This window comes from Streptomyces sp. NPDC002513 (genome assembly GCF_053595355.1).
Window position 1 is genome coordinate 1 of record NZ_JBSFXK010000047.1, and the last position, 56,072, is coordinate 56,072.

Genomic DNA, 56,072 nt, shown 5'->3' on the forward strand with positions numbered 1-56,072 from the left:
TCCTGGCCACCTGGACCGGCGCCTGCTCGATATGCGGCCAACCCGCCCCCACTCCCGAACCCCACCACAGGACCTAACAAAGCCCTACTAGGGCCGACCGTGGGGCTACCGCTGGAAGATCGGGTGCTGCCGGTGGTGTCCGCCTGACGGCCCGTCGGTTCACCCGGGTGCCCGGTCGAGCCGACTGACCACCGAGAACATCGCGCCCTCCGGATCGGCGACGGTGGCCGCCCGGCCGACGGCCGTGACGCGCCCGGGACGCACCACCCGCCCGCCCAGCGCGGCGACCCGCTCGGTCGCCGCGTCCACGTCCTCGACCCGGAAGTACGTCATCCAGTGCGGGCCGCGGTCACGGGGCAGCGCAGCGCCGACGCCGTGCAGGGCGGCGACCGGGCGCCCCTCGATGTGCAGGATGACGTGATCGGGGTCGTCGCGCACGACCGGTTCCTGCCCGGATCCGAAGACGGTCCGGTAGAACTTGGCGACGTCCGAGGCGTCGTAGGTGAACAGTTCGTTCCAGACGGGGGTCCCGGGGACGCCCGTCAGGTCCGTGCCGAGGTGCTCGGCGGCCTGCCAGATGCCGAACACCGCGCCCGTCGGGTCCGAGGCGATCGCGAGCCGTCCGGACTCGGCGGCGTCCAGCGGACCGACCGCGACCGTTCCGCCGCAGCTGCGGACCGACTCGGCCGTCGCGTCCGCGTCGTCCGAGGCGAAGTACGGCGTCCAGGCGACCGGCAGATGCCGGTCCGGCGGCAGCAGGCCGATGCCGGCCACCTCGCAGCCGCCCAGCACGGCCCGCACATACGGCCCCAGCGGCTGGGGTCCCGGCCGGAAGTCCCAGCCGAACAGCGCCCCGTAGAACTCCTGGGTCGCGGCCATCCCGTGCACCGTCAGACTCGCCCAGCCCGGGGCGCCGGGCGGGTGCCACGCGTGCGTAGTGCCGTTCGGGCCGGACGGTCCCCGCGCCTCGGTCATGGTCACTCTCTTCTCGGCCTCTCGTGGTGGCCGCTCGGCTTCCACCGCGTGCGCATGTGCCGCGCACGCGCGGGTGCACGCCCCGTGCCGATGCTCGCACCACGGCGCGTGTCACGTGCCGGGGCCGCGCCGGGGTACGGCGCCCGCGGCAGGCGGCGGCCGCAAGCCGTGGGGCCAGGTCGTCTCGGCGTGAGGGCGGGTGCGCCCCCTCGGGCGTACGGGGTGTGCCCGATTCCGTACGAACGGTGATCGGACCCGTCCGGCCGAGCAGAATAGCCCGACCCGGGCAAGGCGGCCACCCCTGTGCGCAAAGATGGGTCCATGAAGGCCATCATCTCCGCAGCCGAACTCGCGAGTGACCTGGCGGGACCGCTGCCGCCGACGCTCCTGGACGTCCGCTGGCAGCTCAGCACCGCGGCCGCCGCCCCCTTCGACGGCCGCGCCGCCCACGCGGCCGGGCACATTCCGGGTGCCGTCTTCGTGGACCTGGACGCCGACCTCGCGGGCCCGCCCGGTCCCGCGGGCCGCCATCCGATGCCCGACACGGACCGTTTCGGTGCGGTCATGCGGGCCGCCGGCGTCTCCTCCGACCGGCCGGTCGTCGTCTACGACGGCGGACCGGGCTGGGCCGCCGCGCGCGCCTGGTGGATGCTGCGCTGGACGGGGCACCCGGACGTGCGGGTGCTCGACGGGGGACTGAGCGCCTGGGAGGGGCCGCTCGCCACCGGACCCGGGGAGAGTGCCGCCGGCGACTTTTGGCCCGTGCCGGGCGCCGTGCGGCTGCTGGACGCCGACGGCGCCGCTTCCCTCGCCCGCACGGGGCTGCTGCTGGACGCGCGGGCCGGCGAGCGCTACCGGGGCGAGGTCGAGCCGATCGACCGCGTGGGCGGGCATATCCCGGGCGCGGTCTCCGCGCCGACGACGGAGAACCTCACGGAAACCGGGTACTTCCGGTCCGCCGCCGAACTCGCCGAACGCTTCAAGGCACTCGGCGTGGCGGAGGGCACCGAGGTCGGCGTGTACTGCGGTTCGGGAGTCTCCGCCGCCCAGGAGGTCCTGGCGCTCACGCTCGCGGGGATCCCCGCCGCGCTGTACGTGGGCTCGTGGTCGGAGTGGTCGTCGGACGGCAACCGCCCGGTGGCGGTGGGCTCCGACCCGCAGTGAGCCCCGGCCGGCCGGATGGGCGGCCTCGGCAGGAGCGACACCGGTGCGGGGCCACACGATCCCGTGGGCCCCGCACCGGTGCCCGTGCCGTTCCTGTGCGCGTCGGACGGTGCGTCCGTCCGTCGTCTACTCCTGTTTCTTGCGCCGCGTCCCGAACACGATCTCGTCCCAGCTCGGGACCGCCGCCCGACGACCTGGACGGACCCCGTCCGCCTCGGCCTGACGGTCCGTCGCACCGATGAGACGATCGCGGTGGCTGGCGACCGTGCGCGGCATGAGAACGTCCGCGTACGCCGAACCGGCCGAGGCCGAGGCCGCGGGCGCCGGGGATTCCTCCGCCGCGGGCTCCTCGACCGGCTCCTCCTGCGGTTCCGCGGGCCGCTCGGGCACGACCATGTCGCCGCGGAAACTCGGCACCGCCTCCAGGAGGCTGGTGAGCGAGTCCCGCTCGGCGCTGCTCTCTTCCGCGGGCTCGGATGCCTGCGAGGGCAGGAGGGGCCGGTCCGCCGGGCGGTCCAGGGCGCGGTCGAACCGGCCTTCGCGCGGCAGACGGGCGATCCGCGGCACGAAGGGGTAGCTCGGTTCGGGCGCCGCCAGGTCGTCGGACTCCCCGATCAGCGAACGCGCCTCTTCGTCGACGGCCTGGACGAGTCGACGGGGCGGGTCGTACGTCCAGCTCGCCGAGTGCGGCTCGCCCGCGACCCGGTAGACGAGCAGGACCTCCCAGGTGCCGTCGTCGCGGCGCCAGGAGTCCCACTGGACGGTGTCCTTCTCGGCGCCGCGCAGCAACAGCCGTTCCTGGACGGCCTCGCCGAGCTGGGGGCCGGCGCTCTCCCCGGGCCTGCGTACGGGCGTCTTGCGGGCCCGCTCGGCCATGAAGGCGCGCTCGGCGAGCACCGGGCCCTCGAAGCGGCGTACGCGGTCGACGGGAATGCCGGCGAGCTGTGCGACCTCTTCGGCGGACGCGCCGGCCCGTATCCGGGCCTGGATGTCGCGGGGGCGGAGATGACTCTCCACCTCGATCTCGATCTGGCCGAGGCGCGGACGGTCGCCGCGCACGGCGGCGCGGAGCCGTTCGTCGATCGGAAGCGTGTACTCCGTACTGTCCGCAGCCTTCAGCACCAGCCGTGTGCCGTCATTGGAGACGGCCACGACACGCAGTTCGGGCATGGGGACCTCCCGGGTGGTGCCTGCCGACGTCACGTGCGTCGCTGCTTCCGCTAGTCGAGTGTGGCCTGCCCGGGTGCAGCCTGCCACAACCTTGCCGAGTTGCCCGGCGTGTCGGGCACGGGACCTGAGCCGCCGTTATGGCACGGTTACCTATCCGCAACGCTAAGTGACCAACTCCGCCACCCTGTGCAACTAGCCCCCTCCCGGTGGTCCAGCAAGGCCCCGGACACCCTGGCGGGAGACCGGTCCCAGGGCTCGCAACAGTACTCCATTCGGGCCACCTCCGTGGGTTGGCGCGCCGCCCGACTTCTGGCAAGCCGCGCGAGTCGGCCGCCCGATGCGCCGTTTTCGTGTCCCTCAAACGTGGCGCACCTCACCCGACCGCTCGCATCGGAATCGACGGTGAGGGGGCGCCTCCTCCTCTCGCCTGGGCGGATCATCCGCATACGGGGCGATGCGGCCGGGTCTGAGGGTCCGTTACGCGCCCAGCACCCGGCGGAGGTAGTCGTTCCCGAAGCGCCGGTCCGGGTCGAGCCGGTCCCGTACGGCCGTGAACTCGCCGAAGCGCGGATAGACCCCGGCGAGGTACTCCGCGTCGCGCGTGTGCACCTTGCCCCAGTGCGGTCGCCCCTCGTGCGCCGTGAAGATCCGCTCGGCGGCGGTGAAGTATGCCTGATACGGCGTACCGCGGAACATGTGTACGGCGACGTATGCGCTGTCCCGCCCGGACGCCGTGGACAGGGTGATGTCGTCGGCCGGGGCGGTGCGGACCTCGACCGGGAAGCTGACCCGCAGGGGTGAACGCTCAACCATGGCCTTCAGTTCACGCAGCGTGTCCACCAGGGCCGCGCGCGGGACGGCGTACTCCATCTCCACGAACCGCACCCGCCGCGGAGAGGTGAAGACCTTGTAGGGAATGTCGGTGTAGGTACGGGCCGACAGGGCGCGGCTGGAGATCCGGGCGATCGCCGGGATGGCGGCGGGGACGGTGCGGCCGACCCAGTTGACCGCCTGGAAGACGCCGTTGGAGAGGAACTCGTCCTCGAACCAGCCGCTGAGCCGCCCCACCGGTCTCTCGGGGCCGGCGCTGCGGTTGTTGCGCTTGGTGTTGGTGTTCCCGGTGTGCGGGAACCAGTAGAACTCGAAGTGCTCGTTCTCGGCCCACAGTTCGTCGAACTCGGCGAGGACCCTGTCGAGGGGCATCGGCTCCTCGCGGGCCGTGAGCAGGAAGACCGGCTCCACCGCGAAGGTGATCGCGGTGATGATCCCCAGGGCGCCGATGCCGACGCGCGCGGCCGCGAAGACCTCCGGGTTCTCCTTCTCGGAGCAGGTGAGCACCGAGCCGTCCGCCGTGACCAGTTCGAGTCCCCTGATCTGAGCGGCGATCGAGGCGGAGTCGCGGCCGGTGCCGTGCGTGCCGGTGCTGGTAGCGCCGGAGACGGTCTGCTCCATGATGTCGCCCATGTTCGTGAGCGACAGTCCCTCGCGTGCGAGGGCCGCGTTGAGTCTCTTGAGCTGGGTGCCCGCCTCGACGGTGACCGTGCCGGCCGCACGATCGATCCCGCGTATCCCGGTCATCAGCTGAGGACGTATCACCACGCCGTCGGTGGCCGCGGCGGCGGTGAAGGAGTGCCCGGTGCCGACGGCCTTCACCCTGAGGCCGCTCTCGGCCGCCCTGCGCACGGCGCCGGAGACCTCCTCGACCGAGGCGGGGGTGATCTCCCGCAGGGGCCGGGCGGTGACGTTCCCCGCCCAGTTACGCCACGTGCCGCTCTTCCCGCTCACTGTGGTGCTCATGGGACCCTCCCCGCTGCGGAACCGGCCTGCCGAGCCGGCGGTACCCGAGGAAACCGACCGCGACCGCGACGGCCCCGGACACGACCGGAACCCCGTACCCGGTCCTCGCGCCGGCCGCGTCGATCATCCAGCCGGCCATGGAGGAGCCGATCGCGACCCCGACCGCGAGCCCGGTGGACACCCAGGTCATTCCCTCGGTCAGATGCGCGCGTGGTACGTGCCGTTCGATGAGGGCCATCGTCGTGATCATGGTGGGTGCGATGGTCAGGCCCGCAACGAACAGCGCCACGGCCAGAAACGGCAGGTTCCCGACCAGTAGGAGGGGGATCATACTCACGGCCATCGCACACACGCCCAGCAGCCACCTGCGTTCCGGGGCGCCCGTGAAGCGCAGCAGCCCGAAGACCAGGCCGGCGGCACAGGAGCCGGCCGCGTAGAGCGCCAGGACGACGCTGGCGGCCGCCTTGTGGCCCTGCTCGTCGGCGAAGGCGACGGTCACCACGTCGACCGCGCCGAAGATCGCTCCTGTGGCCACGAACGTGGCGACCAGTACCTGGAGCCCCGGTGAGCGCAGCGCGGTGCCGCCGGTGTGGTGGTCGCGCGGGTGCGGCTCGGGTTCGGTGGCGCGCTGCGCGGTGAGCCAGAAGACGCCGGTCGCGAGGAAGCACGCGGCGAGGAAGGGGCCGGCCTCCGGGAACCAACTCGTGGACAGACCGATGGAGATGATCGGGCCGAAGATGAAGCACACCTCGTCGACCACCGACTCGAAGGAGTAGGCGGTGTGGAGTTGTGGGGTGCCCCGGTACAGGGCCGCCCAGCGGGCCCTGATCATCGCGCCGAGGCTGGGTACCGCGCCGATGCCCGCGGCGCACCCGAAGAGCACCCAGTCCGGCCAGGAGAGGTGGGCGGCCAGAAGCAGTCCCGCGGCGGCGGTCAGGGCGACGAGCGTCGCCGGGCGCAGCACCCGGCGTTGCCCGTACCGGTCGACCAGGCGCGAGATCTGGGGGCCGACGACGGCGGCGGACAGCGCGATGGTGGCGGAGAGACCGCCCGCGAGCCCGTAGCGGCCGGTGAGCTGGGAGATCATCGTGACCACGCCGATGCCCATCATCGACAGCGGCATCCGGCCGACGAAGCCGGCGGCGGAGAAGCCCTTGGAGCCGGGGGCGGCGAACAGGGCGCGATAGGGGCTGGGCACGAGGTCTCCGATGCATCCGGTAAGGCGTGAAAAGGAGGCATGTACCTTACGATTCGGGCAACCCTAACGTATGCGGCACGCCACGTCCGCACCAGTGTTCGGACGTGGATGGGCGGGATGTCGCCAGGTGCGGCGGTGGCGGCCGGCCTGCTCGAACTGCCGGTCGATCCCGGGTGGACCCCCGGCCGCTCGCGGGTGAAGCGTCATCGGCGCGGGTGGCTGGCGGCAGCGGTGGCGGTGGCGAGTGGCAGGATCGTAGACATGCCCGACGCAACTGACGCCAGCCCGTACGACGCCCTGCTGCTCCTCTCGTTCGGCGGCCCGGAGGGCCCGGACGACGTGGTCCCGTTCCTGGAGAACGTGACGCGGGGCCGGGGCATCCCCAAGGAGCGCCTGAAGGAAGTGGGACAGCACTACTTCCTCTTCGGCGGGGTCAGCCCCATCAACGGCCAGAACCGCGCCCTCCTGGACGCCCTCCGCAAGGACTTCGCGGGCCATGGCCTCGACCTGCCCGTCTACTGGGGCAACCGCAACTGGGCGCCCTATGTGACCGACACCCTGCGTGAGATGGTCATGGACGGTCACCGCCGCATCCTGGTCCTCGCGACCAGCGCGTACGCCTCCTACTCGGGCTGCCGTCAGTACCGCGAGGACCTCGCCGGAGCCCTGGCCGCCCTGGAGGCCGAGGGCCTCAAGGCGCCGAAGGTCGACAAGCTGCGGCACTACTTCAACCACCCGGGTTTCGTGGAGCCGATGATCGAGGGCGTCCTGACGTCCCTGGCCGACCTCCCCGAGGACGTCCGGGCCGGCGCCCACATCGCCTTCACCACCCACTCCATCCCGACGACGGCGGCCGACACCTCCGGCCCGGCCGAGGAGCACGGCGACGGCGGGGCCTATGTGAGGCAGCATCTGGACGTGGCGCGGCTGATCGCCGACGCCGTCCGCGAGCGGACCGGTGCGGATCACCCCTGGCGGCTCGTCTACCAGTCGCGCTCGGGCGCGCCGCACATCCCGTGGCTCGAGCCGGACATCTGCGACCACCTCGAGGAACTGCACGGCGCCGGGGTCCCGGCGGTCGTGATGGCTCCGATCGGGTTCGTCTCGGACCACATGGAGGTCCTGTACGACCTGGACACGGAGGCCACGGCGAAGGCCGCGGAACTGGACCTGCCGGTGCGCCGCTCGGCCACCGTCGGGGCCGACCCCCGGTTCGCCGCCGCCGTCCGCGACCTGGTCCTCGAGCGCGCCGCGACCGAGCGGGGGCAGCGGGTGGCCCCGTGCGCCCTCGGTGCGCTCGGCCCGGGCCACGACGTCTGCCCGGTGGGCTGCTGCCCGTCCCGCACCCCCAAGCCCGCCGCCGCGGGCGCCGACAGCCCGTACGTGTGAGGAGCACCGTGACCGACCAGGCAGAGCCGTCCCAACGGCTGAAGGCCGAACTCCTGGAGCTGGCGCTGGAGGTGGCGAGCCGAGCGGGGACCTTCCTGCGCGAGGGGCGCCCCGACGACCTCGGGGTGGCCGCCACCAAGTCCAGCGCCATCGATGTCGTCACCGAGATGGACATCGCCGCGGAGAAGCTGATCACCGGGCTGATCACCGACCGCAGGCCCGACGACGGCCTCCTCGGTGAGGAGGGGGCCAGCGTCGAGAGCCGCAGCGGTGTCGAATGGGTGATCGACCCGATCGACGGCACGGTGAACTACCTCTACGGGCTGCCGAGCTGGGCGATCTCCATCGCGGCCCGCAAGGACGGGGAGACCCTGGTCGGGGTGGTCCACGCGCCCCTGCGCGAGGAGATCTTCCGGGCGGTCCAGGGCGGGGGCGCGTTCGTGAACGACCGCCCCGCACGGGTGCGCCCCGCGCCCGAGCTGGGGCTCGCCCTGGTGAGCACCGGCTTCGGCTATCTCGCCGAGCGCAAGGCCCAGCAGGCCGAGGTGGCGCGGCGGCTGATCCCCGAGGTGCGGGACATCCGCCGCGGCGGTTCCGCCGCGATCGACCTGTGCGATGTGGCGGCGGGACGCCTGGACGCGTACTACGAACGAGGACTGAACCCCTGGGACTACGCGGCGGGCGACCTGATCGCCCGGGAGGCGGGCGCCCTGACCGGCGGCCGCCCCGGAGAGCCGATCTCCCCGGCCCTGACGATCGCGGCCCCGCCGGGCCTGTTCGAACGGCTCCAGACCAGGCTGGACGACCTGGGGGCGTGGCACGACTGAGCGGGCCGACCGGACGGCGGGGTACGCCCCAGGGCCCGTCTCAGGCCGCTGTGAGGCGTCCCGCCGTGCTCCCGGGCCGGCGCCCCCACGCCAAGCGGGCCCCGGCCTGGATCTGCCGGGGCCCGCTTCGTGCGAGCTGATCAGACGCCGTACGCGCCGACTTCCACACCGTGGTCGGCGGCAAGGCGGTGCAGGTCGTCGAGCTCCGACTGTTCGACATCCGCGAGGAAGTCGTCGCCGGTTTCGCGGGCACGCGTCAGGTCGGACTCGGTCGTCCGTATGCGCTGGAGAAGTCCTGCGGTGAATGCGTCCATGCTGCGCCCCCTCGTCCTGGGTCGTGGGTCGGTGGCACCGGGGTGTGCCTTCGGGAAAGGGGCGATCACGTCTCCTGGGCGCCCAGCGCTGCCCTGGCTGGGCGGCGACGGTGCCGGACACCCACGCCCGCTCTGCGGGAAACGGTGAGCAGCCGACCACATGTGGTGTGACACATGCGGAGCGTGATCGCGGGGTGTAAAGCCGTCCTCCCCCAGCGTCCTTCCGCGGAAACCTCAACCGCACGAGAAAATTTCGCCTTCCCTCGCGCCGGGACCGTCGCCGAGGCGTCCTCCCACCCGTCTTACAGCCGGTTTACGGCCGAAAAGGGCAGGATGGAGGTCATACCCACGACACACCCGCCCGTGGGCTGCCCGTTACCCGGGCGGCGCACGGGCGACACAGGAAGGACAAGCGACGTGCGCGTACTGGTCGTCGAGGACGAACAGCTGCTCGCGGATGCGGTGGCCACCGGACTGCGCCGGGAGGCCATGGCCGTCGACGTCGTGTACGACGGTGCGGCCGCCCTGGAGCGCATCGGTGTCAACGACTACGACGTGGTCGTCCTCGACCGTGACCTTCCGCTGGTGCACGGCGACGATGTCTGCCGCAAGATCGTCGAGCTCGGGATGCCCACCCGCGTCCTGATGCTCACCGCTTCGGGCGATGTCAGCGACCGCGTGGAGGGCCTGGAGATCGGCGCGGACGACTATCTCCCCAAGCCGTTCGCGTTCAGCGAGCTGATCGCCCGGGTGCGGGCCCTGGGCCGGCGTACGAGCGTGCCGCTGCCGCCGGTTCTGGAGCGCGCCGGGATCAAGCTCGACCCCAACCGCCGCGAGGTCTTCCGCGAGGGCAAGGAGGTCCAGCTCGCGCCCAAGGAGTTCGCCGTCCTGGAGGTCCTCATGCGCAGCGAGGGCGCCGTCGTCTCGGCCGAGCAGCTCCTGGAGAAGGCCTGGGACGAGAACACGGACCCGTTCACCAACGTCGTGCGCGTGACCGTCATGACCCTGCGCCGCAAGCTCGGCGAGCCCCCGGTCATCGTCACCGTGCCCGGTTCCGGATACCGGATCTGATGACCGTGGCCACGACACCCGCTCCGCCCACGGCACCGCCCAAGCCCACCTGGGACCCCCGCCGGCAGGAACCCCCGTTCCCCTGGCTGCGCCCGACCATCCGCATAAGGCTCACGCTGCTGTACGGCGGCATGTTCCTGATCGCCGGCATCCTGTTGCTGTCGATCATCTACCTGTTCGCGGCGCACGCGCTCAACGTGGGCAGCGAGCTGCCGTTCAGGATCAACAGGGGGGAGATCGTCAGCGACACCTGCAACTTCCCGCCCCCGACGACGACGAGCGAGCTGAACGACGCCCTGAACGCCTGCGTGAACCAACAGCGCGAGCAGGCCCTGAACAATCTGCTCAGCCGCTCGCTGCTGGCCCTGCTCGGCCTCGCCGTGATCGCCTTCGCGTTCGGCTACGCGATGGCGGGCCGCGTGTTGTCGCCGCTCGGCCGGATCACCCGTACCGCCCGTGCGGTGGCCGGCTCGGACCTGTCCCGCCGGATCGAGCTGGACGGCCCGGACGACGAGCTGAAGGAGCTCGCGGACACCTTCGACGACATGCTGGAGCGGCTCCAGCGGGCCTTCACGGCCCAGCAGCGCTTCGTCGGCAACGCCTCGCACGAGCTGCGCACACCGCTCGCGATCAACCGCACGCTCCTGGAGGTTCATCTGTCCGACCCCGGGGCGCCCGCGGAGCTGCAGCAGCTCGGCAAGACGCTGCTGGCCACCAACGAGCGCAGCGAGCAGCTCGTGGAGGGGCTGCTGCTGCTCGCCCGCAGCGACAACCAGATCGTCGAGCGCAAGCCCGTCGACCTGGCCGAGGTGGCCGGGCAGGCCGTCGACCAGGTGCACGCCGAGGCGGAGGCCAAGGGCGTCGAGATCCGCGGTGACCGCGCTTCCGCCGTCGTCCAGGGCAACGGGGTCCTGCTGGAGCGGATCGCCCTGAACCTCGTGCAGAACGCGGTGCGCTACAACATCCCGGAGGGCGGCTGGGTGGAGGTGACCACCCAGGCCCAGCACGGACAGGCGGTCCTGGTGGTCACGAACACCGGTCCGGTCGTCCCCGCGTATGAGATCGACAATCTGTTTGAGCCGTTCACCCGGCTACGGACGGAGCGCACGGGCAGCGACAAGGGCGTCGGCCTCGGCCTGTCCATCGCGAGATCCGTGGCGCGGGCCCACGGCGGCCACATCACCGCACAGCCCCGTGAAGGGGGTGGCCTCGTGATGCGCGTCACGCTGCCGATCTGAGACCATGCTGTCTGCCGGTGCCCGACGTTCGCTTTGAGAGGAATTTCCGGGCACCGAATCCAGGGGAGCCGGTGTGTGATCGATCACAGGGGAACCTTTCCGGCCATCTACCCTCCGTGACCTGATGGCTCCCGTAAAGTCGGGAAAATCCGGGTTTTCCAGGTGCTCGATCACGGGAAGTACCCGGTGAGATGGCTTTGAAGTTCGACACCGGGACCGTGTACGGTCCGCTTCGCATCCAACCCGATCACTCTTGAGGAGTCCGGTTGGGTGTCGATTGAGTAACAGACCTTGATGTGAGGCAAAATCTCCGCCTCGAGGCGGGCACAAGTCCGGCCTCTCACGCGTTACGTGCGCTGGAGACACCCGCAGACACCCAGAGGGGGAGAGCGAAATGGCAACGGATTACGACACCCCACGCAAGACCGACGATGACGTCGATTCCGACAGCCTTGAAGAGCTGAAGGCCCGGCGGAACGACAAGTCCGCGTCGGCCGTCGACGTCGATGAGTTCGAGGCCGCCGAAGGCCTGGAGCTTCCGGGCGCCGACCTCTCGAACGAGGAGTTGGCCGTCCGGGTGCTCCCGAAGCAGCAGGACGAGTTCACCTGCATGAGCTGCTTCCTGGTGCACCACCGCAGCCAGCTGGCCCGGGAGAAGAACGGTCAGCCGATCTGTCGCGACTGCGACTGAGGCGGGGTCGGCCGTGAACGGCTCGACCCCTCCTTGGAAGCGCCGCTTCCCGCGCCGGGGAGCGGACCTTGAGCCGCCTGGCGGCTCCGACGGCGTGCGTGACCACGAGCGGGGCTCTTCCATCGGGGGAGTCGAGGGAAAAGCCTCGCTCGAACCGGCACACGCCTCCGCGGCTCCCGAAGGGCCCGAGGGGCCGGCCGGCCCGCCGGCACCCGCCGCACGGCGCCGTGCGGCCGCCGTCCGGGCCGGAATCCAGGAAGGCGTCCGCAAGGGCGGCAGCCGGGCCAGGGCGGGCCTGGCGTACCTCGCCGACCGGATCATCGACGTGGCCCCGCGGGTCCCCGTACGGGACCTTGAGACCCTCCGCAGACAGTTCCCCGGGCTCGGGCCCGAGGCGCTGGCCGACAAGCTCGTGGCGGGCGCCTCAGGGGCGACGGCCACCGTCGGCGCCGGGGTCGGTGCGGCCGCGATGCTGCCGGTGCCGCCGGCCATGCCGACCGAACTGGCCGCGGAGATCACCGGGGTCGCGGCGATCGAACTGAAGCTGATCGCCGAGCTGCACGAGGTGTACGGGGTACGACCCCAGGGGAACCTCGCTCAGCGCAGTACCGCGTATCTGAGGTCCTGGTCCGGGGAGCGCGGGATCGACGTGGCCAAGCCGTCGACGATAGACGCGGCCCTGGGCGGCCAGATGAAGCGGGAGCTGCGGCAGCAGATCATGAAGCGCGTGGTGCGGGATCTGCCGAACCTGATGCCGTTCATGGTCGGGGCCGCCGTGGGAGCGGTCATGAACCGACGGGACACCCGGCGCCTCGCGGCACGGATCCGCAAGGATCTGCGCCCCCGGCAGGTGCCCTGGGAGACGCTGCCGGAACTGCCGCCTCTGGAGCAACCGGAGAGCCCCCTGCAACTCGACACCTGACCAGCGGGGACCGACCGGGTCCCGGGGACGCCCCGTGGGGCGACGCGCCCCCGTTCCTGTGCCGAAGCGCGTCCCTACGCCTGTGCCCGGACCGTCTTGAGCGCCGCCGCCAGTCGCTCCGGCTCCCGCGTCGACAGATACAGATACGGCGTCGGGTCGTCCGGGTCGGTGACCTCGACCTTCAGGGCCGTCGGAATGTACGCCCGCAGCAGCATGAAGGCACGCGTGTCCGCCTTGTACGTACGCCAGGCGCGGGCCTCCTCCCGGTCCAGTGCCTGAGAGTCACCGAGCGCCGACAACGGGATCCTCGCGTCGTCCGCCAGGAGCGAGTCGCCCACCACGCGGATCCGGACGGAGCCGTAGGAGCTGACCACCACGGCCGAGACCGCGGTGCCCCCGACCAGTCCGCCGAGCAGCGGGAGCGTGCCGAAGGGGAGCAGGACGAGAGCCAGGGCGACACCGACCAGGAGGCACATCAGCCACCAGGAGCGGGGCGCGGTGAGGCGTTCTTCGTACGGCGACGCGGAGGGCTGCATGAGCCCAAGCTTGGCACGGTGTCCGGGAGGCGTTCACGCGCGGGTAAGGTCTGCGGCTGTGAGTGGTACTTCCGCAGCTCTGACGCCCCCCGCCGACGCCGTGACGCCCGTGCGGCACCCCGACGCACCCGCTCCCGGAGAGCTGCTCGGCGCGCACTACGGGCAGTGCTTCGGATGCGGGGGAGACCAGCCCCACGGACTGCACCTGAGGGCGCGGGCGGGCGAGGGCGTCTCCCTCACCGCGGAATTCACCGTCCAGCCCGCCCACCAGGGAGCGCCCGGCCTCGCCCACGGCGGGGTGCTCGCCACCGCCCTCGACGAGACCCTCGGCTCGCTGAACTGGCTGCTGCGCACCATGGCGGTGACCGGACGGCTGGAGACCGACTTCGTACGGCCGGTTCCCGTGGGTGCCGTGCTGCATCTGGAGGCCGAGGTGACGGCCGTGGCCGGACGGAAGATCTACGCACGGGCCACCGGCCGGGTCGGCGGGCCCGACGGACCCGTCGCCGTCCGTGCCGAGGCCCTCTTCGTCGAGGTCAAGGTGGACCACTTCATCGACAACGGCCGCCCGCAGGAGATCCAGGCGGCCATGAGCGACCCGGACCGGCTCCGGCGCACACGAGCCTTCGAGGTGAACCCGTGACCAGCGACCCCGTGAACGTGCTGATCCGGCGCGTCGACCCCGACGTACCCCTGCCGGCGTACGCGCACCCCGGCGACGCGGGGGCCGATCTGCGCACCACCGAGAGCTGCGACCTCGCGCCCGGCGAACGGGCCGTTCTGCCCACGGGTGTGTCTGTCGCGCTCCCCGAGGGGTACGCGGCCTTCGTCCATCCGCGGTCGGGTCTCGCCGCGCGCTGCGGTGTCGCGCTCGTGAATGCCCCAGGGACGGTTGATGCCGGGTACCGTGGGGAGATCAAGGTGATCGTGGTGAATCTCGACCCGCGCGAGCCTGTGCGGTTCGAGCGCTTCGACCGGATTGCCCAACTGGTCGTACAGCAGGTCGAGCGGGTCCGCTTCCAGGAGGTCGCGGAGCTTCCCGGCTCGACGCGGGCCGAGGGGGGCTTCGGGTCCACCGGCGGTCACGCCGCCGTGGGCGGGGCAACGGGTGGGAATCGATACGCTTCGGTCGTATCCGACCGGGAAGGACAGTGACGTGTTCGGACGTCGCAACAAGAAGGGCGCCGCCGAGGACGCGGCCGGCGAGACCGAGCAGGTCGTCGACAGCGTCGACACTGAGGCGGAGGACGAGACCGAGCGTGAGCGCGTGAGGCTCGAGCCGGAGCCGCGCCCCGACGGCCCCTGGGACGACTCCGAGGTCCGCGAGCCCGGCGAGGGCCGGGTGGACCTGGGTGGGCTGTTCGTGCCCGGGGTCGAGGGAATGGAGCTGCGGGTCGAGGTCGCGGGCGACGCGATCGTCGCGGCGACCGTCGTGCTGCGCGACAGTGCCGTCCAGCTGCAGGCCTTCGCCGCGCCCAAGCGCGAGGGCATCTGGGGTGAGGTCCGCGAGGAGATCGCCAGCGGTATCACCCAGCAGGGCGGCATCGTCGACGAGGCCGAGGGGCCGCTGGGCTGGGAGCTGCGTGCGCAGGTGCCGGTGCAGCTCCCGGACGGCACGAGCGGTTTCCAGGTCGTGCGGTTCATCGGCGTGGACGGTCCGCGCTGGTTCCTGCGCGGTGTGATCTCCGGTCAGGGAGCCGTGCAGCCGCAGGCCGCGGGGCTGCTGGAGCAGATCTTCCGGGACACCGTCGTGGTGCGGGGCGAGGGCCCGATGGCGCCGCGCGACCCGATCGTCCTGAAGCTGCCGAACGACGCACAGATGGTGCCCGAGGGTGTACAGCAGGAGGAGAGCGGATCCCGTTTCTCCGGTGGCATGGGTCAGCTGCAGCGTGGACCCGAGATCACCGAGGTGCGCTGACCGCTCGGCGGACACCACCGTTTCGAGGCCGTACCCCCTGTGGGGTACGGCCTCTGCTGTGTGCGGACCGGTGTGAACCCTTCCGGGACTCGGGGCGGCGGCTCGCCGGGGGCCGCCGGATCCGCGCGGAGGCATCAGGGTTCCGTCAAAGACACACGTCCGAATGCACCCTGTCGCATATGTCGCAATTGTTGGCCGTAAAGTCGACGGAGCGTACGCAGGGGTGTGTGGGAAGACAATGGGGCCATGGGACGCGGCAAGCTACGGATCTACCTCGGTGCTGCACCGGGTGTCGGCAAGACGTACGCCATGCTGTCCGAGGCCCACCGCCGCATCGAGCGGGGCACGGACTGCGTGGTGGCCTTCGTGGAGCATTACGACCGGCCACGCACCGAGGTGATGCTGCACGGCCTGGAGCAGGTACCACGCAAGGAACTCGCCCACCGGGACGCGGCCTTCACCGAGATGGACGTGGACGCGGTGCTGCGCCGCACCCCCGCGGTCGCCCTGGTGGACGAACTCGCCCACACCAACATCCCCGGCTCACGCAACGACAAGCGCTGGCAGGACGTCGAGGAACTGCTGGCCGCCGGGATCGACGTGATCACGACGGTGAACATCCAGCACCTGGAGTCCCTCGGCGATGTCGTGGAGTCCATAACGGGCGTACGGCAGCGGGAGACGGTCCCCGACGAGGTGGTGCGCCGCGCGGACCAGATCGAGCTGGTGGACATGTCCCCGCAGGCGCTGCGCCGGCGTATGGCACACGGCAACATCTACCAGCCGGACAAGGTCGACGCGGCGCTGTCGAACTACTTCCGTCCCGGGAACCTGACCGCCCTGCGGGAACTCGCCCTGCTGTGGGTGGCCGACCGCGTCGACGAGTATCTGAACGAGTACCGCAGGCGGCACCGGGTGTCGGCGATCTGGGGCTCGCGCGAGCGGATCGTGGTCGGCCTGAGCGGCGGCCCCGAGGGGCGGACCCTGATCCGCCGGGCCGCCCGGCTGGCGGAGAAGGGAGCCGGCGGCGAGGTCCTGGCCGTCTACATCTCCCGCAGCGACGGATTCACCTCGGCCTCGCCCAAGGAACTGGCGCTCCAGCGCACCCTGGTGGAGGACCTCGGCGGCACCTTCCACCACGTCGTCGGCGACGACATCCCGGCGGCGCTGCTGGACTTCGCACGCGGAGCGAACGCCACCCAGATCGTCCTCGGCTCCTCGCGCCGCAAGGCGTGGCAGTACGTCTTCGGGCCCGGCGTCGGTGCCACCGTCGCCCGTGAGTCGGGGCCCGACCTCGACGTGCACATCGTCACCCACGGGGAGGTCGCCAAGGGGCGCAGCCTGCCCGTGGCCCGGGGCGCACAGCTCGGCCGCACCCGCATCATCGCCGGCTGGCTGGCCGGCGTCGTCGGTCCCGTCGTCCTCGCGCTGCTGCTGAACACCGTCAAGCTCGGCTTCGCCAACGACATGCTGCTGTTCCTGGCGCTCACGGTGACGGCGGCCCTGCTCGGCGGACTCCTTCCCGCGCTCACCGCAGCGGCGTTCGGCTCCCTGCTGCTGAACTACTTCTTCTCGCCCCCGGTGCACCAGCTGACGATCGCCGACCCGAAGAACATCATCGCCATCGTGATCTTCGTCGGGGTCGCGGTGTCGGTGGCCTCGGTGGTGGACCTGGCCGCCTGGCGCACCCATCTGGCGGCGCGGCTGCGCGCCGAGTCGGAGATCCTCTCCTTCCTGGCGGGCAGCGTGCTGCGCGGTGAGACCGGCCTTAAGGAACTCCTGGAACGGGTGCGCGAGACCTTCGGCATGGAGTCGGCGGCCCTGCTGGAGCGGACGAGCGACGTCGACCCCTGGACCTGCGCGGGCCGCGTGGGCCCGGGCAAGGCGGTCGCACGCCCCGAGGACGCCGACGTGGACGTGCCGGTGGGCGACCATATGGCGCTGGCGCTGTCCGGGCGGGTCCTGCCCGCCTCGGACCGCCGGGTGCTGGCCGCGTTCGCCGCGCAGGCCGCGGTGGTGCTGGACCGCCAGCGCCTCGAGCAGGAGGCCGAGCAGGCCCGCGCGCTGGCCGAGGGCAACCGCATCCGCACCGCCCTGCTGGCCGCCGTCAGCCACGATCTCCGTACCCCGCTCGCGGGCATCAAGGCGTCGGTCACCTCGCTGAGGTCCGACGACGTGGAGTGGTCGGAGGAGGATCGCGCCGAGTTGCTGGCCGCGATCGAGGAAGGCGCCGACCGGCTCGACCATCTGGTGGGCAACCTGCTGGACATGTCCCGCCTGCAGACCGGTACCGTCACCCCGCTCATCCGGGTGACCGACCTGGACGAGGTGGTGCCGATGGCGCTCGGCGGAGTGCCCGAGGACAGCGTCGAGCTGGACGTCCCGGAGTTCCTGCCGATGGTCGCCGTGGACGCCGGGCTGCTGGAGCGGACGGTCGCCAACCTGGTCGAGAACGCCGTCAAGTACAGCCCTCCGGGGACGCCCGTGCTGGTCTCCGCGAGCGCCCTCGCCGACCGGGTCGAGGTACGGGTGGTGGACCGGGGGCCCGGCGTGCCCGACGAGGCGAAGGAACGGATCTTCGAACCCTTCCAGCGCTACGGCGACGCCCCCCGCGGCGCCGGTGTCGGTCTCGGTCTCGCGGTCGCCCGTGGCTTCGCCGAGGCCATGGACGCCACCCTGACCGCCGAGGACACCCCCGGCGGTGGACTCACGATGGTCCTCTCCCTCCGGGCCGCGGGGAGCTCCCAGAGCCCCGCACGCATCGCTGAACCAGAAAGGCAAACGACATGACCCGGGTGCTCGTGGTCGAAGACGAGCCGCAGATCGTGCGCGCCCTCGTGATCAACCTCAAGGCGCGCAAATACGAGGTGGACGCGGCTGCCGACGGTGCCACCGCACTCCAGCTCGCCGCCGCCCGCCACCCCGATGTCGTCGTGCTCGACCTCGGACTGCCCGACATGGACGGCGTCGAGGTGATCAAGGGGCTGCGCGGCTGGACCCGGGTGCCGATCCTCGTCCTGTCCGCCCGGCACTCCTCGGACGAGAAGGTCGAGGCCCTGGACGCGGGCGCCGACGACTACGTCACCAAGCCGTTCGGAATGGACGAACTGCTGGCCCGCCTCCGCGCCGCCGTCCGCCGGGCCGAGCCGACCGGGGGAGGCGAGGACGACGTGCTGGTGGAGACCGAGGGGTTCACCGTCGACCTGGCCGCGAAGAAGGTCAACCGGGACGGCAAGGACGTACGGCTCACCCCCACGGAGTGGCATCTGCTGGAGGCGCTCGTCCGCAACACCGGCCGCCTGGTCAGCCAGAAGCAGCTGCTGCAGGAGGTGTGGGGGCCGTCGTACGGCACGGAGACGAACTATCTGCGCGTGTACATGGCCCAGCTGCGACGGAAGCTGGAGGCGGACCCCTCGCACCCCAAGCACTTCATCACCGAACCGGGGATGGGGTACCGGTTCGAGAAGTAAGACGCGCGTTCGAGGAGTGAGGTGCGCGCACGGGGCGACCGCACGGGTGGGTCGCTGTCGGAGCGCCCCGGTACGCTTTCCCGTATGAGCGCTGTCCCTCGTTCCGAAAAGCCGGTGGGCCGTTTCCGGCGGATGTTCGACCGGCTTTCCTCATCACAGGAGGATCTGGAGTCCGAGGAACTGCGGGAGGACGCCGAGACCGCGGGATGTACGCGCATCGGCGATTGCCACGACCGACAGATCGTGACGGTTACTGGTACCTTGCGCACGGTCACGCTGCGCCCGCGGGCCGGTGTCCCGGCCCTGGAGGCCGAGCTGTTCGACGGCTCGGCCGCGCTGGACCTGGTCTGGCTCGGCAGGCGTTCCATCGTCGGCATAGAACCGGGGCGCAAGCTCCTCGCTTCGGGCCGGATCTCGATGAGCCGGGGCCGCAGGGTGCTGTTCAATCCCAAGTACGAACTCAGACCGCTCGGACGGGAGTAGCCGGTGACGTCACTCGAGAAGCCGACCGAAGACGCCCAGCATGATGCGCGGGCGGTGACCGAGGCCGCGCTGTTCGAGGCGTTCGGCGGGGTGCGCGGCATGGTCGAGACCGTGGTGCCCGGTCTCTTCTTCGTCACCATCTTCACCATCAACAAGGACCTGCACTGGTCGGCGATCACCGCGCTCGGGGTGTCGCTGGTGCTCGTGGTCGTCCGCCTTGCCATGCGGGACACCGTGAAGCACGCCTTCAGCGGTGTGTTCGGTGTGGCGTTCGGCGTGGTCTTCGCGATGATGACCGGCAACGCGAAGGACTTCTATCTGCCGGGCATGCTCTACACGCTGGGCCTGTCCCTGGCGTACATCGTCACCACGCTCGCCGGAGTGCCCCTGATCGGGCTGATGCTCGGCCCGGTCTTCAAGGAGAACCTCTCCTGGCGCACCCGCAACCCGGGGCGCAAGAAGGCGTACACCAAGGCCAGTTGGGCCTGGGGGCTGATCCTGCTCGCCAAGTGCGCGATCCTGTTCCCCCTGTACTGGTGGGCCAACACCGCCCAGCTCGGCTGGGTGCTGATCGCGCTCAAGATCCCGCCCTTCCTGCTCGCCGTCTGGCTCACCTGGGTGTTCCTGGCGAAGGCGCCCGCGCCGATCGACGTGTTCGCGGAGATGGAAGCGGAAGAGCGGGCCGAGGAGGAGCGCAAGGCGACAGCGACGGCCACCGCCGAGGGGGAGTCCTGGGCGGCGGGGCGCCACCGCCGGGAGTCCTAGGGCCTGTTCTGGGCGGGCACGCCGCGGACGAGAAAGCGCTGGGGCGCACCGGAGGAGAAAGTGCCGGGGCGCCCCGACCCGGGGTAGGGGCCGGAGCACCCCGGAACCGACGCGTGCGCGGGTCTTAGCCCCAAGGCCGTTCAGAACGGCCTTGGCCCTAGCCCTGGCCCGCCGAGTCCTCCCGGCGTACCGAGAGCAGGTCCTCCAGCTGCCCCTCGCGCGCCTGGGCCGCCACGAACAGCAGTTCGTCGCCGGCCTCCAGGGAGTCCTCCTGGGACGGGGCCAGCACTCGGGTGCCGCGGATGATGGTCACCAGAGAGGTGTCCTGCGGCCACTCCACGTCACCGACCTGCGTGCCGGCCAGGGCCGACTCCGGAGGGAGGGTCAGCTCGACCAGGTTCGCGTCGCCGTGGCTGAAGCGCAGCAGGCGGACCAGATCGCCGACGCTCACCGCCTCCTCGACCAGCGCCGACATCAGGCGCGGGGTGGAGACGGCCACGTCCACGCCCCACGCCTCGTTGAACAACCACTCGTTCTTCGGGTTGTTCACGCGGGCGACGACGCGCGGAACGCCGTACTCCGTCTTCGCCAGCAGGGACACGACCAGGTTCACCTTGTCGTCGCCCGTCGCGGCGATCACCACATTGCAGCGCTGCAGCGCCGCCTCGTCCAGGGACGTGATCTCGCAGGCGTCGGCCAGCAGCCACTCCGCCTGCGGTACGCGCTCGACCGAGATCGCGGTGGGCGCCTTGTCGATCAGCAGGACCTCGTGCCCGTTCTCCAGCAGCTCGCCCGCGATCGAGCGACCCACGGCACCGGCACCGGCAATGGCGACCCTCATCAGTGCCCGCCCTCTCCTTCAGGCCCCTTGGCGAACGCCGCCTCGACCTTCTCGACGTCGTTCGTCCGCATCATCACGTGCACGAGGTCGCCCTCCTGCAGCACCGTCTGCGAGCTGGGGAGCATCGTCTCACCCAGCCGGGTGAGGAACGCCACGCGCACACCCGTCTCCTCCTGGAGCCGGCTGATCTTGTGCCCGACCCAGGCCGGGGAGGCGTGCACCTCGGCGAGCTGGACACCGCCGGTGGGGTCCCGCCACAGCGGCTCGGCGCCCGAGGGGAGCAGGCGGCGCAGCATCTGGTCGGCCGTCCATCGAACGGTCGCCACCGTGGGGATGCCCAGGCGCTGGTAGACCTCCGCACGGCGGGGGTCGTAGATACGGGCCGCGACGTTCTCGATGCCGAACATCTCTCGGGCCACGCGCGCGGCGATGATGTTCGAGTTGTCTCCGCTGGAGACGGCGGCGAAGGCGCCGGCCTCCTCGATGCCCGCCTCGCGCAGGGTGTCCTGGTCGAAGCCCACTCCGGTGACACGGCGGCCACCGAACCCGGAGCCCAGCCGTCGGAAGGCGGTGGGGTCCTGGTCGATCACGGCGACCGTGTGCCCCTGTTGCTCCAGGGTCTGGGCAAGAGCGGAGCCCACTCTTCCGCAGCCCATGATGACGATGTGCACGACCGTCCTTCCGATGTCAATGGTCACAGCTCGGTCGAAACCAAGAACAGGGTCTCAGACCGCCGTCCAAGCTACACATGCGTGGTCCGCGCAGGCACCCCCCTGCAGGTGTGCCGACGGTCTCGGGCGGTCAGCGGCGGCCGATGCGGGGAAGCCGTGCATACCGTGGATGCCGAGAACGCCGAGAAAATGTGAGGATTCCGAGGCCGACGAGCCGGACGAAGGCGGCGACCAGCCACACGAACACATGCACGGATCCTCCGGGGCGGCCACGGAAAGGGTTTTGTCGCAGCGGCACACAGAACTCCTCACCTGCGGAATCCGCAGTGCGCCCCCTCCTCGCATTCACTCGTGAGGCAGATCTCCATCAGCGGGTGGGCTACCCCCATACCGAGCCCTTACGATCCCTTGTTGTGTCCAAACTGACCGACGTGCCCAAACGCCTCCTCATCGGGCGCGCACTGCGCAGTGACCGGCTGGGGGAGACCCTCCTGCCCAAGCGCATCGCACTCCCCGTCTTCGCCTCCGACCCGCTCTCCTCCGTGGCCTACGCCCCGGGAGAGGTGCTGCTGGTCCTGTCCATCGCGGGCGTGTCGGCCTACCACTTCAGCCCCTGGATCGCGGTCGCCGTCATCGTGCTGATGTTCACGGTGGTCGCCTCCTACCGGCAGAACGTGCACGCGTACCCGAGCGGCGGCGGCGACTACGAGGTGGCGACCACCAATCTCGGGCCCAAGGCGGGCCTCACCGTCGCCAGCGCCCTGCTCGTCGACTACGTCCTCACCGTCGCGGTGTCGATCTCCTCCGGCATCGAGAACCTGGGCTCCGCGATCCCCTTCGTCGTCGAGCACAAGGTCCTCTGCGCGGTCGCGGTGGTCGTGCTGCTCACGCTGATGAACCTGCGCGGGGTCAAGGAGTCCGGGACGCTGTTCGCGATCCCGACGTACGTCTTCGTCGCGGGCGTGTTCATCATGATCGTGTGGGGCGCGTTCCGCGGGCTGGCCCTCGGGGACACCATGCGGGCACCCACGGCGTCGTACGAGATCAAGGCGGAGAACCAGGGGATCGCGGGATTCGCGCTCGTCTTCCTGCTGCTGCGCGCCTTCTCCTCCGGTTGTGCCGCGCTCACCGGCGTCGAGGCGATCTCCAACGGCGTCCCGGCCTTCCGCAAGCCCAAGTCCAAGAACGCGGCGACGACGCTCGCGATGATGGGCCTGCTCGCCGTCACGATGTTCTGCGGCATCATCGCGCTGGCCATGACGACCAAGGTCCACATGGCCGAGAACCCGGCCACCGACCTGCTCCACCACGGTGTCGCGCTGGGCCCCGGCTATGTCCAGAACCCGGTGATCTCACAGGTCGCCGAGGCCGTCTTCGGCAAGGGCAGTTTCCTGTTCATCGTGCTGGCCGCGGCCACCGCGCTGGTGCTGTTCCTCGCCGCGAACACCGCGTACAACGGCTTCCCGCTGCTCGGCTCGATCCTCGCCCAGGACCGTTATCTGCCGCGCCAGCTGCACACCCGAGGCGACCGCCTCGCCTTCTCCAACGGCATCGTGCTGCTCGCGGGCGCGGCCACCCTGCTGATCTTCATCTACGGCGCCGACTCGACCCGGCTGATCCAGCTGTACATCGTCGGCGTGTTCGTGTCGTTCACGCTGAGCCAGACCGGCATGGTCCGTCACTGGAACCGGCACCTCGCCGTCGAGCAGGACCAGGCCAAGCGCCGCCACATGATCCGCTCGCGCGCCATCAACACCTTCGGCGCCTTCTTCACCGGCCTGGTCCTGGTCGTCGTCCTCGTCACGAAGTTCACGCACGGCGCCTGGGTCGCCCTGCTCGGCATGTGCATCTTCTACGCGACGATGACCGCGATCCGCCGCCACTACGACAGGGTGTCGGAGGAACTGGCCGCTTCCGAAGGCCCCAGTGACGACAGCGCCCGCCCCTCGCGCGTCCACTCGGTGGTCCTCATCTCCAAGATCCACCGTCCGACGCTGCGGGCCCTGGCCTACGCCAAGCTGCTGCGCACGGACACCCTGGAGGCGCTCAGTGTCAACGTCGACCCGGCGGAGACGACGGTGCTCAAGGACGAGTGGGAGCGGCGCGGCATCGACGTACCGCTGAAGATCCTCGACTCGCCGTACCGGGAGATCACGCGACCGGTGATCGAGTACGTGAAGAGCCTGCGCCGCGAGTCCCCGCGTGACGCCGTTTCCGTGATCATCCCGGAGTACGTCGTGGGCCGCTGGTACGAGCACCTGCTGCACAACCAGAGCGCACTGCGGCTCAAGGGCCGGCTGCTGTTCACACCGGGTGTCATGGTGACCTCGGTGCCGTACCAGTTGCAGTCGTCCGAGCTGGCGAAGCAGCGGGCCCGCAGACGGCAGGACTGGAACGCGCCCGGCGCGGTGCGGCGCGGCCCGGCGGAGCAGCGCCCCAAGGAGTCGTCGGCCTCGCAGAGCTGAGCTTCCCGTCGCCCGGTTCTCATGGTGAACGGCCGGACGACAGCCACGTAGACTGGTGGGCTGTCGTCCGGCCGCGCCCGGTTGCGCGCCCGTCCCCCTCTCTGATCTGGAGTCGTCCCACCATGCAGGCAGAACCGAAGAAGTCGCTGGTGGGCGAGGAGTACGAGGTCGAGATCGGCCCCGTCGCCCACGGCGGCCACTGCATCGCCCGTACCGAGGCCGGCCAGGTCCTCTTCGTCCGGCACGCACTGCCCGGGGAGCGGGTGGTGGCCCGGGTGACGGAGGGCGAGGAGGGAGCCCGCTTCCTGCGCGCGGACGCGGTGCGGGTGCTGGAGGCGTCGAAGGACCGCATCGACGCGCCCTGCCCGTACGCGGGCCCCGGCCGCTGCGGCGGCTGCGACTGGCAGCACGCCAAGCCGGGCGCGCAGCGCCGGCTGAAGGGCGAGGTGATCGCCGAGCAGCTGTGGCGGCTCGCGGGCCTCACTCCCGAGGAGGCGGGCTGGGACGGCACGGTGGTTCCGGCCGAGGGCGACAAGCTGCCGGCCGGCGAGGTGCCGCAGTGGCGCACCCGGGTCCAGTACGCGGTGGACCCCTCCGGCAGGGCGGGGCTGCGCCGCCACCGCTCGCACGAGGTCGAACCGGTCGACCACTGCATGATCGCCGCCGAGGGCGTCAGCGAGCTGGGCATCGAGAAGCGGGACTGGACGGGCATGGACACCGTCGAGGCGATCGCGGCGACGGGGTCGCAGGACCGTCAGGTGATCCTGACGCCGAAGCCGGGCGCGCGGCTGCCGCTCGTCGAACTGGACAAGCCCGTCTCGGTTCTGCGGGTCGACGAGAAGACGGGGGGCGTGCACCGCGTCCATGGTCGCCCCTTTGTCCGCGAACGCGCCGACGGCCGCACGCACCGCGTCGGCGGCGGCGGCTTCTGGCAGATCCACCCGAAGGCGGCGGACACCCTGGTGACGGCGGTGATGCAGGGCCTGCTGCCGCGCAAGGGCGAGACCGCGCTCGACCTGTACTGCGGCGTCGGCCTCTTCGCCGGCGCCCTCGCGGACCGGCTCGGCGAGAAGGGCGCGGTGCTCGGCATCGAGTCCGGCAAGCGCGCGGTGGAGGACGCCCGGCACAACCTCGCCGACTTCCCCCGGGTGCGCATCGAACAGGGCAAGGTCGAGTCGGTCCTGCCGCGCACCGGCATCACGGAGGTCGACCTGATCGTCCTGGACCCGCCCCGCTCCGGCGCGGGCCGGCAGACCGTGTCCCACCTGTCGTCACTGGGCGCACGCCGCATCGCCTACGTCGCCTGCGACCCGGCGGCCCTCGCCCGGGACCTGGCGTACTTCCGGGACGGCGGGTACCGGGTGCGGACACTGCGGGCGTTCGATCTGTTCCCGATGACCGCGCACGTGGAGTGCGTGGCGATTCTTGAGCCTGCCGAGAAGGGTGTCTGACCTGCTGCTTTGTATTCCAGGTGGTTGATTCGACTTGTTTTCGCTCGCGGAATGCTTCGGCTGAGGTCCGCTTGTGCGGAACGGAGGTCTCGAGTGGCTGGTATCACCTCGCCACCTAGATACCAGTCCGGTATCATCGCTGTATGGCGATGACACTCCGACTCCCCGACGACCTTGACGCGAAGCTCACCGAGCGTGCTCGTCGGGAGCGCCGCAGCAAGCAGGAACTTGCCATTGAGGCCATCCGTGACGCCCAGAATCGGGCCGAGCTGAAGGTCGATGATGTCCTGGCCGAGCTCATGGACAGCGATGCGGAGATCCTGGACTACCTGAAGTGACCGAAGTGCGCTACATCCAGATCGACGAGATCCTGGCCATCGCCCGCACGGTCAACGGTACCGAGCACAGCGTGCGCGACATGGGACTTTTGGTGTCAGCGATCGAACGGCCCCGGACCAACGTGTTCGGAGCCGAGCTGTATCCCACGCTGCACGAGAAGGCGGCGGCACTGCTGCACTCCGTCGCCCGCAATCACGCGCTGATCGACGGCAACGAGCGCACCGCCTGGCTCGCCATGCGCGTCTTCCTGCGGTTCAACGGCGTCAGCGCAAGTACCGTCCCGCCGCCCGTCTCCATTGCCGGCCCGTTCGTCGAGGAGGTCGCGCAGGACGACATCGATGTACCGGTCATCGCCAAGCGCCTGTCGGTCTGGTTCCCCGTTTCCTGACGTTCGACGTCGTGAGGTCCGGGGCGGAACGAGTACGTTGCCTTGCCACCGGGGCCGCCGTCCTCCTCGCAGGGGTGTGGGCCGGGCTCGCCCGGGGCGCCGACGGCCACCTGCCGCTGCTGATCTCCGGCAGCTTGGCGCTCGCCCTCGCCGGCGCGCCGCCGGCCGTCGCCCGCTCACGGACCGCGGCCCGCTGACCGCGTCTTCGCCGTCGGCGTTACTGCGAAGGCTGCCGCACAAACACCTGGCGTGACAGGTTCTGATCAAAAATTTCTCCAAGTGCCTGACGCCTCCTTCCGCTCGTGATCAGGTCCCTGCGACGGCTGTATCAACGCCCGTTTGGGAGGACCTGGTGTCAGCACCAACCCGTAAGAGACGATGGCTCACGATCTGTGCCATCACCGCGTCGGCCGGACTCGTCGCGATACCCGCGAGTGCCGCGCCCGATCGGCACGGCAGCCCCTTCGGGGCCCGGACGCTCGCGCAACTCGCCAAGGAGCGGGAGCAGTCGGTGGGTGCCGTGAGCCCCAAGGTGAAGGGGGAGGACGGCGACGGCGGTAACGAGGCGGACGAGATCGCCGAGGGCGCGGACCAGTACGCCGAGGCCCGCACCTCGCCCGGCGTCGTCGCACCGGGCGCGTACGGTGCCGCCTGGGATGGCCTGAACAACCTGCCGAGCACCAGCGGCAGTTGGCGGCACGTCACGAATCGCCCGTACAACTCCGACGACCCGCGTTACCGCGACGTCGACTCCAACTCCAGTGGCGGTTCCGGCAACGTCACCGGCCGGATGGCCGCGATGGCGGCCGATGACGACGGGTACGTGTACGCGGGCAGTGCGGGCGGCGGCGTATGGCGCTCGCGCACCGGTGGCGGTCACTGGCAGCCCATCAGCGACCGGCTGCCCTCGCAGTCCACCGGTGCGCTGGCGCTGGACGGCGCCGGGCGGCTGTGGCTGGGCACCGGCGAGGCCAACACCAACGCGGATGCGTACCTGGGCAGTGGCGTGTACGTGCTGTCCGACCCGCACCATGGCACGTTCTCCACGCGCAGCCGGGTCGGTGGCGACGAGCTGGAGAGCACCACCGTCCGCCAGTTGCGGTTCGGAGCCGGCAAGGTGTGGGCCGCGACCAGCGAGGGCGTGTGGAGCCACTCCACGAAGACGCTCAGCGGCGCCTGGAAGCTGGAGTTCGCGCCCAACCCCGGCTATCTGCCGGGTGGTTCGAAGGCCAACGACGACAGCGCCGCGTACAAGAACATCACCAATGACATCGCCGTCGACCCCAAGGACCCCTCCAAGGTGATCCTGGCCGTCGGCTGGCGCAGCGGTGACGACTACAACGGCTTCTACACCAAGGTCGGCGGCAGCTGGCAGCGGATCACCAGCGGCTTCGGCGAGCTGCCGACCGACGCGGACAACGTCGGCACGGTCACCTTCGCCCGTTCCGCCGACGGCTCACGCTACTACGCCATCGACCAGTCGCCCGCGCAGATGGCGGCCAACCCGGACAGCGGCCTGGAAGGCATCTACAGCGCCGCTTCCCCGTTCGGACCCTGGACGAAGATCGCCGACTACAAGCAGCTGGCCACCGACGGTTCGGCGCTGACGACCAGCGGCTACATGCCGGGCGTACAGGCTTGGTACAACCAGTTCCTGACCGTCGACCCGGCCGACCCGAAGCACGTGTACGCGGGCCTGGAGGAGGTCTACGAGACGAAGGACGGCGGCAGCACCTGGTCGACCGTCGGCCCGTACTGGAACTTCACGTTCCCCTGCTGGAGCATCGACCCCGCCAAGCAGTCCGGTACCTGCGACCAGACCACCCACTCCGACCAGCACGGCGTGGCGATCGGCAGCTACCACGGCAAGAGCTACGTGTACGTCGGCAACGACGGCGGTGCCTACAAGCGCCCGGCCGACGGCTCCCAGGACGCCTCCGGGCACGCCACCGACTGGACCTCGCTCAACGACGGCACCATCGACACCCTCCAGTACTACTCCGTGGGAGTCGGCAAGGACCTCGACCACGGCGGTGTCTCCGTCACCGGCGGTCTGCAGGACAACGGCCAGTCCGTCCTGCGCAGCAACGACAAGGTGATGGGCTCCAACTTCGGCGGGGACGGCGGCGACACCCTCACCGACCCGGCCAACGGCTGCAACATCGCCGAGGAGTACGTCTACCTCGCCGTCCAGATCACCCAGAACTGCGGCGTCAACGACGGCTCCTGGACCACCGATCCCGGCAAGGCCACGTCGTACAACGTCGCCCCTGCCGACAACGCCACCAGCGAGGCCCGCTTCATCGCCCCGCTCGCGGCCGACATGAACAACAGCTCGACCTGGATCGCGGGCGGTCGGCACATCTGGGTGCAGACCCACGGTTACGCCATCCGCAGCGGTTCCGAGTGGAAGAGCGTGTACGACCTCGGCGCCGGCCGCACCGCGACCGCCGTCGCGGCCTCGGGCGGCAAGGTCTACGCCGCCTGGTGCGGCCCCTGCAACAACCAGGGCTTCGCCCGCGGCATCTCCGTCGGCAACGCGGACGGCACCGGCTGGCACGACATCACCCTGCCCGTGGACGGAACCGTCCCCAACCGCTACCTCAGCGGCTTCGCCATCGACCCGAAGAACGCCGACCACGTGTTCCTCGCGGTCAACGGCTTCTCCCGGCACTGGACGGAGGGACCCGGCGCCGGCGTCGGCCACGTCTTCGAGTCCACCGACGGCGGCACCACCTGGAAGGACATCTCGGCCAACCTCCCGGACGTGCCGACCAACTCCGCCGTCGTCACGGCGAACGGCGGTCTGGCCGTCGCCACCGACCTGGGCGTCGTCTGCCGGGCGCCGGGCCGCACCACGTGGCAGCGCGTCGGCTCCCTTCCGGCCGTCGCCGTGCTCCAGCTGAAGCTGAGCCCAGACGGCAGCACGCTGTACGCGGCCACACACGGCCGTGGCATCTCCTCGATCGGGGCGCGTGACTGCGCCTGACGGTGAGGTGGAGGGGTGATCCCGGATGCCGGGGTCACCTCTCCTTCGGGTACGGGACCACCGTGACGTCGAGCGTGAAAGCGCCGCGCGCCGCGCCCGCCACGTCCGGCGCCTTGGCCGGCGCGGTGACCTTGCGGTGCCGGCCCGGGTGCCGCGTCGGGGTTCACTGACACCGCCGGTGTCGCCCAGGGGCTGGAGGCGAAGGCGGGCAAGCTCGTGGGCGTGCTGTTCGCGATCGCGCTCCTGGACGCCTCGATCATCGGCGCGTTCGCGGTTTCGCTGTCCACCGCGTACGCCATCGGTGACGTGCTGGGCATGAAGCACTCGCTGCACCGCGGGGTGGGCGGCGCCAAGGGCTTCTACGCCGTCTACGCCAGACTGGTCGCCGCCGTGATCGTGCTGATCCCGGGCTTGCCGCTGGGCCTGCTGACCGAGGGCGTACAGACGCTCGCCGGGGTGCTGCTGCCATCCGCGTCGGTGTTCCTGCTGCTGCTCTGCAACGACAAGGCCGTGCTCGGCCCGTGGATGAACGGCCCGAAGACCAACGCGTTCACCTCGGCCGTGGTCGGAGTCCTGGTCACCCTGTCGATCATCCTGACCGCATCGGTCCTGTTCCCCGGCATCACCTCCGGGGCGATCCTCGACATCATGGCCGCCTGTGGCGTCGTCGGGGTGGCGGCTGCCGGCTACGCGTTCACCCGCCGCCACACGGGCACCAAGGAGGACCCGATCGACCGGACCGGCAAGGACGAGTGCGGATGCCGCCGCTGCAGACGCTGACCCGGCCGACCATGTCCAGCGCCCGCAAGATCGGCATGGGCGCCCTGCGGACCTACCTGCTCATCGCGATGGTCCTGGTCGTCATCAAGATCGTCCAGGTTGCACTCGGCAACTGAGGTCCGCTGGTCACCAGCACGTCCTGGGACACCGGCCCGGCCCGGCGCCCCAGGACGGTCAGAACAACACCTCCGCCACTTTGCTCACCGGAGGACGTCCGCGATGCTCGCTGCCATTGACCTCGTCCAGCCCGCGGCACCGCCCGCCGGCGAGGACCTCCTGATGACCGCCTCGTCGACGCCCTGGGCATGGTCGAGATCCCCGAGCCGCCGGTGCCGGCCGCTCGGGCGGCGTCTGGCTCGCGACCGCCGGCGACAGCGTCCAGCTCCACCTGGGCATCGAGACTCCTTCGGGCGCTGGCCTGACGGCATCGGGGCGGCGCCCGCTCTCAGGCAACCCGGGGCAGGGACTTGTGGCCCCAGGACAACGGCTCGGTGACGGGCCAGGATGGAACAGGAAGGGAGAGTTTGTCATGCGGACCCTGCCTCACCCGCGCACCGGCGAAGGTGCCGTCGTGCTGGGGGTGCTCACACTGATCGTGCTGGAGATGACCGCGCTGGCCACGGCGCCCGCCCGGGACCGGCCGCTCGTCAGTGGGGCTCTCATCGGCGCGGCCACCGCCGCGTTCGTCGTGGTGGCAGCCATGTGGCACAGCCACCGGAACGCCGCCCGCAACGCCCGGCGGTGCCTGCCGGAAGCGGTCGATGAGTCGTGGTTCACCGCCCGCACGCTGGACGGCTTCCCCATGGAGGCCGTACGCCCGCATCTGCTCGGCAAGAACGCGCCCAGTCTCGACCGCCTGTACACCGCGTGGATCTTTGCCACTCAAGGCCAGGATGCCGCCTGGCTGGCACGCAACCTCGACCTGCCCGAAGATCTCATGGATCTCCTGGTCGAGGCCGCTCGGCAGCATCACTGACCGGCCGAGGCCCGGTCAGGAGCTGCCGAGCCGGATCGCCTTGATGAGCAGCAGCAGCGCGCTGAGGATCAGGTAGCCGCGCAGCGCCATCATGCCCAGGCGAGTGCCGGCCGACCAGCGCACCGGCCGCAGGAGTGCCAGGGGCGGCATGCGCCAGGCGAGCTTCTCGGCCTGCGACATCACGGGCGCCTTGTGAGCGGGCATGCGGCGCCCGGCGACGCGGAGCACGACGGCGGTCGTGATCAGGCCCACGACCAGTGCGATCGCCAGCCAGATGGTGAGGCGGGTGACGTTGATCGTGGGGAAGAGCGTGGTGGCCATCAGCGTGCCGGAAAGCATCAGGAGGGTGGCGATGATGACGGTGGCCAGGACGTTCAGCCAGCGCGGGTTGACCCAGGGGCCGAGCACCTCGGTGTCGTTGCACAGCAGGAGCAGGAACACGCTCGCGGAGGGCAGCAGCAGTCCGGCGAGGGCCTGCACGGCTTCCGTCATCAGGCCGAGCGGCGCGCCCGGGATGAGGACGATGGCGGCCGCGAACAGGACCAGCAGGGTGTAGGAGGCGTAGAACTGCTTGGCCTCGCCGAAGCTGCGGTGCAGGGAGTGGCGCAGGTTGAACACGTCACCGAAGGCGTAGCTGGTGGCCAGCGTGACGGCGGCCGCGCCGATGATGCTGGAGTCCAGCAGGACGACGGCGAACAGCACGCCCAGTACCGGGTGGTGGCGGCCGAGGGTGTCGGCGACTCCGGCGGCGTCCGTGAAGTGGCCGTGGGCGGCGGTGCCCCGGGCCGCGAAGTCGGCGATCATGATCAACGCGGCGGCGCCCGCGACGACCACGAGGGAGCCCATCACCGTGTCGGCGCGCTCGTAGCCGATGAAACGCGGGGTGATGCGTTTGTCGATGACGTTGGACTGCTGGAAGAACAGCTGCCAGGGCGCGACGGTGGTGCCGACCAGCGCGATGATCAGCAGGACGGCTTCGCTGGTGGCGCCGCCCTGGATGCCGGGCACCACGAAGTCATGGGCGGCGCGGCCCCACTGCGGCCGGGACATCAAGGTCAGTGGGATCAGCAGCAGGCTGGCGCCGATGAAGGCGAACATCGCTCTCTCCCAGCGGCGGAAGGAACCGCTGGCTGTCACGGCGACAAGGACGGCAGCGGCCACCGGAACGACGACGTACCGCGAGACACCGAGATGTTCCGCGCCCAGGGAGATGCCGATGAACTCGGTCACGATGGTGAGGAAGTTCAGCAGAAAGAGGTCGCCGACACTGAACCAGCCCCAGAAACGTCCGAACCGCTCGGTGATCAGACGCGCGTGGCCGACGCCGGTGACCGCGCCCAGCCGTACGACCATCTCCTGATTGACGATCAGGACCGGGATGAGCAGGAGCAGCACCCAAAGGAGCGAGTAGCCGTAGTTCTGGCCCGCCTGTGCGTACGTGGCGATGCCGCCCGCGTCGTTGTCACCGACCATCACGATGATGCCGGGGCCGACGATGGCCAGCAGGGTCAGCAGCCGGGCCTTGAACCCGGGGTGCTCCTCGACGCGCTCGCGGGGGACGCGTCCGAAGGCGCCCCGGATCTCGCCGAGGTGGGCTTCGTCGAGTACGGCACTGGGCCGCGCCCGGCGGGATTGCGGCGGGCCGGGGCGGGGGGCAGGCTTCCTCGCCGGGGAGCCGGGGCCGGCGGCGGCCCTCCCCGCGGGCGGTTCGGCGGGACGCTCCGTAGGCGGCCCCGCTGGGCCCATGCGCTCCGAAGGCTCCGGGGGCCGCTCGCGCCCTGCCGGACGAGGCTTTGCCGGTTCGGCCGGGCCGTCGGCGCGGCTCGGGGGCTTGGGATGCTCGGGTCCAGGTTGGGGCGAGGGCTCGGGGCGGGAGGGCTGGCCGGGGCGTGCCGGGGGCTCGGGGCGGCCCGTTCCGGTGGGCCGGTCGTCCGCGTTCATGATGCGGGTGGCATGTCGTGCGGGGAGTGTCGGGGGCCGGCCTCCTCCATGCGGTGGGCCGGGTGCGGGGCCGGCTCGCGTCGCCGCCAGTCCTCCGGGATGACAACCTCCAGGACGTCGTCGACTGTGATGACGCCCAGGATGCGGTCCTCGGCATCCACCACCGGGACGGTGAGCAGGTTGTAGTCCGTCATGAGCAGGGCGACATCCTCGACATCGGTGTCCGGCCCGACCCGGACCGGATCACGGTCCGCCACCTCGTCCAGCCGCGCGGCCGGATCGGCCTGCAGCAACTCCACGAGGGTGACCACACCGAGCAGCCGCTGCTCCTCCCCGACCAGATACGCGCTCGTCAACGCCTGGGGCTGCAGGGCACGCGCCTCACCCGCCGCCTGAAGCACCTCCGCGACGGTGCTGCCGCCCGCCATGGCCAGGACGTCGAGCGCCATCAGCCCTCCCGCGCTCGAGGGGTTGAAGCCCATCAGCGTCAGCACCTTGGTGTGCTGCCCTGCGGGGAGCGCGTCCAGGATGGGCTGGCGCCGGCTCTGCGGCAGGTCGTTGATGGCGTCTGCGGCGTCGTCGGCGCGCATACGGGCAATGACCTGGGCGATCTCGGCGTTGCTGCGTTCGCCCAGCAGGCGGGTCTGCGAGTCGGGCTCCAGCTCCTCGAACACGTCGGCTTCGAGCTCGGGGTCGGCGTGGACGGTCTGCAGGATCTCGTGGGACTCGGTGCGATTGGCGTCCTCCAGGAGATCGGCGAGGTCTGCGGGCTTCAGGCGGCCGAGGCGGGCGAACGGCCCTCGCACCCGGGCGGAGCGGGCGTGGCCGATCAACGGCTCGAAGGACTTCCAGTCCCGCCAGTCGGGCTGGGCGGCATGCCCCCTGACGAGACTCCACAGGCGTGGCGGCCGCCTGGTGTCCAGGCAGGTCAGGACCCACTGGTCCAGCTGCTGCTCCAGCGCGATGTCGTACGCCCGGACCAGCTCGACGCCGGCCACGTCGATGACCCGGTGGCCCAGCACGTCCGCCCTCAGCAGCACCTCGCCCTCGCGCCGTTCGAAGTGGCGCAGATCGACCCGTGGGCTCGCCAGCGTGATCTTGTCCGTGTCCAGGTCGGCGACCTGTTCGGCGGGCAGGAACACCGTCCGTCCGCCCACCCGGGCGACCAGCCCGGTGACCAGCGGATAGTCGCGCCCCCGCAGTCGCACGATGACGTCGGCGAGCCTCCCCACCACCTCACCGTCGTCGCCGACCACCGGCCTGCGGAGAAGCCGAGCGAGATGCATGACGCGGTCCACACCACCACGCTAGACATAAAGGCGCCAACAAGGACAGAAGGGGCGGTTACGTGTCCTGGATTCCGGCAGGCTGTGGCTTGCTCGGCCTCGCGGGCGGCGTGGGTGTCCGCCCGGCCGGAAGCGTGGGGCTGATGGTGTCCAGGGTGGCCGACGCTGCGACGAGTGGAGTGACCAGGGCGGGACTGCGCGCCGCCGACGGGCTACGGGCCGCAGCCGCCGCTCGCGCCGCGCCCCCCGCACCCCTGCCGCCGGGAACGCGGGTTGTTGCTGATGGGCGCCTCCCGAAGCGGGGTATGGGGTCAGGCGGCGCCCGCTGAAATCCACCTTTGCACGACGGATTCCGGCAGGTGACCGTCTGCGGCGATGACGTGCTCGGGTATGCCGCTGCGCCAGGCGTCGACCGCGGCTCGGCGCAGGCCGGCGGCCCGGGAGGCGAGCCCCGCGCGCAACGCATCCGCGGAACCGGCTGCCAGTTCCGGGGCGTCCTCCGCCAGTCGCCGGGCCGCCTGACGGACGGCGTGGCGGGCGCTGCGGATGTCGAGGTCGTTCATGCCGCCGCCTCCCGTTCCGTGTCCACGGACGTGTCGTCCAGGTGCCAGTGCAGGTCGCGGACGCCCGGTTCCAGGGACAGCCGGGCGATGAGCTGCTCCAGGCTCCGGGCGGGATCGCCGGTCAGGGAGACAGTCGCCCTGAGCTCTGTGCTCTCCTGGCCGTCGCGCCGCACCCGCAGCCCGGTCGGCGCGAGCCCGTCGTTGCTCAGGGCTTGGAGCAGCAGCGCGCGGACGTGGGTCTCGTCGGCTCGGTCGCAGACCAGGTGGACCGTGGCCCCCATGCCCTCGTTGTCGGGGTCGCGCTGCGGGACGCGGTCGATCAGGCGGCCTGCCGGACGCAGCAGCAGGTGTACGGCGATGACAACGGCCGTGCCGATGAGGCACAGGTCCAGTCGGCCGGAGGCTGCGAGCACGCCGACCGCTGCCGAACACCACAGCGTGGCCGCGGTGTTGAGGCCGCGCACGCCGCCGCCCTCGCGCAGGATGACGCCGCCGCCGAGGAAGCCGATGCCGGAGACCACGTAGGAGGCGACGCGGGTGGGGCTTCCGGGGTCGCCGACCGCCTCGCTGTAGAGGACGAACAGCGTGGCGCCGACCGCCACGAGGGCGTTGGTGCGCAGTCCCGCCATGCGGGCACGCCACTGGCGCTCGACGCCGATCAGGGCGCCGCAGCCGACGCCGACCGCGAGCCGGAGTGCGAAGTCGAAGGTGGTCAGGTTCGCCATGAGGACCTCCCTGGCGCCGCCAGGCGGGACAGGTCGAGGGCGTGGCAGCCGTGGTCCGGGAAGGGGGCTAGCCGACGCCCGAGGAGCAAGGGGACACGGGGATGCCGGGCCTGACGAGGCCCGTACTACTGCTACTGCAGTCCATGCCGCTCACCTCCTCCGTTCCTCCGCCGGCCGGATCCTGACCTTCCGGCACTCAAAGCAAACTCATTGTTGCACATCGACGCAATTAGAGCAGTGTGGCCCTGGTCTCAACGGCCGAGTGTCGCCGGAACCCGCCTGCCCTTGCAGTCGCCGGGGCTGACGGTGACCTGCGCAGATGCCTGCGAAGCGGGGTCCCGGCAGGCGCCAGACGCTATTTGCGTATTGACGCAATGACCGGCACACTACGTGTCGGCACCCACGTGCCCCGGCACGAGGCCCAGTGCTCCTTGTCCAACGGAATCGCATGACTGAACGGAGGCGCTGTGGACGCCGACCCACCCAGTCCTGGCTGCCTCATCGGCAGTCTCTGATCACTTCCGTACCCGACGGCCATGAACGCCCCCGAGGGTTCGTCCGGCCGTGACGGAAGGCCGCGGCTGTGCGCGCCCCGCGCCCCCACTCGCGGCACCCACCCGCTCTCACTCTCCACTTTCTTTAGTGGTTTCTTGCCATGCCGCGCCATGCTGCCCCGGGCTTCGGCGTGACTGCCTGTGCGGTCGCGCCCGGGTGCCAGTGTGGCCCGAGCGTGGTTGGAGGTTCATGTGATGTCGTTCCGGACGAGCACGACGGCGACGCGGTCGTCGTTCTCCGCTCGGTTCACGGGCCGCCTGTCCCGCCTGTCCTGGGTGGACATCGTGGTCGCCGCCGCCGTGCTGGTACTGCTGTACGTCGCCCTGCGGGTCGGCAAGGGGACCACGGTCGCCTTCTCCATCAGCCGACACGCCAAGGTCGACACCAGCGTCAGCCAGCTGCCCTATGACGCGGCCCGCTCGCTGCTACGCATGTTCGTCGCGCTGGGCGTCTCCACCGTCTTCACCTTCGTCTACGCCTACACCGCGGCCACATCCCGCCGCCTGGAGCGCATCCTGATCCCGGCGCTGGACATCCTGCAGTCCGTCCCCGTCCTCGCCTTCCTGACGGTGGCCGTGACCGGGTTCGTCGCCCTGTTCCCGGGTTCGATGCTGGGCCTGGAGTGTGCGTCGATCTTCGCGATCTTCACATCGCAGGCGTGGAACATGACGTTCAGCTTCTACCACTCCCTCACCTCCCTTCCTCGTGAACTCGACGAGCTGTCACGGTCGTTCGGCTTCACCCGGTGGATGCGGTTCTGGAAGGTGGAACTGCCCTCCGGCATGATCGGCCTGGTCTGGAACGGCATGATGAGCTTCGGCGGCGGCTGGTTCTTCCTCGTCGCCTCCGAGGCCGTCACCCTCGGCAACACCAGCTACACCCTGCCCGGCGTCGGCTCCTACGCCGGAGCCGCGATCACCGACGGCAACCTCGGCAAGGTCGGGTGGGCCATCCTCACCATGGCGATCATGGTGATCGGTGTGAACTTCCTGTTCTGGCGTCCCCTGACGGCCTGGGCGGAGAAGTTCAAGAACGAGCAGTCCGAGGCGAGCGAAGTCCAGCGGTCGTTCGTCCTGGACTTCCTGCGCCGCTCGCACTGGCCGCAGCTGCTGGGCCGCGCCCTGCGTCCCGCCGGGCGGGCCATGAACAAGGCGGGGCGGGTCTTCGGCGTCGACGACCACCCGCTCGTGGTCGACCGCACGAGGCAACGGACCGGCGACATCGCCTTCGCCCTCGTCGCCGGAGGGCTGATCGTCTGGGGTCTGGTCGACCTCTTCGGTTACGTCCACGACCACACCGGCCTCGGCGTGTTCGGCGAACCGCTGCTGCTCGGGCTGGCCACGCTTGCCCGCGTCGTCGTACTGGTCGCCGTCGCAACCCTGGTGTGGGTGCCGATCGGGGTGAAGATCGGCTTCTCGCCGAAGCTGACCCGCATCGCCCAGCCCGTCGTCCAGGTCCTTGCGTCCTTCCCCGCCAACTTCCTCTTCCCGCTGGCGGTGTGGTTCTTTCTCAAGACCGGGCTGACGATCAACATCGGCGGCGTGTTCCTGATGGCGCTCGGCGCCCAGTGGTACATCCTCTTCAACACCATCGCCGGCGCCATGGCCATCCCCACCGACCTGCGCGAGGCCATGGACGACCTGGGCGTCACCGGCTGGCAGCGGTGGAAGCGGCTGATCATCCCGGGGATCTTCCCGGCGTACGTCACCGGCGGCATCACCGCCTCCGGCGGAGCCTGGAACGCCTCGATCGTCTCCGAGGTCGTCGGCTTCGGCGGCACCACGCTGGCCGCGACCGGCCTGGGCGCCTACATCGCCCACGCCACCGCGGCCGCCAATTTCCCCAAGCTGATCGCGGGCGTGGCGGTGATGAGCCTGTACGTCGTCGGCCTCAACCGCTTCTTCTGGCGCCGCCTGTACCGGCTGGCCGAGTCGCGCTACTCCCTCTGAACTTCCCTCCCTCTAGGACCTCTCATGGCGATGAACACCCTCACCACGGCCAAGGACCTGCGCGCCGCCGACGGCGAACTGCTGCTGGAGACCGTCGGCCTGACCAAGTCCTATGCCGGCGCCGACCGCGAACTGCCCGTCCTGTCCGGCATCGACCTCCAGATCCGCGCCGGCGAAGTCGTCGCCCTGCTCGGCAAGTCCGGCTCTGGCAAGTCCACCCTCCTGCGCTGCCTGGCCGGCCTCGTGCCCGCCAGCTCCGGCACCGTCACCTACAAGGGCACCCCGCTGACCGGCGCCAACCCCGGCACGGCGATGGTGTTCCAGACCTTCGCGCTGCTCCCTTGGCTGACCGTGCAGCAGAACGTCGAACTGGGCTTGGAGGCCAAGGGAGTCGGTGCCGCCCAGCGCGCCGAGGCAGCCCGGCAGGCCATCGACCTGATCGGCCTGGACGGCTTCGAGTCCGCCTATCCCAAGGAACTGTCCGGCGGCATGCGCCAGCGCGTCGGCTTCGCCCGTGCCCTCGTGGTCGAGCCGGACGTCCTGATGATGGACGAGCCGTTCTCCGCCCTCGACGTGTTGACCGCCGAGAACCTGCGCGGCGAGCTGATGGAACTGTGGGAGTCCGGCCAGTTCCCCACCCGTGCCATCGTCCTCGTGACGCACAACATCGAAGAGGCCGTCCTGATGGCCGACCGGATCGTCGTCCTCGGCTCGCGCCCCTACGGCCAGATCCGTGAGGTCTTCGAGGTTGGCCTGGACCGCCCGCGCGACCGGAATTCGACCGCCTTCGAGGACCTGATCGACCGCGTCTACCGCACCATGACCGGCCGCCAGAAGGAGGGCCGCACCCCGGGCCGCGCCGAAGCCGTGGAGCTGGACAAGCGCACCCCCGCCAACACCCCGCTCCCGCAGGCCAGCGTCGACGGCCTGTCCGGTCTGGCGGAGATGGTGTTGCATCGCGGCGGTCGCTGCGACCTGGCCGACCTCGCCGACGACCTCGGCCTGGCCGTGGACGACATCCTCCCGCAGGTGGACGCCCTCGAACTGCTCGGCTTCGCCCAGGTGACCGGCGACGACCTGCTGCTCACCGACACCGGCACGGCGTTCGCGAGCGCGGACGTCCAGGAGTCGAAGAAGATCTTCGCCGAGGCGGTCCTCAACCACGCCCCGCTGGTCCAGCTCATCACCCGCAGCCTGCGTCAGAACCCCGGCCGCGTCCTGCGCGCCGGTTTCTTCCGCGACATCCTGGCCCACCACTTCACCAGCGAGCAGGTCACCGAGCAGCTGGAGGCGGCCACCGACTGGGGCCGTTACGCCGAGCTGTACTCCTACGACGCCGAGCCGCAGGAGTACAGCCTCGATGAGGAGGACGACACCGGCTCGCGGATGCAGTAAGAGCTCCGGACAAAATGGGCGCCCGGCTCGCGGCGCCTGGCACGCAATCCCCCAAGCCGTGCAAGCCGGCCAACGCTGTGCTCGGCATCGCGGAAGCACACATCCTCGATGCCGAGGCGCCTCACAGGACGCCTCGGCACCGAGGTATCGCCCGCCGATCTTCGCGCGATACCTCGGCTACTGGCCGAGCCCCGGCCGCACGGCCAGTGTCCTGCGCGCCGTGGCGGACCGTTGCTGCGCTATCGCTGCTGCCTCCTCGCCCGAACCGCCACGGGGTTGCCCCGAGTCGTCGTCCGCCCTCGCCACGAGCTGCGCCTCCTCCAGCAGCCCGCGCACGCCCGCCGCCCGGTAGTAGATCCGCGTGCCCTCCCGCCGCGTGGTCACCAGCCCGGCTGTTCGTAGCTTGGCCAGGTGCTGCGAGGTCGCCGCCACATGGGCGTCCAGGATCCGGGCCAGGTCGCTCACGGGCAGTTCACGGCCGCTGCTCAGGGCCCACAGCAGTCGGTAGCGCGAGGGGTCGGCCACCGCCTTGAGCACCGCCACCGCACGCTCCGCGGCCTCCGCATCCCACGCCTGTCCTTGCCCATCCATGCAACTATGGTAGCGGGCATTCACACCAGTTCAGCCTGCACGTCGTGTGGATCTCCGTGGAAGGTTCCTGAGTTCGCGGAGGTCGCGAGCTCTTCGGCCTGCACCCACAGTCACATCGGCGCGGTAGCCGCCGCTCACGAGGTCTTCACCCGCGCGTCGGCGGCGAGCAGTGACGGTGACGGCAGCGGGATGCCCGCGGTGTCCGGAAGCACCGGAACGGCCGGCACAGCGGTGGCTCCGGTGGTGGTGGCATTCGGGAACTGCGGCTGCGGGCCGGGCGCGGCCACGTCGGTGAACGGGATACCTGCGGGCGCCGCCGGCCTCGCCCATGTGCCCGACGGCGTGGTCGACGTGGCGGGAACCGGGCATGACGCGGTTGTCGCGAGCCGGGCGGGTACGGTCGTTCGAAGGGTGTTGCCGCGCAGGCAGTTGCCCTGTCCGCGGGTGGCGGTGGGGAACGTCCAGCCGACGTCGACGCCGTTGCCGGTGAACGTGTTGTCCGTGATCTGGTTGCCGTTCGGGTGGATGTCGGCGGTCGCGGTGATCACGAATCCGGCGCTGGTGTTGCCGGTGATCCGGTTGCGGAGGAACCGGTTGTCGCTGCCGCCGTCGACGCCGATGCCGATACCCCAGCCTCCGTCGGCCTGTTCGGGCGTCTGTGTCTGCTGGTTGTCCGCGATCAGGTTGCCGGCGACGACGGCGCCTTGCTGCGGGAGCAGCTTCTCCTGGTGGTCGGAGTTGGTGGTCAGTCCGACGCGGTTACCGACGAGACGGTTGCCGACCACGTACATGTCGCCGCTGGCGTTGGTGCCCTCGTAACCGACCGCGTTGAGTTCGGCGACGTTGTCCCGCACCACGATGTGACACGGCTTGCACTGCCCGACGTAGATCCCCGAGTCGGCCCCGCCTGACGCGTAGGAGTGCTCGATGACACCGTTCTGCGCGGAGAACGCGTAGATGCCGTACAGACCGTTGCGGGTCGCGGTCACGTACGAGACCAGGAACGACTTCAGGAAGGTGACGGGCTCATCGCCGGTGTCGTAGCCGCCGCTTCCCCCCGGCAGACCGGCGGCCGCCTTCGCCGAACCGGTGACCAGCACCCCGTTCTGCGTGTTGTTCTCCACGGTCAGGTTCTCCACTGCCACCCCCGGTGCCGCGACGATGACACCGTTCGGCTGCTGCAACCGCCCGTCGATGACGACCTTGTCGCGGGACTCACCACGAAGAGTGACACGAGGCGTGGAGACCTTCACCGACTCGTGGTACACGCCCGGAGCGACCAGCACCAGGTCACCCGGGTGAGCGAGAGAGACCGCAGCCGAGATCGTCGGGGCGTCAGCCGGCACTCTGATCGTCACCTGCGCACCGGCCGGCCGGCGGCCCTTGCCCGATCCGCCATCGCCGCCGCCGCAGCCGACCACAAGCGTCAGCGTGCCCACGACCGCCGCCATCACGCGAAGAGCTAAACGAGGCATGATCCCAGTCTGGCACGACGCCCAATGCCGCGCCAAAATAGGGAGGTTGACCTACACGCGCGATGCGGGTGTGGCACTCTGCACACCATGCACCGAGCCGATCATCGCCCGTCACGCCGCGCGTTCCTCGATGTCACCGGCGCCATGGTGGCGGCCGGTCTCACCGCCGGGTGCACATCGGACTCCGCCCAGCCGGGCCGGCACGCCCCTTCCGCTTCCGCGGCGGCCACGCCGATACCGGTTCCGGCGACGGGCCGGCATCAGGCGGGCATCACGCTCCCCCAGCCGGCCCAGCCCAACCTGCTGGCCGTGGTGGCCGACCTCGGTGCCAGCGTGGCTCCCGGCCCGCTACTGGCCGAACTCGGCCAGGCCATCCGCACACTCACCGCCGGGACCGACCCGCGGCTGCTGGGCCTGCCGCCGGGCGACCTCACCGTGACCGTCGGCGTGGGCCCGCGGCTGGTGCGCACGGCCGGTGCCTCGCTGCCCGGCGCGGTCGACCTCCCGCGATTCTCCCGCGAGCGGATCGCCCCCCGGGCGCGCGGCGGCGACCTGCTGATACAGATCTGCGCCAGCGACGCGCTGCTCTTACCGGTCGCCGCCGCCGCACTCCTGGACCAGGCCGGTGACCGCATCCACGAACGCTGGCGGCAGTCCGCACGCCGCGGTACGAATGTGCCCCTCGGCAACGGCCTCACCGCCCCACGAAACCCGCTCGGTTTCATCGACGGCATCGTGGGCCCGCACACGACCGCCGAACAACAACGCGACCTGTGGCTGGCCGGGCCCCCTGCGGTCGCCGGCGGCACCCTTGCCGTACTGCGGCGCATGGAACTCGACCTGCCGCGGTTCGCCGCCCTGTCCGTGGCCGAGCAGGAGGCCGTCTTCGGGCGGCGCCGGGCCAGCGGCGTCCCCCTCTCCGGCGGCACCGTCGCCTCCGACCCGGAACTAGGAGCCAAGACGCCGGACGGACGCTACCTCGTCCCCGCCAACGCCCACGTGCGCAGGGCGAACCCCGCCGTCGTCGGCGTCGGCCTCATGCTCCGCCGCTCCTACAGCACCGACGAGCCCGCCCCCGGCCTGCTCTTCATCAGCTTCCAGAACGAGCTGCGGACCTTCACCGCCACCCTCACCCGCATGGATGTCTCCGACGCGCTACTGCCCTTCACCACCACGACCGCCAGCGCGACCTTCCTGATCCTCCCCGGCTTCGACCGGCGGCACCCGCTCGGTTCCCGGCTGTTCGGCTGATCACGCCGTGCCCGCGACTTCGGCCTCCGCTGCCGGGTCACATGGGCACATGGGTGAGCAGGCGCAGCAGATCCCCGGTGGCGTCCGCGGCGCCCAGCGCCGGCAGCGCCCCGAGTGCCAGCGTCGTCGCGGCGAGCGGCCACAGGCGCGGGGGAGGAGCGGCCTGGAGGGCGGCGATGCGGCGGCTGACCGCGCGGTCGGCGAAGCGCAGCGTGCACGCCGGTGCCCGGCGTCCCGCGCTCAGCGCGGCGCGCGCGAGGGCCCGGGCCGTGGTGGAACGGTCGCCGACGGCGTCGGCCGCCTGCTCGTCCGCCCAGCGTTCGACCAGGAACGTGACCGTGGTGCGGACGGGCGCGAGGAGCGGGTCGGCGGCGGTGGCGAGCGTCACGGCGGTCACCAGCAGCGCGTGCCGGTGGTACAGGTGGGCGCGCTCATGGGCCAGCAGCACCCGGCGCTCCGCGGGTTCGAGGGCGCTGAGCATCGCCGAGGTGACCAGGATCCGACCTGGTGCGCCGCCGCTGCCGGGGATGGCGAACGCCTGCGGCACGGGTGAGGCGGCGACGACCAGTTCGGTGTCCGGCGGATGCCCGGCGCACAGGCCCCGCAGCGCGCGCCGGGTCGCGCGCTCGGCGCGGGCGGCGCGGTACACGCGCACGGCGACCACGGCGAGAGCCAGTGCGGCGGCCAGGGCGACCGCTTCGGGAACCGGATCGGCCAACGGGTGGCCCTTGTCGCGGGCGTCCGCGACGACGGGCGGCGCCCGGTCGATCAGGGTGACCGCGAGCAGCAGCAGCGACCAGGTGGTGGCGGCCGCCGTGAACACGGCGGAGGCGGTCAGCACCCGGGCCGCGATCGCGGGCGCCACCCGCCGGCCGACCACCGGACCGATCGCGGCCAGCAACAGCGAGAGCAGGATCGGGAGGTAGACGTCGATCTTCATGCGGCGCCCCCGTTCGGATGCCGGTGCGCACCCCCGCCCAGGAGATCGCGCAGGGCCTGCTCCTCTTCGGGGCTCAGTCCGGTCACGAACTGCTGGAGCGTGGCGATCGGGTCGGGGCCGCGGTCGAGGGCTTCGTGCATGGCCTCGGCGGTGAGCTGGGCCGCGTTCTTGGCGGGCCGGTACGCGCCGCGCCGCCCGTCCACGTCGCGCAGCACGAGCCCCTTGTCGTAGAGGCGTTTCAGGATCGTGTGCACGGTGTTGTAGGCGAGGCCGCCGCCGATCCCGGCCTGGATCTCGGCGGGTGTGAGCGCCTGCTCGGTGGCCCACAGTGCGGCGAGCACCTCGCTCTCCAGCTCGCCGGCGCTGCGCCGTTCCGCCCTGCCCTGGGGGCCTCTGCCAGCCATGCCCGCAACCTTACAGCCCGTAGGGAAGCGGCCCGCGCGGGCGGTGACGGCGGCCGGGTGCGAGCCGGGATCACCCGTTCGGCGGAGCGTGTTCCACCGTGACCGGTGTGGCGAGCCGCTTCGCCCCGCAACGCCCCCTTGTCCGGGTTAACTTGTCTGTGCTTTGCCGACTTCATTCCCGACTTACGCCGTTGACCCTACGGCTTGTAGGGTGTGAGGCCCCTACGGTCTGTAGGGAAATGAGGGGTGGGCCGTGGCCAACAGCTCGAACATCACGCTCTCAGGAGTCCACCGGCTCGCCGGGCCGTCGGTCGCCGGCACCTCGTGGCGCGACCGCGGCCAGGGCCTGATCGCCGTGGTGGCGGCCGTCTTCACCCTGGCCCAGCTCGTTCTCGTACGGCCGGGGATGGGGCTCGGCTGGGACGAGACGGTGTACGTCAGCCAGGTCAGCGCCCACGCCCCCGCCGCGTACTTCAGCGCGCCGCGTGCCCGGGGCATATCCCTGCTGGTCGCGCCCGTCACCCTGTGGTCCTCGTCCACCGCGCTGCTCCGGGTCTATCTGGCGGTGCTTTCCGGGACCGCTCTGTACCTCGCCCTGCGCGCCTGGCGGGGGCTCTTCCCGGTCCGGGTGCTCGCGCTCGGCGGCGCCCTGTTCGCGAGTCTGTGGGTCACCCTGTTCTACGGGCCGCAGGCCATGCCCAACTACTGGGTCGCGATCGGCGCCCTGGCCGGTACCGGCTGCTTTCTGCGCGCCCCCGTCGACAGCACCCGCCGGGCGACCCTGTGGGGGGTCGCCGCGAGCGCCGCGCTCATGGCGTGGATGCGGCCCATGGACGCCCTGTGGATCACCGCACCCCTGCTGGTCCTCGCGGTGTCCCTGCGCCGGTGGCGGCGCCCCGCACTGCTGTTCGCGCTGGTGGCGGGGCTGGCCGCCGGGGCGGCCGAGTGGATCGCCGAGGCGTACGCCGCCGACTACGGGGGACTCGTGCGGCGCCTGTCCGAGGGCTCCCGCATCCAGGGCGGCCTGGGCTGGCACATCGCCCTCGCCGACCAACTGCGGAGCCTCTCCGGACGTGCCCTGTGCCGCCCGTGCACCGGTGCGCTGCCCAACCCCGCGGTGACCGCCTGGTGGTTCGCGCTGCCCGTGCTCGCCGTGCTCGCCGCGTTCGTCGCGGTCGAGGTCCTGCGCCCGGCCCGCACCCTGGTGCCGCTGGCCTGCGCGGCGACGGCGGCCTTCCCCTACCTCTTCCTGATCGACTACGCCGCGCCCCGCTTCCTGCTCCCCGCCTACGCTCTCCTCGCGATCCCGGTCGCCGACGCCCTCCTCCACCTGGCCACCGCACCGGACGGCCGGTGGCGGCCCATCGCCGGGGCACTCGTGGCGCTCGGGCTGGCCGGCCATCTGGCGGTGCAGTTCACGGTTCTGCACCGCACCGTGGCCCGCACCGGCGCCGACCGCCACGGCTGGTCCCGCACGGCCGCCGAACTGCACCGCCTCGGCGTCCGGCCGCCCTGTCTGCTGACCGGGAGCGAGTCCGTCCCGATCGCCTTCTACGCCGGCTGCTCCTCGGCCGGGGCCGGCGCCGGCGACGTCAACAGCACCGCCGCCGGCATCGCGCGCACCGCACAGCGCATGCCCGTCGCGTATCTGGGCGCCCCCACGGGCCGCCCGCCGTCGTACGCCCGCAACTGGCCCGCCCACCCCTTCGACGGCATCCGCCTGTACATCGCCCCCAGGACCACCCCGTCGACGGCCGCGGGCGGCCGTCGATGACGCCGCCCACGACCACGGAGACGGCCCCCCACGCCCAGGCGGCGGCGCCCACCCGGACCAGGGGTCTGCTGATACGCGCCCCCTGGCACACCGCCGTCACCCTCGTGGTGCTCGGGTGCACCGCGCTGCTCGCCCGGCGTCACTGGACCGTGATCGAGGCCGGCGCCGCCCGGCTCGCGGGAGCCGACCCGGGCTGGCTGCTGGTCGGGGCGACGGCCGCGGCGTCGACCTGGGCCTGCTCGGCCCTCGCCCAGCAGGGCGCGGTGGCCGAGGCGCTGCCCGGCGGGCGACTGGTCGCGGCGCAGTTCGCCGCCTCCGCCGCCAACCACGTGCTGCCCGCGGGCGTCGGCGCGGGCGCCGTCAACCTGCGCTTCCTGACCCGCTGCGGACTGTCCGTGCCCCGCTCGGCGACCGCGCTCGCGGTCAAGGCCACCGCCGGGGCCGTGACCCGCGGCGTGCTGATCGCCGTCCTCGCCCTCGCCGGACCCGGGCTGCTGCGTCTGCCGCGCCTCTCCCCGGCCGTCATGACGGTGGCGTCGCTCGCGACCGCCGCGCTCCCGTTGCTGCTGCTGTCCGGACCGCTGCGGCGTGCCGTGCGGGCCGTGTCGGCGGACGTACGGGCCGTGCACCGGCTGCCCGCCCGCGCGGCCGCCCTGTGGGGCGGATCCCTGGCCTTCGCCTCGCTGCACGCGCTGGTGGTCATCGCGGTCGGCCGCGCCCTCGGCCTGCCCCTGCCACCGGAGCGGATGGCGCTGGCCTATCTCGCGGCGAGCAGCGCGGCCGTCCTGCTGCCCACCCCGGGCGGCATCGGGTCCCTCGACGCCGCCCTCGCGCTCGCGCTCACGCTCGCCGGTGTCCCCGGCAGCGCGGCGGCCTCCGTGGTCCTCGGCTACCGGCTGCTGACGGTGTGGCTGCCGCTCGTCCCCGGCCTGGCGGTTCTCGGCCTGCTTCTGCGCCGCAAGGCACTGTGACCCGGTGGGGGCGGGCCGCGCCTTCGCCCTCGGCACCTCGGCGGGCGACCTGGTCGCCGAGAAGATGGACCTCGGCCACCGGGTCTCCGCCGTACTGCTCGCCCTGGCGGTCGCCGCCGTCGCGGTGGCCCGCTCCGCCCTCGGCCTGAGCGCCGTGTGGAGCTTCTGGATCGCGTACATCCTCACCCGTCCGCTGGGCGCCTCGATGGGTGATTACCTCTACCGGCCGACCGGCGACGGCGGCCTCGGCCTCGGCACCGTGGTGACCGGCGTGCTCTTCCTCGTGGTCATCCTCGCCCTGGTCGTCCACCTCTCGGTGACCCGCAGGGATGTCGCCGAGCCCGAAGGCACCGCCCGACACGCCGCGTGACGGATCATCACGCAATCAGGATCTCGTCAGGTCACCGCTGACAGGGTCGGACACCGACGCGGCCACCGCCCGCGGCCGTCCCCACCGTCCGCGCAGGGGCACCCGCCATGGACGAGTGCCCTTGCGTCGTCGTACGAACAGGAGTGTCCGCACGTGGAGAAGTCCGAAGCCCTGGCCGGCCCCGACCGCACCGGGGCGCGACAAGAGGCACGAAAAGGCGTGGTGAAGAAACTCCCGGAGGTCACCCTTGCCTTCTGGATCATGAAGGTCGCGGCGACCACCCTGGGCGAGACCGCGGGCGACCTGTTCGCCCAGACCCTCCGGCTGGGCTACTTCCTCACCACGATCGCACTGTTCCTGGTCTTCGTGGTGACCCTGGTCGTCCAGCTGCGCTCCGCCCGTTACAACCCCTTCTTCTACTGGACCGTCATCCTGTCGACCAGCATGGCGGGCACCACCCTGTCCGACTTCATGAACCGCGACGCCAGCGCCGAGTACCTGTCGCACGGTGCCACCTCGCTCGGCTGGGGACCCCAGGGCCTGGGGCTCGGCTACCCCGTCGGCGCCGCCCTCCTCATCTCGGTCCTGCTCGTCATCTTCGCGATCTGGAAGCTGACCGGGATGACGTTCCGGATCCGCGACATCGTCACCTTCCGCGGCGAGGTCCTGTTCTGGTCGGCGATCCTCGTCTCCAACACGCTCGGCACCTCCACGGGCGACTTCCTCTCCGACAGCTCCGGCCTCGGCTACGCGGGCGGGGCGCTGCTCGTGACCGGCCTGCTGGCGGTGCTCGTGGCCTTGACGCGGGTTCCCTCGGTGCCCAATGTGCTGCTGTTCTGGATCGCCTTCGTCCTCACCCGCCCGCTCGGTGCCACCGCCGGTGACCTCCTCACCAAACCGGTCGCCAAGGGCGGCCTGGACCTGGGCACCGCGGGCTCGTCCGCCGTGCTCCTCGCGATCCTGTTCGGGCTGATGGCCTACGCCCACGTCCGGGAGCGCAGGCACGGCGCCGCACCCGAGCCGGCCACCGACGGGAGGAAGCCGGTCACCCAGCGGGCAGGCTGACCACGAACCGTGCGCCCGCGCCGTGCCCCGGATCGTGGTGCACCTCACCGCCGACGGAGCGGGCCAGCCGGCGCGCCAGCGGCAGCCCCAGGCCCGCTCCGCCGTGCCCGTCGTCCGGGTCGGCCCGCTGCCCCGGCTGGAAGAGCCGCGCGGCGAACGACTCCGGCACCCCGGGCCCGTCGTCCGTGACGTCGATGCGTACGCCGTCACCGGTGTGGCGGGCCTCCACGGTGACGTGCGTGCGGGCGTACCGCAGGGCGTTGGTGAGCAGCGGGCTGACGATCCGTTCGAGCAGCGCGTCCTGGACGCCCGCCTCCAGCCGTTCGTCTCCCGCGCGGACCTCGGCCCGCACCCCGGCCGGGCGGTCGAGGCCCGCGGCGAGATGCCGCAGCGCCGGCAGCACCCGGGCCGTGCCGGGCGCCGTGGGCGCGCCCTTGCGGGCGTCGTCGAGAAGGGTGTCGCAGATGGCGCGCATCGACTGGGCGGCGTCGGCGATGACCGTGTGCGTGGCCCTGGTCTCGGCGTCCGTGCGCGGCCGGGCCTGCCACCAGTCCAGCTCGGCGACGATCCGGCTGAGCGGTGTGCGCAACTCGTGCGACAGCTCCGCGGTCAGCTGCCGCTCATGGCGCAGCACCGCCCGGATGCGGTCCAGGAGTGCGTCCAACGAGCCGCCCAGCAGGGCGAGTTCGGTTGGCCGCCGGATCGTGCCGAACCGCTCCTCGGAGCCTACGGCACCCCACTGGGTGGCCTGGTCCGTCATGGTGTGCACGGGCCGCAGGGCGCGCCCGACCGCCAGGCGCGTGAGCGCGTAGGTGCACGCGAGCATCACGGCGTCCAGGACGAACGACCCCAGCAGCAGTGTGTCCGCCGAACTCCGGTACGGCGACAGGTCCAGCGCGGTGACGACCGTGGCCGCGCTGTCTCCCGCACGGCGCGGTACGGGCCGGGCGCACAGCCGGACCGGTCCGTGGCCGTGGTCCTCGACGGTGACGCAGCCCGGGTTGCCACGGGCCGCCAGGGTGTCCGCGACACGGGTCAGCGGTCCGTGCGCCGTGGGCGAGGGGGGCTGTTCGAGCAGGTGGGCACCGGCGTAGATCCACACATTGGCGTCGAGAGGTGCGTCGTCGGAGGCCTCCAGGACGCGTACGTGCGGGCCGCTGGTGTCGATCGTCGTGACGACCGCCGCCGCCCGGGTGCGCAGTTCGTCGTCCGCCTGGCGCTGGAGGTGCTGCCGTACCACGGTGTTGAAGACGACGGTGAGGATCACCATGATGAGCGCGGCCGTGGTGAGCGCCACCAGGGAGAGACGGCCCCGCAGGGTGTGGGGCCCCAGCCGGGCGAGGAGCGACGCCGGCCGGGCGTAGGGTGGTCCCGGCCGGGCGGACCCGGCCGTCATGACAGCCGGTGGCCGATGCCGCGCGCGGTGCCGATCGTCCGCCCGCTGCCCGCCTCCCGCAGCTTGCGGCGCAGCCGGGTCAGATACTGGTCCAGGGTGTTGTCGCTGACCTGGGCGCCCTCGGGCCAGCCCGCCCGGATCAGCTCGCGCCGGCGCACGATGCCCCCGGAGGCCGCCGTCAGGGCCGCGAGGAGACGGAACTCCGTCGGCGTCAGATCGACCTGTCTGCCGTGCACCGTGAAACCGTGGCGTACGGCGTCCAGGACCAGGTCCCCGACGGGTTCCGGACGGGGCGCGGCCCGCTTGAGCGCCGCCCGCAGCCGGGCGGCGAGTTCGGCGAGGTGGAAGGGCTTGGGCAGATAGTCGTCGCCGCCCGCGGAGAACCCTGAGAGCCGGTCCGTGAGCCGGTGATGGGCCGTCAGGAAGATGACGGGCCCGGCGAACCCGTTGGCCCGGATCGCCTGGCACACGTCCCGCCCGTCGGCGTCGGGCAGCCCGATGTCGAGGACGACCGCGGAGACGTCGTCGTCGGACAGCCGCAGCGCGGTCGCGCCGTCCGGGGCGGCCACGGTGTCGTACTCCTCGTCCCGCAGACCGCGCAGCAGCACGTCCCGCAGCGCGTGGTCGTCCTCGACGACCAGGACCTTGTGACGCATGGTTCTCCGTGGTTCGCTCGGTGGGGCTGTGGGGCTGTGGGGCTGTGGGGCTGTGGGGCTGGTGGGCTGTTGTGTCATGGGGCCGGTCGGGCCGGTGGGTCCGGTGGGCCGTGCGGCAGCCGGACCCGCGGGGTCGCGTGGGGCCGCGAGGCGCTACACGGGGGTGTCCACCCGCTCCGGGGCGGTTCCGGGCCGGGACGCGGACGCGGACGCCGTGAGCAAGGGGCGCAGCCGGGTGTTCTCCAGGCGACGGGCCAGGGCGTCCGGGCGGCTGCTCAGCGGGATCATCGTGACGCAGGCGACGAGCGCTCCGACGACGAACCCGGCCACCACGTCGTGCGGGTAGTGGGCGCCGACCCACACCCGGGAGGCCGCCATCGCGCCCGCCGCGACCAGCGCGACGTAACCGATCCGGCGCGAGACGAATATCAGGGCGACGGCGGCCGCCGCGGCTATCGCCGTGTGGTTGCTGGGGAACGACCAGTCGCCCGGCGCCGGACACGCCTCCAGCGTGACCACGTGCAGGCTCTGGCAGGGGCGGTCCTCACGGACCAGCAGCTTCACCACCGAGTTCACCGCGTACCCGAGGACGACCACCAGTGGCACCGCCAGGGCGACCAGGGCCGGGCCCGAGCCGGTGCGGCGCGCCCGCCACCAGCCGGCCAGCATCAGCACGGCGAACAGTCCGAGCCCGTACGTCGACCAGGCGGAGACCAGGGAGTCCAGCCAGGAGGGGGCGCGGTGGGCCAGGTTCACCACATCGTTGTAGACGGGGCCGTCGATCGACGAGCCGTCGAAGGCGTACATCATCCGCGGACACCCTCCTTCGCGGCACGGCGGGAGCGCAGCAGCTCCAGGGCGAGCGGGATGAGCGAGACCACGACGATCACCGCGATCATCGGCAGCAGATACTTGTCGACGTTCGGCACCGACGAGCCGAGCGCGTACCCGGCGAGGGTGAGGCCGAGGCTCCACACCAGGCCGCCGACCGTCTGCCAGAGGGTGAAGGTCCGCACGGGCACGTGCAGCGCGCCGGCCACCGGGTTCAGCACCGTGCGCACCACGGGGACGAAGCGGGCCAGGACGATCGCCTTCGCGTGTCCGTACCGCTCCAGGAGTTCCTCGGCGCGTTGAGCGCCCTCGTGCAGCCGGGCCGAGCGGCTGCGGGCGAGCAGCGCGCCGCCCGCCTTGCGCCCGAGCAGATAGCCGCACTGGGACCCGGCGATCGCGCCCACGGCCGCCGCGACGAGCAGCGCGGGCAGCGACAGCTTCACACTGTGCTGACCGGAGCCGCTGCACAGCAGCCCCGCCGTGAACAGCAGGGAGTCGCCGGGCAGGAAGAAGCCGATCAGCAGGCCCGTCTCGGCGAACATCACCACGCCCACGCCCAGGACGCCGAAGGCCGCCAGCAGGGACTGGGCGTCCAGCACGTTCACCGCGAGCTGTGAGCCCAGGGACAAGGATGGGGCCATCGGCACGAGCCTTTCCGTACGGGAGGCCGGGCGCGGCGGGGCGCCACCCGGCAGCTGACTACACACATGTAGACCGTCTACTGAACTGTAGACGAAAACCGGGTGGCAGGCGTTCCCTCGATCACCGTCACGAGTGAAGGGCGCGGCGCGCGGCTACCCGCGCTCAGGAGGTGGCGAGCGCGATCTCCGTCGACTTGATCAGGGCGACGACCGAGGAGCCGGGCAGCAGACCCAGGTCGTCCGCGGCGTCCTTCGTGATCACGGCCGTCAGTGTGCCGCCCACGATCGTGATCTTCACTGATGCCATCGCCGCGCCCGTGGTGACGCCGTCGACGGTACCGGGCAGCTGGTTGCGGATGGACACGCCCTCCACCTCGGCCGTCGCGACCGCGACCTCCGTGGACTTGACCAGGGCGGACACCGAGGCCCCGGGCGCGAGATCCAGGTCGTCGACGGCCTCCGCGGTGACCGCCGCCGTGATGTCCTGGCCTCCCGCCAGTCTCACCTTGACGGTCGCCATGACCTCGCCCGGGGTGACGGCCGTGACGATGCCGGGAATCTGGTTGCGGATGCTCAGGTTCATGGGCGCGCCTCGCGGAACAAGTGGGGAGTGGGGAACGCGGCACTCCGGGGGGAACGGTCGGGATCCACCCCGACGGACCCACCGTAGCCGCTGTCGCGGACAGCGCTCGTGCGGGCGCCCGCACGGCGCGTCAGGCCGGATACGCGTGCGTCTGCGCCGCCTTCACCGTCGCCCAGACCATGGCGCCCGGCTGGAGACCGAGTTCGGCCGCGGCGACGGTCGTCAGGTCAGCGGCCAGGGACAGTTCACCGGTGAGATCGGCGCGGATTTGGTCGCCGTGGGTCTCGAACCCCGCGACCTCGCAGCGCCACAGGTTCCTCGCGCTGGAGCCGCCGGGCCGCTCCCGGTACAGGGTCACGGCGCCCGGCGGGAACGCCACGAAGACGGGCCCGGAGAGATCCTCCGTGGTGGTGATCGAGGGCCCGGAGTCGAGCCGCACGGTGTGGCCGTCGGCGTGCCCCCGGTAAAGGTTCAGGCCGACCAACTGCGCGATGTAGTCCGTACGGGGACGGCGGGCGATGTCGCCGGGGGCGCCCTCCTGGACGACGCGGCCGTGCTCGATCACGACCAGCCGGTCCGCGAGCACCATCGCGTCCAGCGGGTCATGGGTGACCAGCACCGCGACCGCCTCGAACTCGGCGAGATGGCGCCGAAGCTGGGCGCGTACGTCGAGCCGGGTACGGGCGTCGAGCGCGGCGAGCGGTTCGTCGAGGAGCAGCAGCCGGGGACGGATGGCCAGGGCGCGCGCCAGGGCGACGCGCTGGGCCTGGCCGCCGGAGAGCCTGCGGGGCTTGGCGCCGGCGTGGTCGGTGAGGTCCATGCGGTCCAGCCACGCGGCGGCCTGCCGGCGCGCCTCCGTCCGGGACGTGCCCCGGCAGCGCGGGCCGAAGGCCACGTTGTCCAGCGCGGACAGATGCGGGAAGAGCAGGTAGTCCTGGAAGACGACACCGACCGGGCGGGACTCCGGCGGCGTACGGTCCAGGGTCCGGCCGTCCAGGTGCAGATGGCCGCCGGTGAGCGGGACGAGCCCGGCGAGGGCGCGCAGCGCGGTGGTCTTGCCCGCACCGTTCGGGCCGAGTACGGCGATGACGTCACCCGGCGCGGCGGACAGCGCGACGTCCAGGCGGAAGGAGCCGCGGTCCACCACGAGCCGCGCGTCGAGGCCCTCCGCGCGGACGCCGGCCTCCCGAGCGGCCGTGGTGTCGTCGACGTCGGTCATCGCGGGCCCACCCATGCTTTCGTACCCCTGCCCGTCATCGCGGGCCTGCCCGGTTCTTCGTACGGCGGCCGGTCATCGCGGGCCTGCCTGTTCTTCGTGCTGCTGGCCGTGTCGATCGCGGGCCTGCCTGTTCTTCGTGCGGCGGCCGGTCATCGCGGGCCTGCCTTCGTACTGCGGCCGGTCATGACGCCGTCATCCAGCGGTCCCGCAGCCCCGCCAGGACCGCGATCGACACGGCCAGCAGCACCAGGCTCAGCGCGATCGCCGCCGCGGGGTCGTCCTGCAGCGCCAGATAGACGGCCAGCGGCATCGTCTGCGTACGGCCGGGGAAGTTGCCCGCGAAGGTGATCGTGGCCCCGAACTCGCCGAGCGCCCGGGCCCACGCGAGCACGGCGCCGGCCGCGATGCCCGGCGCGACCAGCGGCAGCGTGACCCGGCGGAACGCGGTGAACCGGGAGGCGCCGAGCGTCGCGGCGGCCTCCTCGTACCGCCGGTCGGCGGCCCGCAGCGTGCCCTCGACCGTGATGACAAGGAACGGCATCGCCACGAACGCCTCCGCCACCACCACCCCGGCCGTGGTGAACGGCAGCGTGATCCCGAACGATGTGTCCAGCCACCGCCCCACCACCCCGTTGCGCCCGAGCGCCAGCAGCAGTGCCACACCGCCCACCACCGGGGGCAGCACGAGCGGCAGCGTCACCAGGGCCCGTACCAGGCGCCGCCCCGGGAAGTCCGTACGGGCCAGCAGCCACGCCAGCGGAACGCCCAGCACCAGGCTCACCGCGGTGGCGGCGGTCGCGCTCAGCAGGGACAGCTGGAGCGCCTGCCACACCTGGGTGCCGGCCAGCTGGGCGGGCAGAGTGCGCCACGGGGCCCGCACCAGCAGGGCCACCAGCGGCAGCAGCAGAAACGCCAGGCCGGCCAGCGCGGGCAGCAACAGCGGCAGCGGCACCCCCGGCCCCCGGGCCCGCCCGCGCCGCGGCCCGCCCGTCAGTGCGCCGGCCGCGGCATCGGAGGCGTCGGAGCGGGTCACGGCTGGAGGAACCCGGCCCCGGTCAGCACCTTGCGGCCCTCGGCGGACTGCACCAGGGTGATGAACGCCTTGGCCGTCTCGGCGTTGGGCGCGTTCTTGAGCAGGACGATCGGGTAGTCGTTGACGGCCCCGGCGGACTCGGGGAACTCCACGCCCTGCACCTTGTCACCCGCCGCCTTCACATCGGTCTTGTAGACGACCGCGGCGTCGGCCTCCTTCAGCTCCACCTTCGTCAGGGCGCTCTTGACGTCCTGCTCGTACGACACCGGCGTGAGCTTCAGCTTGCTCGCGTCCAGCACCTTCTGCGCGGCGGCGCCGCAGGGGACCGTCTTGTCGCACAGCACGACCTTCAGCCCGGACTTGGTGAGGTCCTTCAGGGAGGAGACCTTGTCCGGGTTGCCCGGCAGGGTGGCGATCTCCAGCTGGTTGCGCACGAAGGTGACCGGGGTGCCGGCCGCGTCCTTCTTGTCCGTCACGATGGCCATGGTCTTGGCGCTGGCCGCGGCGAAGACGTCGGCGGGGGCACCGCCGGTGATGCTCGCGGCGAGGGTGTCGCTACCGCCGAAGTTGAAGACGACGTGGGTGCCGGGGTGCTCCTTCTCGAACTGCTGGCCCAGGGTCGTGAAGCTCTCCTTGAGGGAGGCGGCGGCGAAGACGGTGACCGTGCCGGACAGCTTCTGCGACGAGGACGCCGGGGAGCCCGAGGAGTCCGACTTCTTGGCGGAGTCGGTGCTGGTGCCGGAGCCGGACGAGGAGCAGGCGCTCAGGGCCAGCAGTGCGGCGGCCGCCATGCCGGTCATCTGCAGCATCCGGCGGTTTCGGCGCACGGAACGGGTCATCACGGGGCCACTCCCTCAATTCGTCGCGGGAGAGATCCCCCGGACCCCTCCGATGCGCCGATCATACTGACGCAGATGCCAGCTGTTTGCGTTCCAGTGCATCGCATGAGCGGGTCGATGCACGATGAGACTCCCGCATGTGCGTTTCTACGGATCTTCTTCTCCGCGGGCAGGGGGACGCGCGGCCGTTCCCACGGGGGTGGCAGCCGCCGAACCGGAGGTGTCCCCGTACACGCGCCGCGCCCTGTGCACGCGAGGCGCCCCGCACACGCAGGGTCGCCCATGGACGCGGCGGCGCCCCCAAGGGGAGTGTCAGGCGCGGTCGATGTGCACGTTCGTCGACTTCACACGGGCGGTGGCCTCCATCCCGACCTCCAGGCCGAGTTCCTCCACCGCCTCCCTGGTCAGCAGCGAGACCAGACGGTGCGGCCCCGCCTGGATCTCCACCTGGGCGGCCACGTCACCGAGTTTCACGGCGGTGACGATCCCGGAGAAGGCGTTGCGGGCGGAGGTGTACGAAAGGGCGTCCTCCTCGTCGGTGCCGCCGCGCGCCAGCTCGACCGAGAATGCCGCCAGGTCCTTGCCGTCGACGACCCGGCGCCCGCTCTCGTCGCGACGGGTCGTCACCCGGCCGGCGTCCGCCCAGCGCCGCGCGGTGTCCGGGCTCACCCCCAGCAGACGGGCGGCCTGCCCGATTGTGTAGGACTGCATGAGCGCCACGATAGGCGCCCCGGCCGTCCCGGCCGCAACCCGCCCCGGACGGTCCCGCGGCGCGCCGGATCTGCGGAACC

52 protein-coding genes and 2 pseudogenes are annotated in these 56,072 nt (G+C 71.4%); 29 read left to right on the forward strand and 25 right to left on the reverse strand.

The annotated features are described in order from the left end of the window. Positions 1-159 precede the first annotated feature (159 nt). Positions 160-975: a VOC family protein gene (locus ACWD5Q_RS25885; protein ID WP_451429437.1), complete on the reverse strand. Its 816-nt coding sequence runs from the start codon at positions 973-975 to the stop codon at positions 160-162. Between the two features lie 321 nt (positions 976-1,296). Here ACWD5Q_RS25885 and ACWD5Q_RS25890 point away from each other — a divergent pair, with 321 nt between their 5' ends. Beyond that, positions 1,297-2,139 carry a sulfurtransferase gene (locus tag ACWD5Q_RS25890; protein ID WP_451429438.1) on the forward strand — a complete coding sequence of 281 codons (843 nt, stop codon included), beginning with the start codon at positions 1,297-1,299 and terminating at the stop codon, positions 2,137-2,139. Between the two features lie 126 nt (positions 2,140-2,265). Here the strand turns inward: ACWD5Q_RS25890 and sepH are convergent, their stop codons facing one another. The 3 genes from sepH to ACWD5Q_RS25905 all read right to left on the reverse strand — a co-directional run bounded on the left by sepH (position 2,266) and on the right by ACWD5Q_RS25905 (position 6,304). After that, positions 2,266-3,309 carry a septation protein SepH gene (gene sepH, locus ACWD5Q_RS25895; protein ID WP_451429439.1) on the reverse strand — a complete coding sequence of 348 codons (1,044 nt, stop codon included), beginning with the start codon at positions 3,307-3,309 and terminating at the stop codon, positions 2,266-2,268. 477 nt (positions 3,310-3,786) lie between these two features. Continuing rightward, positions 3,787-5,106 carry a D-arabinono-1,4-lactone oxidase gene (locus tag ACWD5Q_RS25900; RefSeq protein ID WP_451429440.1) on the reverse strand — a complete coding sequence of 440 codons (1,320 nt, stop codon included), beginning with the start codon at positions 5,104-5,106 and terminating at the stop codon, positions 3,787-3,789. Then, positions 5,066-6,304, reverse strand: a complete 1,239-nt coding sequence (locus tag ACWD5Q_RS25905) for an MFS transporter (RefSeq protein ID WP_451429441.1) — start codon at positions 6,302-6,304, stop codon at positions 5,066-5,068. The genes ACWD5Q_RS25900 and ACWD5Q_RS25905 overlap by 41 nt, the downstream gene beginning before the upstream one ends. A 261-nt stretch (positions 6,305-6,565) precedes the next feature. Here ACWD5Q_RS25905 and ACWD5Q_RS25910 point away from each other — a divergent pair, with 261 nt between their 5' ends. Then, a complete protein-coding gene (locus tag ACWD5Q_RS25910) occupies positions 6,566-7,693 on the forward strand; it encodes a ferrochelatase (protein ID WP_451429442.1) in 1,128 nt (375 codons plus the stop codon). 8 nt (positions 7,694-7,701) lie between these two features. Beyond that, positions 7,702-8,520: an inositol monophosphatase family protein gene (locus ACWD5Q_RS25915; RefSeq protein WP_451429443.1), complete on the forward strand. Its 819-nt coding sequence runs from the start codon at positions 7,702-7,704 to the stop codon at positions 8,518-8,520. 140 nt (positions 8,521-8,660) lie between these two features. Here the strand turns inward: ACWD5Q_RS25915 and ACWD5Q_RS25920 are convergent, their stop codons facing one another. Next, positions 8,661-8,834: a hypothetical protein gene (locus ACWD5Q_RS25920; RefSeq protein ID WP_451429444.1), complete on the reverse strand. Its 174-nt coding sequence runs from the start codon at positions 8,832-8,834 to the stop codon at positions 8,661-8,663. 417 nt (positions 8,835-9,251) lie between these two features. Here ACWD5Q_RS25920 and ACWD5Q_RS25925 point away from each other — a divergent pair, with 417 nt between their 5' ends. The 4 genes from ACWD5Q_RS25925 to ACWD5Q_RS25940 all read left to right on the forward strand — a co-directional run bounded on the left by ACWD5Q_RS25925 (position 9,252) and on the right by ACWD5Q_RS25940 (position 12,756). Beyond that, a complete protein-coding gene (locus ACWD5Q_RS25925) occupies positions 9,252-9,905 on the forward strand; it encodes a response regulator transcription factor (RefSeq protein ID WP_055494404.1) in 654 nt (217 codons plus the stop codon). Between the two features lie 5 nt (positions 9,906-9,910). Further along, positions 9,911-11,143 carry a sensor histidine kinase gene (locus tag ACWD5Q_RS25930; protein ID WP_451429488.1) on the forward strand — a complete coding sequence of 411 codons (1,233 nt, stop codon included), beginning with the start codon at positions 9,911-9,913 and terminating at the stop codon, positions 11,141-11,143. Positions 11,144-11,537: 394 nt separating this feature from the next. Continuing rightward, positions 11,538-11,834: a DUF4193 domain-containing protein gene (locus ACWD5Q_RS25935; protein ID WP_003993510.1), complete on the forward strand. Its 297-nt coding sequence runs from the start codon at positions 11,538-11,540 to the stop codon at positions 11,832-11,834. 13 nt (positions 11,835-11,847) lie between these two features. Next, a complete protein-coding gene (locus ACWD5Q_RS25940) occupies positions 11,848-12,756 on the forward strand; it encodes a hypothetical protein (RefSeq protein WP_451429445.1) in 909 nt (302 codons plus the stop codon). Between the two features lie 74 nt (positions 12,757-12,830). Here ACWD5Q_RS25940 and ACWD5Q_RS25945 read toward each other — a convergent pair whose 3' ends face one another. Continuing rightward, positions 12,831-13,292, reverse strand: coding sequence for a DUF3093 domain-containing protein (locus ACWD5Q_RS25945; protein WP_451429446.1), 462 nt, complete (start codon positions 13,290-13,292; stop codon positions 12,831-12,833). Between the two features lie 58 nt (positions 13,293-13,350). Between ACWD5Q_RS25945 and ACWD5Q_RS25950 the strand changes: the two genes are divergently transcribed. The 7 genes from ACWD5Q_RS25950 to ACWD5Q_RS25980 all read left to right on the forward strand — a co-directional run bounded on the left by ACWD5Q_RS25950 (position 13,351) and on the right by ACWD5Q_RS25980 (position 19,928). After that, positions 13,351-13,935 (forward strand): PaaI family thioesterase, encoded by a 585-nt coding sequence (locus ACWD5Q_RS25950; protein WP_451429447.1) that lies wholly within the window; start codon positions 13,351-13,353, stop codon positions 13,933-13,935. Continuing rightward, a complete protein-coding gene (dut, locus tag ACWD5Q_RS25955; protein WP_451429448.1) occupies positions 13,932-14,447 on the forward strand; it encodes a dUTP diphosphatase in 516 nt (171 codons plus the stop codon). The genes ACWD5Q_RS25950 and dut overlap by 4 nt, the downstream gene beginning before the upstream one ends. A gap of 1 nt (position 14,448) precedes the next feature. Further along, on the forward strand, positions 14,449-15,210 hold the full coding sequence (locus tag ACWD5Q_RS25960; RefSeq protein ID WP_451429449.1) for a DUF3710 domain-containing protein: 762 nt from the start codon (positions 14,449-14,451) through the stop codon (positions 15,208-15,210). Positions 15,211-15,456: 246 nt separating this feature from the next. Then, positions 15,457-18,000: an ATP-binding protein gene (locus ACWD5Q_RS25965; RefSeq protein WP_451429450.1), complete on the forward strand. Its 2,544-nt coding sequence runs from the start codon at positions 15,457-15,459 to the stop codon at positions 17,998-18,000. Beyond that, positions 17,997-18,680: a response regulator gene (locus ACWD5Q_RS25970; RefSeq protein ID WP_451429451.1), complete on the forward strand. Its 684-nt coding sequence runs from the start codon at positions 17,997-17,999 to the stop codon at positions 18,678-18,680. Before ACWD5Q_RS25965 ends, ACWD5Q_RS25970 begins: the two co-directional genes overlap by 4 nt. Positions 18,681-18,764: 84 nt before the next feature. Further along, complete coding sequence (locus ACWD5Q_RS25975) at positions 18,765-19,163, forward strand: OB-fold nucleic acid binding domain-containing protein (RefSeq protein WP_451429452.1); 399 nt, start codon at positions 18,765-18,767, stop codon at positions 19,161-19,163. 3 nt (positions 19,164-19,166) lie between these two features. Continuing rightward, on the forward strand, positions 19,167-19,928 hold the full coding sequence (locus ACWD5Q_RS25980) for a DUF3159 domain-containing protein (protein ID WP_451429453.1): 762 nt from the start codon (positions 19,167-19,169) through the stop codon (positions 19,926-19,928). Positions 19,929-20,085: 157 nt separating this feature from the next. On the opposite strand, the gene ACWD5Q_RS25985 is transcribed toward ACWD5Q_RS25980, so the two are convergent. Then, on the reverse strand, positions 20,086-20,769 hold the full coding sequence (locus tag ACWD5Q_RS25985) for a potassium channel family protein (protein ID WP_451429454.1): 684 nt from the start codon (positions 20,767-20,769) through the stop codon (positions 20,086-20,088). After that, on the reverse strand, positions 20,769-21,440 hold the full coding sequence (locus ACWD5Q_RS25990) for a potassium channel family protein (RefSeq protein WP_451429489.1): 672 nt from the start codon (positions 21,438-21,440) through the stop codon (positions 20,769-20,771). The genes ACWD5Q_RS25985 and ACWD5Q_RS25990 overlap by 1 nt, the downstream gene beginning before the upstream one ends. Before the next feature lie 413 nt (positions 21,441-21,853). Between ACWD5Q_RS25990 and ACWD5Q_RS25995 the strand changes: the two genes are divergently transcribed. The 8 genes and pseudogenes from ACWD5Q_RS25995 to ACWD5Q_RS26030 all read left to right on the forward strand — a co-directional run bounded on the left by ACWD5Q_RS25995 (position 21,854) and on the right by ACWD5Q_RS26030 (position 30,828). After that, on the forward strand, positions 21,854-23,905 hold the full coding sequence (locus ACWD5Q_RS25995) for an APC family permease (RefSeq protein ID WP_451429455.1): 2,052 nt from the start codon (positions 21,854-21,856) through the stop codon (positions 23,903-23,905). 122 nt (positions 23,906-24,027) lie between these two features. After that, positions 24,028-25,356, forward strand: a complete 1,329-nt coding sequence (locus tag ACWD5Q_RS26000; protein WP_451429456.1) for a class I SAM-dependent RNA methyltransferase — start codon at positions 24,028-24,030, stop codon at positions 25,354-25,356. A gap of 143 nt (positions 25,357-25,499) precedes the next feature. Further along, on the forward strand, positions 25,500-25,694 hold the full coding sequence (locus ACWD5Q_RS26005; RefSeq protein WP_147995503.1) for a ribbon-helix-helix protein, CopG family: 195 nt from the start codon (positions 25,500-25,502) through the stop codon (positions 25,692-25,694). Next, a complete protein-coding gene (locus ACWD5Q_RS26010) occupies positions 25,691-26,083 on the forward strand; it encodes a type II toxin-antitoxin system death-on-curing family toxin (RefSeq protein WP_451429457.1) in 393 nt (130 codons plus the stop codon). Before ACWD5Q_RS26005 ends, ACWD5Q_RS26010 begins: the two co-directional genes overlap by 4 nt. 11 nt (positions 26,084-26,094) lie before the next feature. Beyond that, the gene (locus tag ACWD5Q_RS26015) at positions 26,095-26,280 is read left to right on the forward strand and encodes a hypothetical protein (protein ID WP_451429458.1); all 186 of its coding nucleotides are present in this window, start codon (positions 26,095-26,097) and stop codon (positions 26,278-26,280) included. 155 nt (positions 26,281-26,435) lie between these two features. Further along, entirely contained in the window at positions 26,436-29,072 is a 2,637-nt protein-coding gene (locus ACWD5Q_RS26020; protein WP_451429459.1) for a glycosyl hydrolase, read from the forward strand. Positions 29,073-29,225: 153 nt separating this feature from the next. After that, positions 29,226-29,968: pseudogene (locus ACWD5Q_RS26025) on the forward strand (divalent metal cation transporter); the annotation flags it as partial. 413 nt (positions 29,969-30,381) lie between these two features. Further along, complete coding sequence (locus tag ACWD5Q_RS26030) at positions 30,382-30,828, forward strand: hypothetical protein (protein WP_451429460.1); 447 nt, start codon at positions 30,382-30,384, stop codon at positions 30,826-30,828. A gap of 15 nt (positions 30,829-30,843) precedes the next feature. Here the strand turns inward: ACWD5Q_RS26030 and ACWD5Q_RS26035 are convergent, their stop codons facing one another. The 4 genes from ACWD5Q_RS26035 to ACWD5Q_RS26050 all read right to left on the reverse strand — a co-directional run bounded on the left by ACWD5Q_RS26035 (position 30,844) and on the right by ACWD5Q_RS26050 (position 35,343). Then, entirely contained in the window at positions 30,844-32,574 is a 1,731-nt protein-coding gene (locus ACWD5Q_RS26035) for a divalent metal cation transporter (protein ID WP_451429461.1), read from the reverse strand. Positions 32,575-32,765: 191 nt separating this feature from the next. Next, positions 32,766-34,055, reverse strand: coding sequence for a magnesium transporter MgtE N-terminal domain-containing protein (locus ACWD5Q_RS26040; protein ID WP_451429462.1), 1,290 nt, complete (start codon positions 34,053-34,055; stop codon positions 32,766-32,768). A 311-nt stretch (positions 34,056-34,366) separates the two neighbouring features. Further along, positions 34,367-34,618, reverse strand: a complete 252-nt coding sequence (locus tag ACWD5Q_RS26045) for a hypothetical protein (protein WP_451429463.1) — start codon at positions 34,616-34,618, stop codon at positions 34,367-34,369. Further along, positions 34,615-35,343, reverse strand: coding sequence for an MgtC/SapB family protein (locus ACWD5Q_RS26050; RefSeq protein ID WP_451429464.1), 729 nt, complete (start codon positions 35,341-35,343; stop codon positions 34,615-34,617). Before ACWD5Q_RS26050 ends, ACWD5Q_RS26045 begins: the two co-directional genes overlap by 4 nt. A gap of 749 nt (positions 35,344-36,092) precedes the next feature. On the opposite strand from ACWD5Q_RS26050, the gene ACWD5Q_RS26055 reads away from it, so the two are divergent. Together ACWD5Q_RS26055 and ACWD5Q_RS26060 are read left to right on the forward strand one after the other, a co-directional pair. Continuing rightward, positions 36,093-37,847, forward strand: a complete 1,755-nt coding sequence (locus ACWD5Q_RS26055) for an ABC transporter permease (RefSeq protein WP_451429465.1) — start codon at positions 36,093-36,095, stop codon at positions 37,845-37,847. A 24-nt stretch (positions 37,848-37,871) separates the two neighbouring features. Then, positions 37,872-39,242, forward strand: coding sequence for an ABC transporter ATP-binding protein (locus ACWD5Q_RS26060; protein ID WP_451429466.1), 1,371 nt, complete (start codon positions 37,872-37,874; stop codon positions 39,240-39,242). A gap of 177 nt (positions 39,243-39,419) precedes the next feature. Here ACWD5Q_RS26060 and ACWD5Q_RS26065 read toward each other — a convergent pair whose 3' ends face one another. Together ACWD5Q_RS26065 and ACWD5Q_RS26070 are read right to left on the reverse strand one after the other, a co-directional pair. Further along, on the reverse strand, positions 39,420-39,833 hold the full coding sequence (locus ACWD5Q_RS26065) for an ArsR/SmtB family transcription factor (protein WP_451429467.1): 414 nt from the start codon (positions 39,831-39,833) through the stop codon (positions 39,420-39,422). 134 nt (positions 39,834-39,967) lie between these two features. After that, the gene (locus tag ACWD5Q_RS26070; RefSeq protein ID WP_451429468.1) at positions 39,968-41,308 is read right to left on the reverse strand and encodes a right-handed parallel beta-helix repeat-containing protein; all 1,341 of its coding nucleotides are present in this window, start codon (positions 41,306-41,308) and stop codon (positions 39,968-39,970) included. Positions 41,309-41,395: 87 nt separating this feature from the next. On the opposite strand from ACWD5Q_RS26070, the gene ACWD5Q_RS26075 reads away from it, so the two are divergent. After that, entirely contained in the window at positions 41,396-42,559 is a 1,164-nt protein-coding gene (locus ACWD5Q_RS26075; RefSeq protein ID WP_451429469.1) for a Dyp-type peroxidase, read from the forward strand. Between the two features lie 37 nt (positions 42,560-42,596). Here ACWD5Q_RS26075 and ACWD5Q_RS26080 read toward each other — a convergent pair whose 3' ends face one another. Beyond that, entirely contained in the window at positions 42,597-43,499 is a 903-nt protein-coding gene (locus tag ACWD5Q_RS26080) for a M56 family metallopeptidase (RefSeq protein ID WP_451429470.1), read from the reverse strand. After that, complete coding sequence (locus ACWD5Q_RS26085) at positions 43,496-43,903, reverse strand: BlaI/MecI/CopY family transcriptional regulator (RefSeq protein ID WP_451429471.1); 408 nt, start codon at positions 43,901-43,903, stop codon at positions 43,496-43,498. The genes ACWD5Q_RS26080 and ACWD5Q_RS26085 overlap by 4 nt, the downstream gene beginning before the upstream one ends. A 253-nt stretch (positions 43,904-44,156) precedes the next feature. Between ACWD5Q_RS26085 and ACWD5Q_RS26090 the strand changes: the two genes are divergently transcribed. The 4 genes and pseudogenes from ACWD5Q_RS26090 to ACWD5Q_RS26105 all read left to right on the forward strand — a co-directional run bounded on the left by ACWD5Q_RS26090 (position 44,157) and on the right by ACWD5Q_RS26105 (position 48,083). Next, a complete protein-coding gene (locus ACWD5Q_RS26090; protein ID WP_451429472.1) occupies positions 44,157-45,677 on the forward strand; it encodes a hypothetical protein in 1,521 nt (506 codons plus the stop codon). After that, a complete protein-coding gene (locus ACWD5Q_RS26095; protein ID WP_451429473.1) occupies positions 45,674-46,648 on the forward strand; it encodes a lysylphosphatidylglycerol synthase transmembrane domain-containing protein in 975 nt (324 codons plus the stop codon). Before ACWD5Q_RS26090 ends, ACWD5Q_RS26095 begins: the two co-directional genes overlap by 4 nt. Before the next feature lie 22 nt (positions 46,649-46,670). After that, positions 46,671-47,018, forward strand: a pseudogene (locus ACWD5Q_RS26100) (hypothetical protein); the annotation flags it as partial. 153 nt (positions 47,019-47,171) lie between these two features. Next, positions 47,172-48,083 (forward strand): COG4705 family protein, encoded by a 912-nt coding sequence (locus tag ACWD5Q_RS26105; protein ID WP_451429474.1) that lies wholly within the window; start codon positions 47,172-47,174, stop codon positions 48,081-48,083. Here ACWD5Q_RS26105 and ACWD5Q_RS26110 read toward each other — a convergent pair. The 9 genes from ACWD5Q_RS26110 to ACWD5Q_RS26150 all read right to left on the reverse strand — a co-directional run bounded on the left by ACWD5Q_RS26110 (position 48,064) and on the right by ACWD5Q_RS26150 (position 55,992). Then, positions 48,064-49,479 carry a sensor histidine kinase gene (locus ACWD5Q_RS26110; protein ID WP_451429475.1) on the reverse strand — a complete coding sequence of 472 codons (1,416 nt, stop codon included), beginning with the start codon at positions 49,477-49,479 and terminating at the stop codon, positions 48,064-48,066. The two genes, ACWD5Q_RS26105 and ACWD5Q_RS26110, sit on opposite strands and share 20 nt — an antisense overlap. Then, positions 49,476-50,135, reverse strand: a complete 660-nt coding sequence (locus ACWD5Q_RS26115) for a response regulator transcription factor (RefSeq protein WP_451429476.1) — start codon at positions 50,133-50,135, stop codon at positions 49,476-49,478. Before ACWD5Q_RS26115 ends, ACWD5Q_RS26110 begins: the two co-directional genes overlap by 4 nt. Before the next feature lie 153 nt (positions 50,136-50,288). Then, complete coding sequence (locus ACWD5Q_RS26120; protein WP_451429477.1) at positions 50,289-50,945, reverse strand: phosphatase PAP2 family protein; 657 nt, start codon at positions 50,943-50,945, stop codon at positions 50,289-50,291. Further along, positions 50,942-51,607, reverse strand: a complete 666-nt coding sequence (locus ACWD5Q_RS26125; RefSeq protein WP_451429478.1) for a DedA family protein — start codon at positions 51,605-51,607, stop codon at positions 50,942-50,944. The genes ACWD5Q_RS26120 and ACWD5Q_RS26125 overlap by 4 nt, the downstream gene beginning before the upstream one ends. Before the next feature lie 163 nt (positions 51,608-51,770). Beyond that, positions 51,771-52,190 carry a TOBE domain-containing protein gene (locus ACWD5Q_RS26130; protein WP_451429479.1) on the reverse strand — a complete coding sequence of 140 codons (420 nt, stop codon included), beginning with the start codon at positions 52,188-52,190 and terminating at the stop codon, positions 51,771-51,773. 130 nt (positions 52,191-52,320) lie between these two features. Next, a complete protein-coding gene (locus ACWD5Q_RS26135; protein ID WP_451429480.1) occupies positions 52,321-53,409 on the reverse strand; it encodes an ABC transporter ATP-binding protein in 1,089 nt (362 codons plus the stop codon). A 181-nt stretch (positions 53,410-53,590) separates the two neighbouring features. After that, complete coding sequence (gene modB, locus ACWD5Q_RS26140) at positions 53,591-54,442, reverse strand: molybdate ABC transporter permease subunit (RefSeq protein ID WP_451429481.1); 852 nt, start codon at positions 54,440-54,442, stop codon at positions 53,591-53,593. Further along, positions 54,439-55,281, reverse strand: coding sequence for a molybdate ABC transporter substrate-binding protein (gene modA / locus ACWD5Q_RS26145; protein WP_451429482.1), 843 nt, complete (start codon positions 55,279-55,281; stop codon positions 54,439-54,441). Before modA ends, modB begins: the two co-directional genes overlap by 4 nt. Before the next feature lie 312 nt (positions 55,282-55,593). Continuing rightward, positions 55,594-55,992: a TOBE domain-containing protein gene (locus tag ACWD5Q_RS26150; protein WP_451429483.1), complete on the reverse strand. Its 399-nt coding sequence runs from the start codon at positions 55,990-55,992 to the stop codon at positions 55,594-55,596. Between the last annotated feature and the right edge of the window lie 80 nt (positions 55,993-56,072).

Excerpts from the sequence above, each read along its gene's own strand:
- ACWD5Q_RS25885 (WP_451429437.1), bottom strand. The coding sequence starts at position 975 with ATGACCGAGGCGCGGGGACCGTCCGGCCCGAACGGCACTACGCACGCG.
- ACWD5Q_RS25890 (WP_451429438.1), top strand. The coding sequence starts at position 1,297 with ATGAAGGCCATCATCTCCGCAGCCGAACTCGCGAGTGACCTGGCGGGA.
- sepH (WP_451429439.1), bottom strand. The coding sequence starts at position 3,309 with ATGCCCGAACTGCGTGTCGTGGCCGTCTCCAATGACGGCACACGGCTG.
- ACWD5Q_RS25900 (WP_451429440.1), bottom strand. The coding sequence starts at position 5,106 with ATGAGCACCACAGTGAGCGGGAAGAGCGGCACGTGGCGTAACTGGGCG.
- ACWD5Q_RS25910 (WP_451429442.1), top strand. The coding sequence starts at position 6,566 with ATGCCCGACGCAACTGACGCCAGCCCGTACGACGCCCTGCTGCTCCTC.
- ACWD5Q_RS25920 (WP_451429444.1), bottom strand. The coding sequence starts at position 8,834 with ATGGACGCATTCACCGCAGGACTTCTCCAGCGCATACGGACGACCGAG.
- ACWD5Q_RS25935 (WP_003993510.1), top strand. The coding sequence starts at position 11,538 with ATGGCAACGGATTACGACACCCCACGCAAGACCGACGATGACGTCGAT.
- ACWD5Q_RS25945 (WP_451429446.1), bottom strand. The coding sequence starts at position 13,292 with ATGCAGCCCTCCGCGTCGCCGTACGAAGAACGCCTCACCGCGCCCCGC.
- ACWD5Q_RS25965 (WP_451429450.1), top strand. The coding sequence starts at position 15,457 with ATGGGACGCGGCAAGCTACGGATCTACCTCGGTGCTGCACCGGGTGTC.
- ACWD5Q_RS25970 (WP_451429451.1), top strand. The coding sequence starts at position 17,997 with ATGACCCGGGTGCTCGTGGTCGAAGACGAGCCGCAGATCGTGCGCGCC.
- ACWD5Q_RS25975 (WP_451429452.1), top strand. The coding sequence starts at position 18,765 with ATGAGCGCTGTCCCTCGTTCCGAAAAGCCGGTGGGCCGTTTCCGGCGG.
- ACWD5Q_RS25985 (WP_451429454.1), bottom strand. The coding sequence starts at position 20,769 with ATGAGGGTCGCCATTGCCGGTGCCGGTGCCGTGGGTCGCTCGATCGCG.
- ACWD5Q_RS26000 (WP_451429456.1), top strand. The coding sequence starts at position 24,028 with ATGCAGGCAGAACCGAAGAAGTCGCTGGTGGGCGAGGAGTACGAGGTC.
- ACWD5Q_RS26005 (WP_147995503.1), top strand. The coding sequence starts at position 25,500 with ATGGCGATGACACTCCGACTCCCCGACGACCTTGACGCGAAGCTCACC.
- ACWD5Q_RS26030 (WP_451429460.1), top strand. The coding sequence starts at position 30,382 with ATGCGGACCCTGCCTCACCCGCGCACCGGCGAAGGTGCCGTCGTGCTG.
- ACWD5Q_RS26035 (WP_451429461.1), bottom strand. The coding sequence starts at position 32,574 with ATGGGCCCAGCGGGGCCGCCTACGGAGCGTCCCGCCGAACCGCCCGCG.
- ACWD5Q_RS26040 (WP_451429462.1), bottom strand. The coding sequence starts at position 34,055 with ATGCATCTCGCTCGGCTTCTCCGCAGGCCGGTGGTCGGCGACGACGGT.
- ACWD5Q_RS26045 (WP_451429463.1), bottom strand. The coding sequence starts at position 34,618 with ATGAACGACCTCGACATCCGCAGCGCCCGCCACGCCGTCCGTCAGGCG.
- ACWD5Q_RS26050 (WP_451429464.1), bottom strand. The coding sequence starts at position 35,343 with ATGGCGAACCTGACCACCTTCGACTTCGCACTCCGGCTCGCGGTCGGC.
- ACWD5Q_RS26055 (WP_451429465.1), top strand. The coding sequence starts at position 36,093 with ATGTCGTTCCGGACGAGCACGACGGCGACGCGGTCGTCGTTCTCCGCT.
- ACWD5Q_RS26060 (WP_451429466.1), top strand. The coding sequence starts at position 37,872 with ATGGCGATGAACACCCTCACCACGGCCAAGGACCTGCGCGCCGCCGAC.
- ACWD5Q_RS26065 (WP_451429467.1), bottom strand. The coding sequence starts at position 39,833 with ATGGATGGGCAAGGACAGGCGTGGGATGCGGAGGCCGCGGAGCGTGCG.
- ACWD5Q_RS26070 (WP_451429468.1), bottom strand. The coding sequence starts at position 41,308 with ATGCCTCGTTTAGCTCTTCGCGTGATGGCGGCGGTCGTGGGCACGCTG.
- ACWD5Q_RS26075 (WP_451429469.1), top strand. The coding sequence starts at position 41,396 with ATGCACCGAGCCGATCATCGCCCGTCACGCCGCGCGTTCCTCGATGTC.
- ACWD5Q_RS26080 (WP_451429470.1), bottom strand. The coding sequence starts at position 43,499 with ATGAAGATCGACGTCTACCTCCCGATCCTGCTCTCGCTGTTGCTGGCC.
- ACWD5Q_RS26085 (WP_451429471.1), bottom strand. The coding sequence starts at position 43,903 with ATGGCTGGCAGAGGCCCCCAGGGCAGGGCGGAACGGCGCAGCGCCGGC.
- ACWD5Q_RS26095 (WP_451429473.1), top strand. The coding sequence starts at position 45,674 with ATGACGCCGCCCACGACCACGGAGACGGCCCCCCACGCCCAGGCGGCG.
- ACWD5Q_RS26110 (WP_451429475.1), bottom strand. The coding sequence starts at position 49,479 with ATGACGGCCGGGTCCGCCCGGCCGGGACCACCCTACGCCCGGCCGGCG.
- ACWD5Q_RS26115 (WP_451429476.1), bottom strand. The coding sequence starts at position 50,135 with ATGCGTCACAAGGTCCTGGTCGTCGAGGACGACCACGCGCTGCGGGAC.
- ACWD5Q_RS26120 (WP_451429477.1), bottom strand. The coding sequence starts at position 50,945 with ATGATGTACGCCTTCGACGGCTCGTCGATCGACGGCCCCGTCTACAAC.
- ACWD5Q_RS26125 (WP_451429478.1), bottom strand. The coding sequence starts at position 51,607 with ATGGCCCCATCCTTGTCCCTGGGCTCACAGCTCGCGGTGAACGTGCTG.
- ACWD5Q_RS26130 (WP_451429479.1), bottom strand. The coding sequence starts at position 52,190 with ATGAACCTGAGCATCCGCAACCAGATTCCCGGCATCGTCACGGCCGTC.
- ACWD5Q_RS26135 (WP_451429480.1), bottom strand. The coding sequence starts at position 53,409 with ATGACCGACGTCGACGACACCACGGCCGCTCGGGAGGCCGGCGTCCGC.
- modA (WP_451429482.1), bottom strand. The coding sequence starts at position 55,281 with ATGACCCGTTCCGTGCGCCGAAACCGCCGGATGCTGCAGATGACCGGC.
- ACWD5Q_RS26150 (WP_451429483.1), bottom strand. The coding sequence starts at position 55,992 with ATGCAGTCCTACACAATCGGGCAGGCCGCCCGTCTGCTGGGGGTGAGC.